We start from the raw sequence: 54,497 nt of genomic DNA on the forward strand, positions 1-54,497 counted from the left end.
AGAGGGTGGGCTGTTGGGGTGCCGGGGCACAGAGCGGGGAGGGCGGGCGGGGGTCCGGCGCGGGGGCGCCGGCGCCCCTGGCCCGTACTCCCGCCCGCACCCCCGCGGGCCTACTCAGGGGCTGCAGCGCCTCCACCCACCGGCGGCGGGGGCACCGGAGTGCTGGCACACTGATCGGTGGAGGGGTCCATGAGCATCGACGCGCACACCGAAGAACCCGCACGCCAGACGAAAGTCCGCAAGCCGTGGCACCGGACGAAGGTGACGCTCGGCATCGTCGTGGCCGTGATCGCCGTGGTCGCGATCGTCGGGACGATCACGCCCTGGCCTTCCGCGATGGTCATCCGTGCCGTGTTCACGAAGGGCGGGAACGAGACGGCCGCCGAGATGGACAAGCACGTCCCCGACACGAAGCTCTCCGTGCAGGAGGATGTCGCGTACGGCGACGACGGCGCCGACACCACGATGGACGTCTTCCGCCCGGCATCCGCCGACGGCCCCCTGCCGACCGTCGTCTGGATCCACGGCGGCGCCTGGATCTCGGGCTCGAAGGAGAACGTCGACCCGTACATGCGCATCCTCGCCGCCGAGGGCTACACGACCATCGCGGTCAACTACACGATCGGTCCGGAGGGCGTGTACCCGCTCGCCGTGCACCAGCTCGACGCCGCCCTCGCCTACATCGACGAGCATGCCGAGGAGTTGGGCGTCGACGCGAAGCAGATCGTCCTCGCGGGCGACTCCGCGGGAGGACAGCTGGCCAGCCAGATGGCGACCCTCGCCACCAGTCCGGAGTACGCCGAGATCATGGGCATCACCCCGTCGCTCGAGGCCGACCAGCTGGCCGCGACCATCCTCAACTGCGGCGTGTACGACCTCGCGGCGCTCGCCCAGCTCGACGGGCTCGCCGGCTGGGGGTTGAAGTCGGCCATGTGGGCGTACTCGGGCACGAAGACCTGGGCCGAGGACTCGACCGGTGCCACGATGTCGACCATCGACTGGGTCACCGAGGACTTCCCCACGACCTACATCTCCGGCGGCAACGGCGACGGGCTCACCTGGCTGCAGTCGATCCCGATGGCACAGCGCCTGGACGAGCTCGGCGTCGACGTGACGACCCAGTTCTGGCCCGCACCTCACGAGCCGCAGCTCCCGCACGAGTACCAGTTCCACCTCGACCTGCCGGATGCGCGAACCGCCCTGCAGAAGACGATCGACTTCCTGGACGCGAACACCACGCGCTGACGCGAGCTTTTCCCGACCCGCTCCGACCGGACGGATGTCGGGAGAACGGACGGATGTCGGGAGAATCGCCGCCGACACTTCCTGCATCCGTGATTTCTCCCGACATCCGACACCCACATGCGGCCCAGACATTTCACTTCTGTGACGCTCGCTGCAAAAGTGATATGTTCGGCGCATGCACACCGAGAACGAACGCGCCCTCGAGTCCGGGATCGTCACCGACCTGTCCGGGCGGATGACCTACGGCTCGTACCTGGCGCTCGACCAGCTGCTCACGGCGCAGCATCCGGTGAGCGAGCCGCAGCACCACGACGAGATGCTGTTCATCATCCAGCACCAGACCACCGAGCTGTGGCTCAAGCAGCTCCTGCACGAGCTGTCCTCGGCGCGCGAGCTGCTGGCCCGCGACGACCTGCGCGAGGCGCTCAAGCGCATCGCCCGGGTCAAGCGCATCCAGGACGTGATGACGCAGCAGTGGTCGGTGCTCGCCACCCTCACCCCCACCGAGTACGCGCAGTTCCGCGGCGCGCTCGGCAACTCGTCCGGGTTCCAGTCCGTGCAGTACCGCGCGGTGGAGTTCGCCCTCGGTAACAAGAACGAGAAGATGCTGAAGGTCTTCGCCGACCACCCCGCCAACCTCGCGCTTCTCACCGCCGAGTGGGAGAAGCCCACGCTGTACGACGAGTTCCTGCGCTTCGCCGCGCGTCGTGGGCTGCCGGTCCCAGCCGCGATCCTCGAACGCGACGTGCGCGAGCCCTACCGCGAGACCCCGGACCTCGTGCCCGCTATCCGCGAGATCTACCAGGACCCGAGCCGATACTGGGACCTCTACGAGGCCTGCGAAGACCTGGTCGACCTCGAGGACAACTTCCAGTTCTGGCGCTTCCGACACCTCAAGACCGTCGCGCGCACGATCGGCATGAAGGTCGGCACCGGCGGCTCCAGCGGCGTCGGCTTCCTGCAGCGCGCCCTGGACCTGACGTTCTTCCCCGAGCTTTACACCGTGCGCACCGAGATCGGCCGCTGATGAAGGCAGCCACGTTCTTCGACGGGATCGGCTGGCGCGAGGGCGTCGTCGAGCTCGTCGACGGGGGCGCGCGGCTGCGGGACGAGGTTCCGGCCACCGGGATCCCCCGCCTCGACGGCGTCGTCGTCGGCGGGTTCACCGACCACCACGTGCACCTGCAGCTCGTGGATCACTCGCAGCTGGCGTGTTCCCGACTCGGGCGCGTGGTCGACCTCGGCGGAGATCCCGATGTGGTTCAGCGGCTCGCCGTTCACCCGGTCCGCATCGAGTTCGCCGGGGCCTTCCTCGCCGCGCCGGGCGGCTACCCGTCCGACCGCGCCTGGGCACCGGACGGCTCGGTGCGCGAGATCGCCGATGCGGATGCCGCCGCCGCGGCGGTGACCGAGATGGCCGAGGCCGGAGCCTCGTGCATCAAGGTCACCAGCAACAGCGTCGCCGGGCCCGTCTTCACGGACGAGCTCCTGCGCACCGTCGTCGAGCTGGCCGCCGACCGAGGACTCCTCGTCGTCGCGCACGCCGAGGGTGCGGGCGAATCCGAGCGGGTCATCCGTCTCGGCGCCGCCCGCCTCGCCCACGCGCCCTTCACCGAACGACTCGACGATGACCAGATCGCCCGACAGTCGGCCAGCGCCTCGTGGATCTCGACCCTCGCGATCCACGACGACCCCGCGCGCGCGGTCGCGATCGACAACGTGCGCCGCTTCCACACGGCGGGTGGAACCGTGCTCTACGGCACCGATCTGGGCAACGGTCCGATGCCCGTCGACCTGAGTCCGCGTGAGATCGCCGCCCTCCGCGAGGCCGGGCTCGACGATGCCGCTCTCCTGCGGGCGCTCTCCCCGGTCGACCCGCTCGACCCCGACTCGAATCTCCTGCTGCTCCCCGGCAGCTCCCCCGCGGCCGCCGACCCGCTCGCCGCCCGCCCCCTCACCCCCGCAGACCTGAAGGTATGACCATGACCGACCCCCGCGACACCGACCTGCTCGACGCCGCCCGTGTCCTCGACGCCGCCGACCCGCTGCGCGCCCACCTCGAGGCGTTCGCCGAGGCACCGGGCGTCACGGCCTATCTCGACGGCAACTCGCTCGGCCGTCCGCTGCGCGACATCCCGGAGAAGCTCGCCGCGTTCGTGCGGGAGGACTGGGGCACCCGGCTCATCCGCTCCTGGGACGAGCAGTGGATGGCACTGCCGATGGAGCTCGGAGACCGCATCGGCCGGGTCGCGCTAGGTGCAGCCGCCGGCCAGACCGTGGTGGCCGACTCGACGAGCGTGCTGATCTACAAGCTCATGCGCGCCGCAGCAGCCGCGGACCCTGACCGCACCGAGCTCGTGATCGAGGCCGGCAACTTCCCCACCGACAGGTTCCTCGCCGAGGGTGTCGCCACTGAGACCGGTATGACGCTGCGGTGGCTCGAACCCGATCCGGTGCACGGCGTGACCGTCGCCGATATCGAGGCCGTCGTCTCGGAGCGCACTGCCCTGGTCTCGCTGAGCCACGTCGACTACCGCTCCGGCGCCCTGGCGGACATGCCCGGCATCACGGCGGCGGTGCACGAAGCCGGAGCGCTCATGATGTGGGACCTCTGCCACTCGGCCGGCGTCGTGCCGATGCAGCTCGACGAATGGGGCGTCGACATGGCGGTGGGCTGCACCTACAAGTACCTCAACGGCGGGCCGGGCTCCCCCGCGTTCGCCTACCTGCGCCACGGACTGCAGGGCGTGCTGCGGCAGCCGATCCAGGGCTGGTGGAGCGCGGCCGACATCTTCGCGATGGGACCTGCGTACGTGCCGTCGGGCGACATCCGTCAGCTGCTGAGCGGCACCCCGCCGGTGACGTCGATGCTCGCGATGCAGGGGATGCTCGACCTCATCGAGCAGTCCACGATCGCCGGAGTCCGGGCGAAGTCGCAGTCGCTGACCGACCTCGCGCTGCAGGCGTACGACCAGGTGCTCGCGCCCCTCGGTGTGCGGCTGCTGAGCCCGCGCGACGCCGATCTCCGCGGCGGCCATGTGACGATCGGCCACCCGGACTTCCGCGATGTGACGCGGCGACTGTGGGCCGACGGCATCGTCCCCGACTTCCGCTTCCCCGACGGCATCCGGCTCGGGCTCTCCCCGCTGAGCACCTCTCACGTCGAGACGATCACCGGCGTGCTGGCTGTGCGTGACGCCCTGGAGTCCGGTGACTTCTGACCTCGCCACAGCGCCCGTCCTCGACGACATCGATGCGCGCCCGGGCAGCACCGCCTCGCTGCTGCGGACGCTCATCGGAGTGTTCCTGCGGCCGCTCGGTGGCTGGATCTCGACGGCCGACCTGGTGTCGCTCGCCGGCGACCTCGGCATCGCGGCAGGCCCCGCCCGCACCGGCATCACGCGTCTGAAGCAGAAGGGACTCCTGCTCGCGGAGCGCGATGACGGTATCGGCTACCGCCTCAACCCGGCGGCGATCGGGATGCTCGAGCGCGGTGACCGCCGCATCTTCGAGATGCGCGAGATGTCGGATGCCGACCCCTGGTGCCTGGTCTCGTTCTCGATCCCCGAGAGCGCACGGAGCATCCGTCATCAGCTGCGTCGCCGCCTGCAGTGGATCGGCGCAGGCGTCGTATCACCGGCGCTGTGGATATGCCCCGGGCATCTCCAGGACGAGGTGGAGCAGATCCTCGACGAGCTCGACGCGCGCCGCTGGGCGACCCTGTTCCAGGCATCCGCCCCCACGCCCGCCGGCACACTCATCGACGCCGCCGCCCAGTGGTGGGACCTCGAGGCCCTGTGTACCGAGCACCTCACCTTCCAGGCCTCGCTCCGCACCCTGCCCGCCGAACCGTTCGCCGCGTACGTGCACCTCATCGACCGCTGGCGGGTGCTGCCGTACACCGATCCGGGGCTCCCCCCGTCGATGCTGCCGACCGACTGGCCGGGACGCCGCAGCTTCGACGAGTTCGCCCGGCTCTCTGCCGAGCTGGCACCTCCCGCCCACGAGCACGTGCGCGCCCGGCTGGCCTAGCTCGGTCATCCACCCCCGCCGTTCCGGTCGCAGTTTCTGTCGCCCACGCGCCTCGCGAGCGGCAGAAACTGCGACCGGAGCAACCGAAGGCGGGATCAGCCGGCGACCTCGGCGAGGAAGCCGGTGACGTGCTCCTGCAGACGCAGGATGCGCAGGTCGCGCGCGAACTCACGGTCGAAGCCCTGATAGGCGAGCGGCGGGAGGACGCGCACGTTCCGGTTGCAGCCGAACTCGGCGCACGTGAGAACGCCGACCGAATCGCCCTTGCGTCCGGCGGCGCCCGCCTTGCGCGCCACGAACAGCTGCACGTCGTTGCGGAGCGTGACGTCTTCGCACCAGGAGCACTGCGCCCGGGCGATCACGCGCTGCTCGGCGCGCTGCAGGAAGACGCCGACCGGAGCGTCGTCGATCCAGGTGATGACGTAGGCGCGGCGGGGCATCTTCGGATCGACCCAGCCGAGGAAGTCGAGGCGATCGAAGTCGATCTCGGCGAAGCCGGGCGGGAGGGTCAGGTCGGAGACCTCCTTGCGGGAGGCGTTGAGGAAGGAGGCGCGGATGTCGCGCTCGTCGATGGGACGCATGAGAAGTGCTTTCGGAGTGGTCGCCGCAGGGGGCGAGTCGATCGGATGAGGGTCCCGGACGGATGCCGGGGTATGACGCAGCACCGGGGACGGGGGTTCCGCCTCCGGCTGGTCCTCAGCCTCTGCCTGCGGCGCGGAAGGCGCCTGCAGCTCCGCTCTGCGCCCGAGGGGCGCTCATCGACGACAGCACCCCGAGAGCCTACACCCGTTTGTTTCACTGCGTGTCGGCCGGCATGGCTCCGGCATCGAAGCCGTCTTAGTCTTTCCGGAACGTCGATCCCGAAGGAGACCATCGTGTCCACGCCGCTCAACCGCCTTTCGCCCCTCCCGGTGCGTGAGCGTGCGGCGTGCATGTGCAGCCACGGCGACCGGTGCTCCTCGTTCGCACCCGGCCACGCGCTGCATCTGATCCAGGCGCGCATCGCTTCGGCGACGCCCGCCGGGTGGGTCGACGCCCTGGTGGTCGCGACGGATGCCGTCGCCGGCGACGTCGTCGTGCGCACTCTGGACGGCGACGTCCACGAGTTGTGGAATGCCTCCGGCGCGGCGCTCGAAGCGGCCCCGGGAACGCCGGTCGCGCTGCACGTCCGCTACGGAGTGCTCGCCGTCGGGCGCACGCAGTTCAACGTCGCCACCGTCTGACCCGGCCCGTCTTCGACGGGCCCTCGAGAGCGAGCGCCCGTCAGGCGCTCGCCATCATCATGTCCTTCATGGCCATGCAGGCATCCATGCACGCCTGGCACGCCTGAGCGCACATGCGGCAGACGTCGCTGTCGTCGGCGTGCCGCATGCACTGGTCCATGCAGACCTGGCACATCGCGATGCACGCGTTGAGCATGGCCATCATCGCGGCCGGGGTCATGCCCTGCATCCGCATCATCGAGCGCATCATGGTGTTTGCCATGTCGGCGCAGTTCATGCACGCCGGCGAACAGTCCATCATCTGCGTCGAGCACACCGTGCAGGCCTGCTCGCATGCGGCGCACGCATCCATGCACGCCTGCATGACGGACATGTCCATCATCCCCATGTCGGGCATCGACTCCATGTTCTTCGACATGGCGCCCATCATCATCGAGTCCATCGCTCACCGCTTCCTTCGACGTCGCGGGCAGGACCACCCGCCTGGCGCCAGGCTAGCCCCTCGCGGGGCCCGCGTCGATGGTGGCGGAACGTTGACATGACCCGCCCTGATTGTCAATCCCGTGGCCGCCTCGCGTGAGAGGTGAGAGTGTCGGAACCAATCGATCCGACGACGAGAGGAGCACCACATGAGTGCCGCAGATGACATCAAGAACGCCGCCGAGAAGGCCGCCGGAAAGGTCAAGGAAGGCGTCGGCAAGCTCACCGACAACGAGCGACTCGAGGCCGAGGGCCAGGCGGACCAGGTGAAGGCGTCGACCAAGCAGGCCGGCCAGAACGTGAAGGACGCCGCCGAGAAGACCGGCGACAGCGTGCGCGACGCGTTCGACAAGAAGTAGGACGAGAGTCCCCCCGGAAACTGCAAAGAGGTGGGGCCCGCCATCGGGCGGGCCCCACCTCTTCGGATCAGACCTTTGTGAGGGTCAGACCTTGCGGCTGCCGCTGATCGCTCGGATCAACCAGGCGATCACAGCGATCGCGAGGAGGACGAGTCCGACCCACAGGAGGAACTGGAGCGACTGCACCAGTCCTCCGGTGATCGCGAGGATCACTGCGACGACGATGACGATGATCAGGAGGATGTTCATCGGTCTTTCCCTTCTTTCGGGGCGCGAACGCCCGACTGCGGTGCCCCTACGCTAGCCGCGTCGAGCCATCTGCCCGAGGGGGTTGACTTCCACCCTCCGAGTGCGCGAAGGAGACGAGCACATGCCAGGACGACGCAACAATTCGCTGAAGGACCCCGAGCTGTACGAAGAGCTCAGGGACGACGGGGCTTCGAAGGAGAAGGCGGCCCGCATATCCAACGCCGCCGCCAAGGAGGGCCGCAGCACCGTCGGACGCCGGGGCGGAGAGCACGGAGACTACGACGACTGGACCGTCCCGGAGCTGCGCAAGCGGGCGAAGGAGCTGGGCCTGACCGGCTACAGCGGCAAGCGGAAGTCCGAGCTCATCTCCGCCCTCAGGAATCACTGAGGCCGGGGGATGGCCCGCTTCGGCATCGAGGAGGAGTTCCTCTTCCTCGACGAGCACTCGCTGGCACCCGTGGCTCTGGCCGCCGGCACGCGCGAGCGCATCACCCGGCTCCGCGCGGGCGGCGAGGTCACAACGGAGTATCTGACCTCGCAGATCGAATGCCTCACCGAGCCCGTGTCGACCGGAGCGGATGCCGAGGCGCAATTGCGTCACCTGCGGGAGCTGGTGGGGTGGCACGCCCAGGAACAGCAGGCGATCGCAGCCTCGTCGGGGACGCCCTTCGCGACGACGCGCTCTTCGACGATCTCCCCCTCCCCGCACTACGACGTGGTCGCCGAGCAGCTCGGCCACCTCAGCCGCGATCACGAGGTCAACGGGCTCCACGTGCACGTCGAGGTCCTGGATGAGGAGGAGCGCGTGCGCGCGCTCGACCGGGTACGCGGCTGGTTGCCGGTACTGCTCGCCCTCACCGGGAACAGCCCGTTCGTGGAGGGCCGCGACACGGGCTTCGCCAGCTGGCGCAGCATCCAGATCCGTCGGCTGCCGGCATCGTGGAGCCCGCCGCACTTCCGCGATCTCACCGACTACCGCGCGGGGGTGCAGCGGCTCATCGACCTCCATGCCATCGCCGATGCGGCGTCGCTCTCGTGGGCCGTGCGAATCTCGGAGCGCTACCCGACGGTCGAGGTACGGGTCTTCGATGCGCAGCTGACCCCGGAGGAATCGGTGCTCGCGGCCCTCCTCAGCCGCGCGATCGTTCTGACCGACGACCAGGCTCCGGCCTCGATCGGCGCCGACGTGCTCGACGCCTCGCTGTGGACCGCCGCTCGCCGCGGCATGGATGCCCGCGTGATCGACCCGACCACCGGCGACGTCGACGATGCGCGCACCGTCGCCGAGCGCATGCAGGCGGTGATCGCCCCCGCACTGCGTCGACTCGGCGACGAGGAGCGGGTCCGCGATGGCCTCGCTCGACTGCGCACCGCCGGCACGGGGGCCACCCGGCAGCGCGGCAGCGTCGAGGAGGACGGGACCGCCGGGCTCGCACGCCTTCTCCGCGCCGGGGCACCCGCACCCCTCCCCGCACCGCGAACCGACGCCCAGACCGAACGGCAGGAGCCCACACCGGCACCGGCATCCTGACCGCCGTCGCCCCGCTGTCCCGCGCCGGGAGTAATGTCGGCCTGTGGCCTCCTTCGCCCCTCTCCAGCGGCTCGTCATATCGATCGCCGTGCTCGCATCGTTCGTGACGTTCCTCGACGGCACCGTCGTGAACGTCGCGCTGCCCGCGATCAGCCGTGAACTCGGCGGCGGCATCACCACCCAGCAGTGGGTGGTCGACGCGTACCTGATCACGCTGAGCGCGCTGATCCTGCTCGCCGGCTCGGTCTCCGACGCCTACGGCCGGGTGCTCGTGATGCGCATCGGCCTGATCGCCTTCGGCGTGGCATCGATCGCGGTGGCCGCGGCCTTCGATCCGCTGATGCTGATCATCGCCCGCGCTGCACAGGGTGCGGCCGGCGCGCTGCTGGTGCCGAGCTCGCTCGCGCTCATCACCGCGACCATGCGCGCCGACGTGCAATCCAGGGCGATCGGCGTGTGGACCGCGTTCACCACCGCGGCGCAACTGGTGGGCCCGCTGCTCGGCGGCCTGTTCGTCGACTACCTCTCCTGGCGCTTCGTCTTCCTCATCAACGTGATCCCCATCGGCATCACCCTGCTGCTCCTCGCCCGTCTGAAGCTGCCGGAGCACCCGCGCGGCATCAAAGTCGACTGGTGGAGCGGCGCCCTGTGCGCGGTCGGCCTCGGCGCCGTCGTGTTCGCCCTGATCGAGCAGCCCAACATGGGGTGGCAGTCGCCGGCGATCTGGGTCCCCGCGATCGTCGGTGCTGCCCTGTTCGCTCTGTTCCTGTGGCGCCAGCAGCACTCGACCTCGCCGCTCATGCCGCTGTGGCTGTTCCGGGTGCGCGACTTCGGCTGGGGCAACCTCGCCACCCTCTTCGTCTACGCCGCCCTGTCGCTCAACGGGTTCGTGGTCGGCGTCTATCTGCAGCAGGGTGCCGGACTCAGCGCCACGGCGGCCGGGCTCGCGAGCCTGCCGATGACCATCCTGATGATCCTCGTCTCCTCGCGCGCCGGGCAATGGGCCGGCCGGTGGGGTCCGCGCATCTTCATGACGATCGGCCCACTGATCATGGCCGTCGGCGCACTGATGCTGCTGCTCGTCGCGGCCGACTTCGACTACTGGTGGCAGGTGCTGCCCGCGATGATCGTGATGGGCCTCGGCCTCTCCCTCACGGTGGCGCCGCTGACCGCGGCGATCCTCGGGGCGATCGACGAGAACCACTCCGGCATCGCCTCGGCGGTCAACAACGCCGTCTCTCGCGTCGCCGGTCTCCTCGTCGTCGCGATGCTCTCGACCATCGTCGGCGGCACGCTCGACCTCGACGGGTTCCACAGCGCGGCCTGGGTCACCGCCGCGCTGCTCGTCGTGGGCGGAGTGGTGTCGTGGGTCGGCATCCGCCGCAACCCGGCCGAACCGGCACCGGCCGACGTCGCCACCTCCGGCGCCCCGCAGTGAGCGTGACCGCGCGCACTCGCCGGGCCGGGGCGCTGCTCGCCGTCGCGATGCTGGCGTCGGGGCTCGGCGGATGCGCGGTGCCGTCCGATGTGTCCGGGCCCGGCGAATCGTCCGCATCCGCCGCGTCATACGAGCTTCCACCGGTCGGTGCGACCCCCGACTATCAGCTCGGCGGCGCCTACGAACCGGCACCCGAGGTCGGAATCGTCGGCCGGGATCGGAGCGCGGAGCCAGCCGAGGGCGTGTATTCCATCTGCTACGTCAACGGCTTCCAGACGCAGCCCGCCGAACTCGAGTCCTGGCCCCGCGACCTCCTCCTCCAGCGCGACGGCGAGGTGGTCTTCGACCCGGACTGGCCCGACGAGGCGCTGCTCGACACATCGAGCGCCGAACGCCGTGACCGGATCGCCGCCACGGTGATCCCCTGGATCGAGGGATGCGCGGATGACGGCTTCGATGCGGTCGAGTTCGACAACCTCGACTCCCACACCCGGTCGGATGGGGCGCTCTCGTTCGACGACAACCTGGCGCTGGCCACCGCGTTCGTCGACGCCGCCCATGCCGCCGGGCTCGCGGCCGGGCAGAAGAACACCGCCGAGGACGCGGCTGTGCTGCACGCGCAGGCCGGCTTCGACTTCGCCGTGACCGAGGAGTGCGCGGTCTACGTCGAGTGCGGTGCCTACGCGGCCGTCTACGGCGAGCACGTCATCGACATCGAGTACGCCGACGCGCTGCCCCGCCCGTTCGCCGAGATGTGCGCGGACGACGACTCCCCGGCGTCGATGGTGCTCCGCGACCGCGACCTGGTCACCCCGTCCGGCGACGACTACGTCTTCGAGACCTGCCACTGACTGGCGTCGGGCGACGGGGCCGCGCCACCCCGCGGCGCGTATGCCCCGCATGCACGTCCGCGTCAAGTCCCTGGAGCTGCCGGCTCGCACGCGGCAGGATGCGAAGCATCGCACCGATGGGAGCCCTGTTCATGACCGCATCCGCCCCGGCAACCGCCCCGGCCGCAACCCTCCCCTTCAACGACCGCGGGGCGCTGAGCCGCGCCGTGATGTCCCACCTCACGGGTGACGACGCTGCCGTCGACCACACGACCCTCGCGACCACCGCCGTCGCAGCGAGCACCGACATCATGCGCGACGACGACATCCAACTCGCGCTCTTCGTCCTCTACGCCTCGGCCTACGGGTCTCTCCCTCAGCTCGACCCCGAGTTGGAGTGGGATCCCGCCCTCCTCGCCACCCGCCGCGTGCTCGAGGAGGCGTTCGAGGGCACGCTGCGCGCGAGCGTGCCGATGCCGGAGTCCCCCGAGCCGACCGTCGACGCCGTCGGCCGCGCGCTGTTCGCACTGGCCGCCGCCGACACGGGTCCGAGCGTCGCGCGGCACCTGGCGAAGAAGGCCACCAGGGAGCAGGCGGAGGAGACGCTGATCCTGCGCTCGGCGTATACGCTGCGTGAGGCGGATCCGCATTCGTGGGCGATCCCCCGGCTGGCGGGCCGCGCCAAGGCAGCGCTCGTCGAGATCCAGTCGGACGAGTACGGCGGCGGGCGCCCGCAGCGCGTGCACGCCGAACTGTTCGCCCGCGCGATGCGGGCCGCCGGGCTCGATGACACGTACGGCGCCTACGTGGACGACCTCCCCGCCCTCACACTCGCATCGCTCAACATGATGTCGCTGTTCGGGCTCAATCGCCGTCTCGTCGGTGCGATCGTCGGGCACCTGGCGGCCTACGAGATGACCTCGTCGATCCCCTGCCGGCTGTATGCGGACGGTCTGCACCGCCTGGGCTTCGATCCGGATGTGGCGGCGTACTTCGAGGAGCACGTCGAGGCGGATGCGGTGCACGAGCAGATCGCGGCACGCGACCTCGCCGGGAGCCTGGCCGAAGACCACCCCGAGATGCTGCCGGACATCCTGTTCGGCGCGGCGGCCTGCCTGACCGTGGACGGCTGGAGCGGCGAGCACATCCTGGAGTCCTGGTCGGCCGGCACCTCCTCCCTCCGACCGCGGGTGGCGTCATGAGTGCCCGCACCGAGCCCGCGTCGATCACGCCGTATCCGGACGGACCGCTGCTCGTGCGCGGCGCCGTCGAGCTGCAGACGGCCGACGGGGAGACGATCGAACCGCATCGCCGCACCATGGCCCTGTGCCGTTGCGGGCTGTCAGCGGTGAAGCCGTTCTGCGACGGCACCCACAAGGCGGCGGGCTTCCGCACCGACGACTGAACGCGGCCGCACCGCCGCACGCTGTTTCAGGCCTCGGGCCAGTAGTAACTGTCGGGCAGGGCGCGCGCGCCGAAGATCGCCTGTCCGACGCGCACGCAGGTCGCCCCCTCCTCGACGGCGGTCTCGTAGTCGCCGGACATGCCCATCGACAGCTCGCCGGCGCCGATGAGGTCGGGGGCGTCTTCTCTGGCGTGGTCTCGCAGTGTGCGAAGGAGCGAGAAGCACTCCCGCACCCGCTGGTCGTCGGGCGTCAGGAGCGCGAGCGTCATGAGCCCGCGCACGCGAAGGCTCTGATACGAGGGCAGCGCCTCGAGGAAGGCGGGGAGTTCCTCCGGCGGCATACCGAACTTGGAGTCCTCGGCCGAGGTGTTCACCTGCACGAAGACGTCGAGACTGCGTCCGGCCGCCTGCAGACGTCGGTCGAGCGCTTCGGCGACCCGCAGCCGGTCGAGAGCCTGGAACTCCGCGGCGAAAGCGGCGACGTCTCTGGCCTTGTTGGTCTGCAGATGTCCGATGATCGACCACGACACGTCGAGGTCGGTCGTCTCGCCGTGCTTGCGCACCGCCTCCTGAACCTTGTTCTCTCCGAGCAGCCGCATCCCCGACTCGATGGCGACCCTGACGCGCTCGGTGGGGACGGTCTTGCTCACGGGAAGCAGCGTGATCTCTTCCGGGAGACGCCCCACTCGGCCCGCCGCCTCGTCGATACGTGCCCGAACAGCCGCGATGTTGTGGTGGAAATCGTCGACGGTGAACGCCGTGGGGTATCGATCGTCTGCCGCGGAGGGCGCTTCCAGCTTTGACATAGGCCAAACGCTAACATAGCCTGAGACAAGCGTGAAGCCCCGTCGCTCTGCTCGCCGCGCACGCCGCAGAAAGGCTCTGACACCATGACGAACACCCCCTCGCCGTCGCGCGTCGCCGTCGCATTCCGGCACGTACACTTCGAAGATCTGGGCGTTCTCGAACCGCTGCTGATCGAGCGCGGCTATCGCATGGAGTACGTCGACCTCGGCACGCAGGCGATCGACATCGATCGCGTCGACGATGCCGACCTTCTCATCGTGCTGGGTGGCCCGATCGGGGTGCACGACACCGCGACCTATCCGTTCCTGCACGCCTCGAAGGAGGCGATCGCCCACCGGCTGCGCCAGGGCCGGGCGCTGCTGGGGATCTGCCTGGGCGCGCAGCTGATCGCCGAGGAGATGAACGCCGAGGTGCGTCCGACGGGTGCGGTGGAGATCGGCTACGCCCCGCTCCAGCTCACCGCGGAGGGGCTCGACTCTCCCCTGCGTCCTCTCGACGGATTGCCCGTTCTGCACTGGCACGGTGATGCCTTCACCATTCCCGACGGCGCCCGCCGTCTGGCTCGCACTCCGGACTTCCCGAACCAGGCGTTCTCCACCGACACCGTGCTGGCGCTGCAGTTCCACCTCGAGGCCGACCATCGCACGATCGGGAAATGGCTCATCGGGCACGCGCACGAGCTGCATCACCACGGCATCGACCCGCGCACGATCCGCGAGCAGGCCAGGATCCACGGTCCGCGCCTCGAGGCCGCTGCTCGCAGCGCGATCGCTGCCTGGCTGGACGACGTCGAAGGCCGGGCACGCTCCGCCGATGCGCGCTGAGCCGGCACGACGAAGGGCCGGGACCTGACGGACCCGGCCCTTTCTCTGCGGCGGTTCAGCTCGCGCGGCGCAGTGCCACGCTCGGGAAGTCCACCGGGACATCGAGAGCGATGTTCACATAGTTGGTGAACAGGTTCAGCGCGACCTGGCCGATGGTCTCGACGATCTGCTCGTCGTTCCACCCCTCCGCGCGGACCGCGTCGACATCGGCCGAGGACACCTGGCCGCGGGCGTCGACGAGCTTCAGCGCGAACGCGAGCAGCGCGGCCGTGCGCGGATCGTCCGACTCGCCGACCTGAGCTGCCGCCAGCGTCTCGCGCGTCAGACCGGCCTTCTTGCCGAGCGCGGTGTGCGCGGCGAGGCAGTAGTCGCACGAGTTGCGGTCGGCGACCGCCACGGCGATCTGCTCGCCGAGTGCCGCCCCGAGCGTGCCGCCCCCGTATGCGCCGAATGCGCTCCACATGCTCGTCAGGGCAGCCGGGGAGTTGGCGACGGCGCGGAACATCGCCGGCACGGTGCCGAAAGCACCATGGATCTGGTCGAGCTGGTCCTTGACGGCTCCGGTGGCCGCTTCGCGTTCGATGAGTGAGACGTTGGGCATGTGATGCTCCTTCGTTATCCGAGGTGAGACCGATCGGCCTCACCTCGAGTCTTCCGAGAACGGCCGGACGATGCGCACCAGAACGTCTTGCATTCATGACGGATCGTCCAGATACTGGAGGTATGCCCTCCGTCGACCGCCTCACTGCGCTGCTCGAGCGGTTCCGCGTACGCACGCGCCTGTTCCACTCCGGCCCCCTGTGCGGCACGACGGTCTTCCCCGCGAGCAGCGGCCATGGCTACCTGCACGTGCTGCGTCGCGGCGAGATGGAGGTGACGCACCGCCGCCCCGACGGCAGCACCGAGCGCGAGCTCATCACGCAACCCAGCCTGCTGTTCTTCCCCCGCCCGCTCGATCACACCTTCCTGAACGCGCCGACCGACGAATCGGACTTCGCCTGCGCGACTCTGGACTTCGACGGCGGCGCCACTCATCCGCTCGTGCGCACGCTCCCCTCGACGATCGTCCTGCCCCTCGACGAGGTCGCCGCCCTCGCGCCGGCGCTCGATCTGCTGTTCTCCGAGGTCGACAACGTCCGCTGCGGACGCCCGCTCGTCGCCGACCGCATGTTCGAGGTGGTCCTGATCCAGTTGCTGCGGTGGATGCTCGACAACAGCGGTCGACTCGACCTCCCGCCGGGGCTGCTTCCCGGCCTTGCGGACGAACGCCTCGCCCCGGCACTGGTCGCCATGCACGAGGCACCCGGCGACCCCTGGAACCTGGAGTCACTGGCCCGCCGGTCGAACATGTCGCGCAGCGCATTCGCCGCACGCTTCAAGGACGTCCTCGGGCGATCACCGGGCGACCACCTCACCGACTGGCGGTTGACCGTCGCCCAGGAGCAGCTCCGCGCCGGGATGTCGGTCGGCACCGTCGCCGCGGAGCTCGGCTACGCCAGCGCCTCGGCGTTCTCGCGGGTCTTCGCCCAGCGCATCGGCCGTTCGCCGCGCGCGTGGCTCGCCTTGGCCGCCTGACCCCGCAGCGGAGGCCCGGCGATCATCCACCGGCCGACATAACGGCCTCGAGACCGTCGACGACCCGGTCGATGTCGTCGGGCGTGAGCGACGGGTGCACCGGGATCGAGAGCACCTCCTGCGCGGCCCGCTCGGTCTCGGGCAGATCGGCGTCGGGAGCGTACCGCTGCAGCGAGGGCAGCCGGTGGTTGGGGATCGGGTAGTAGACGCCCGCCCCGACCGCGTGCTCGTCGCGCAGGGCATCTCGCACGTGGTCGCGCTCACCGTCGGCGATGCGCACCGTGTACTGGTGATACACGTGCTCGGCGCCGTCGGCGACCCGCGGGATCGTGAGCCCGTCGATGCCGGCGAGCGCCGCATCCAGCACAGCCGCATTCCGCTGCCGCTGCCGGGTCCACTCCCCCACCTTCCGCAGCTGCACGCGCCCCACTGCCGCATGCACCTCGCTCATGCGGTTGTTGTACCCGACGATCTCGTTCGCGTACTGCGTCTCCATCCCCTGGTTGCGCAGCAGCCGCATGGTGCGGGCGATGTCCTCGTCCGCGCACGCGACGATGCCGCCTTCGATGGCCGTCATGTTCTTGGTCGGATACAGGCTGAACATCCCGAACGTGCCGATGGTGCCGGCCGGACGACCGCGCCAGGCTGCGCCGTGCGCCTGCGCCGCGTCCTCGTAGATCGCCAGACCGTGCTCGGCCGCCACGGCTTCGATCTCGTCGACGAGGAACGGATGCCCGTACAGGTGCACCGGCATGATGCCCTTCGTCCGCGGGGTGATCGCCGCGCGCACCCGCGCCGGATCGAGGGTGAAGTGCACCGGCTCGATGTCGACGAACACCGGGGTCGCTCCCGCGAGGACGACGGAGTTCGCCACCGCGGCGAAGGTGAACGAGGGCACGATCACCTCGTCTCCCGTGCCCACCCCCGAAGCGATCAAACCCAGCAGCTGCCCGCTCGTGCCCGAGTTGACCGCGACGGCGGTGCGCCCCTGCAGGAACTGCTCCGCGAATTCCGCCTCGAACGCGGCGACCTCCGGGCCCTGCGCGAGCATCCCGCTGCGCAGAACTCGCTCGACGGCCGCCACCTCCTCGTCGCCGATGAGCGGTTTGGCTGCGGGGATGAAAGCGTCGTCCATGAGGGATGCCCTTCGTCGGCGTCGGCTCTCTCGAGCCCGGTCTGAGGTGGAGGCAGGAATCGAACCTGCGTGCACGGTCTTGCGGACCGCGACCTGGCCACTCGGTCACTCCACCGGGTCGAAGGCGCTCAGCCTCCTGGCGGCGAGTACCCGCTCAGGAAGGAGCCGAAGCGCCGGAGCGCATCGGTGAGTACGTCGGTCTCGGGGAGGAAGGCGATCCGGAGGTGATCGGGGGTGCGCAGGTTGAACGCCCTCCCGCGCACGAGGAGGATGCGCTCCGCATCGAGGAGGTCGAGCACCAGTCGCTCGTCGTCGTCGATGCGGTGCAGCTCCGGGTCGAGGCGCGGGAAGAGATACAGCCCGCCACCCGCGGCCTGGGTGCGGACGCCGGGAATCGCGTTGAACGCATCGAGCGCCGCATCCCGTTGCCGCGTGAGCCGGCCATCGGGAGCGACCAGTGCGTCGAGCGACTCATCCTGCGTCAGTGCCGCCGTGATCGCATGCTGCGCGGGCACCGACGCGCACATCCGCATGGATGCCAGCAGTCCGACCCCCGAGAGGAACGGGTCGTCGGCGTCGAACCCCGTGGTCGTCATCCAGGCGGCACGGTAGCCGGCGACACGATGGGTCTTGGACAGCCCCGCGAACGTGACGCAGGGCACGTCCGGCGCGACCTGCGCAGTGGAGTGATGCACGAAGCCCGGATAGACGACACGGTCGTAGATCTCGTCGGAGAGCAGCAGCAGTCCGTGACGCCGGGCGAGCTCGCCGATCTGCTCGAGCACTTCGCGCCCGTACACCGCTCCGGTCGGGTTGTTCGGATTGATGATGACGATCGCCGCTGTGCGCGGGCCGATCAGCGACTCCATGGCCGCGACATCCGGAATCCACCCCTCGGACTCGACGCAGGGATAGTGCACCGCCCGTCCCCCGGACAGCACCGTCGACGCGGTCCAGAGCGGGTAATCCGGGCTCGGGATCAACACCTCGTCGCCCGGTTCGAGCAGCGCCTGCAGAGTGAGCCCGACGAGCTCGGAGACGCCGTTGCCGACCGTGATGTCGTCGATCGAGAGAGCGGGGAAGCCGCGGCGGTGGGCGTAGTGCGCGGCGATCGCCTCGCGCGTCTCGGGCAGACCAGCCGATTCCGAGTACCCGTGCGCACGCGGGAGCGCGGAGCGCAGTGCCTCGACGATCGCCGCCGGAGCCTCGAACCCGAAGGGGGCCGGGTTGCCGATGTCGAGCCGGAGGATGGACTCGCCGCTCCGCTCGAGTTCGGCGGCGCGCGCCGCCACGGGTCCGCGCAGGTCGTACAGCACTCCTTCCAGACGAGAGGAGCGTCCGATGCGGTGCGTCGCGCCCGCCGCACTGCCCGCGGTCATGCCTCGGCCCGCATGCCGGCGATGACGTTGGCGAGGTCGTCGGCGAGTCGCTGCGCGTCGGCCTCGTCGAGGTCGTGCACGGTCAGACGCAGGTGCGAGCCACCCGTCGAGCCGTTCGGATCGAGCACGAAATCCGCACCGGAGCGGACCAGCCAGCCCCGCACCGCGAGAAGACGGGCGGCCTCCGCGGTATCGCCCTGGACGTCGATCCAGACGTTGAGTCCGTCGTCGCTCTGCGCGCGCACTCCTCGTGCGGCCAGCAGCGCGACGAACGCGCGGTTGCGTGCCGCGTAGTGTGCGCCGGCTTCCGCGATCGAACCCTGCGTGGCGGCATCGCGCAGCATCCCGGCGGCGAGCCGCTGCATCACGTGGCTCACCCACATCGTGCCGGGGCTGAGTCGCAAGGCCAGCCGGTTCGCGGTGACCGGATCGGATGCCGTGACGGCGAGGCGCATGTCGGGTCCGAGGAACTTCGACACCGAGCGCACCAGCGCCCACCTCTCGTGCGTCGGCGCGATGATGCTCGAATACGGTGTCGTGGAGAGCAGCGAGAAGTGGTCGTCTTCGATGATCAGGACGTGCGGGTGATCGGCGAGCACCTCGCGAAGAGCCATCGCCCGCGTCGCGGTGATGCCGACCCCGGTCGGGTTGTGCGCGCGCGGCGTGCAGACGATCGCGCGGGCCCCGCTCTCCAGGGCGGCGCGCAGACCCTCGACGGTCATGCCCTCGCGGTCGACGGGGATCGCGACGGGCGCGTACCCGGCGAGGCGTGCGGTGTGGATGCTGGAGAGGAAGCACGGGTCTTCGAGGCCGACGCGGTCGCCCTGCACCAGGCTCTGGGCGAGCAGTCGCTCGACGGCATCCACAGCCCCGGCGGTGATCGACAGACGGAACGGGCGAGGGTGGTCTGCGGCGATCCACTCCGTAGCCCATTCGGCCAGGGCGGGGTCGATCACGGATTCGCCGTAGAGCATGTGCGCGGGCTCGACACGGGCGAAGGCGGCGGCGAGGTCGGGCAGGCGCGCGGCATCGGGATTGCCGCTGCCGATGTCGCGGAGCACCGTCCCCGCGGTGAAGCCCTCGTCGGGATTCTGCGCGGGACCCAGCACCGTCGTGCCGGTGCGCCCGCCCGTGACCGCGATGCGCGCCGTGACCAGCGCACGGTAGGCCGCGAGCACCGTGTTGCGGTTGACGCCGAGCCGTGTCGCGAGCGCTCGCACCGAGGGAAGATGATCGCCCGGGGCGATCTCGCCGCGCTCGACGAGATCGCGCACGCTCTCGGAGATCTCGGCGGCGGTGGAACCGGTGATGCGGTCGGAGACGACGTCACGATCGGGTGCCTGAGCCATGGTTCGACGCTATTCGAGATTTTGACCTATGTCAAAATCTCGGGTTCGATGGAGAAGCGAGACCGGCATGGGCGGCCCCGCTTCTCCATCCCTTGCCGCTACGACGCGACCAGGACCGCCTGCGCCGCTTCGAGCCCGCTGGAGTGCGCGCTCGCGACCGAGCTCTTGATCGCACCGGCCCAGAACAGCGTGTCCTTCGACGGGCGGTAGATCGTGTCCTCGTCGCGCTCCCCCGTGGCATACGCACCGAGGGCGAACTCGTCGTTTCGCCAGTCGTAGTTCGACGCGTTCACGTAGTTCAGCCCCTGGTCGCCGGCGAGCTTGCGGACTCCGGCGAGCGCCGCATCGAACCGCTCCTTCTCCGGCAGCGCGAGCAGCTCCCGCGCGCGATCGCCGGTGTCCCAGGCCACGATGAGCTGGCCGTCGTAGCCGGGCATCCCGGTGGACTCGTCCCAGAACTGGCACGGCCCCTCGTCGTGCTGGTTCACCATGTCGAAGCTCTCCGGGCGCACCGGGTGGTCGAACTCGAGGATGGTCTTGTACGCGACGGTCTGCTTCACGGCGTCGATGGCCGCCATCCGGTCGTCTTCCAGCGGCGGCGAGAAGGTGATCGACTTCTTCTGCAGCACCCCGATGGGCACCGTGACGACGCAGGCATCCGCCTCGAACGTCTCGGATCCCGCCTGCACGCTCACCCCGGATCCGGAGTAGTCGATCGTCTCGATCGGCGTCTCCAACCGCACCTCCACGCCTTCCCCCACGGCGTTCAGGATGTCGACGTACGGCGCGAGCAGCTTGTAGTCACCGGCGTAGCCGTCGGGCTCGATCACCCCGGTCTTCGACACCGTCAGGCAGGCGGTCAGCGTGTCGACCACCCCGTAGGCCGGGTAGACGGCGAACTGCTCGGTGTCGACCTGGATGCCCAGCAGCGCGAGCGGGTAGTTCGTCGGTGCGATGCCGAGGCGCTCCAGGTACTGCAGCGCCGACTCCTTCGCCGTCGGTTCCGGCAGCGGCACCGCGAGCGCGGGCGTGCCCTCGGGGAAGGCGTAGAAGTCGGGGGTGTCCCAGCCGACCCATGGCGTGCTCGGGCTGTAGCGGGAGAACTTGTTCTCGAACTTCCGCCCCTCGATCCCGAGCTTCTGCGCCCAGGCCCAGGTCTCGGTGTCCGGGCCACCGTGACACAGCGATGCGCCCCGCTCGTGCGGGATGCTCATCAGCGTGCGGTCGGTCCACATGCGCCCGCCCACGCGGTCGCGCGCCTCGAGCACGATCACCTTCTTGCCCGCGTCCATCAGCTCCCGCGCGGCCGCCATTCCGGCGGAACCAGCCCCGATGACGATGACGTCGTAGGACCCTCCTCCGCTCCCCGCGGACGGCGAGGGCGATGCCTCATCCGGCCCGCACCCGACGAGCATGATCGCACCCGCTCCGAGCATTCCGCCCAGCAATGCACGCCGTGAGAAGACGACGTCGCTCATGCGCTTTTCCATCAACGAACTCCTTTGATCGTGGAAGACCGAAAACTGCTGTGTGCCTGACTGCAGCCCCCTGCAGTCCCCCAGATCGGAGCGAGCACCGCATCCGGCGACGCCCGCGCCCGCGTCAGCCGCGCTCGTCGACCTCCTTCCCGAGCCGTTGTGAGATCCACACCGGGATGAAGGACGCGACGATGACGACCGTCGCGACGACGTTGACGACGTTGGCCTCATTGGGCCGGGCCATCTGGTTCATGATCCACAGCGGCAGGGTGTCGACGCCCGGCGGAGCCGTGAAGATCGTCACGTACACCTCGTCGAAGCTGAGGGCGAAGGCGAGGATGGCCCCGGCGATGAGCGCGCTGCGGAACTGCGGCAGCGTCACCAGCACGAAGGTCTGCCACGGGCTCGCCCCGAGATCCTTCGATGCCTCTTCGATGCCGGGATTCATCCGTCGCAGCCGCGCGAGCACGTTGTTGAACACCATCACGATGCAGAAGGTGCCGTGCGCGATGATCATGCCGTAGAAGCCGACCTGGATTCCGATGGGCTCGAGCAGCTGGTTGTACGTGTTGTTCAGGGCGACACCGGTGACGATGCCCGGCAGGGCGATCGGCAGCACCACGAGGAGGTTCACGGCGCGCTGGCCGAAGAACGAGTACCGCTGCAGCGCGAAGGCCACGAGTGTGCCGAGGATCACGGCGATCACGGTGGCGCCTGCGGCAACGAGCACCGAGTTCAGCAGAGCCGCGCGCACGGGTTCGCTCGTGAACGCCTTGCCCCACCATTCGAGCGAGAAACCGGCGACCGGCCAGCTCACGATGCGGGCGGAGTTGAACGAGTTGAGCACGACGAGGGCGAGCGGGATGTACATGAACGCGAGCACGATCGCGACGATGACCCCGAGCACGATCTTGGAGGTGCGGGACAGTCTCAGCATGCGCGACTCACATCCTTTCCAGGGCACCGGTGCGCTGCACGCTCACCAGGTAGACGACGACGAACGCGATGGGGACCAGCGAGTACGCGGCAGCCAGCGGCGGGTTCAGGTTGATGTTCGACGCGATCACGCTGCCGATCATCTGCGTGTCACCGCCGACGAAGCGGGCGACGAGGTAGTCGCCGAGACTCAACGAGAACGTGAAGACCGATCCGGCGATCAGGGCGGGCTTGATGAGCGGGAGCACGACCGAGACGATCGTGCGCCACGATCCCGCACCGAGATCGGCGGAGGCGTCGAAGAGGTTCGGCGGCACCTGGCGGATCGCGGTGTAGACGGGCACCGCCATGTACGGCAGCCACAGGTACGTGAGGGTGAGCACGACGGTCAGGATGCTGAAGCCGGGGCCGGAGAGCCCGAGGGGTGCGAGCAGCCAGTTCGCGAAGCCCTGCTCCGTGAACGTGATCCGCATCGCGAGCACCTTGACCAGGTATCCGGCCCACAGCGGCAGGGTGATCGACACGGCGAGCAGCGCCCGCAGCCAGGGCGAAGCGACCTTCGCCATGAAGATGCCCAGCGGGACGGAGATGAGGACGGCGAGCACCGTCACGGCGAGGGCGATCCCGAGGGTGCGCAGCGACGTCGACAGGTACGCGGGGTTGACGAAGAGCTGCTCGAAGTTGCGCAGCGTGAACCCGGGCTTCACCTTCGAGGTGAAGGGGTCGGTGATCCAGAAGGCGGTCACGAGGAGCATGACCAGGGAGAAGATGTAGATCCCGATGAGCCAGGTCATCGGAAGAGCGAGGAGCCCGGCGATGCGGAGGCGGCGCTTCATGTCGATCCCGTTCGTGGTGGCGGAAGATCTGCGGAGGCGAGGGGCGGGCCGCAAGACCCGCCCCTCGATGGGGGTCAGCCCTTGACCGAGAGCCAGGCGTCCGTCCACTGCTGGAAGTTGGTGCAGGTGACGTCGGTGCGGCCGTCGATGCACTGCTCGATCGGAGTCGTCCAGAACCACACGTCCTTGAAGTACTCCTCATCCGTGGCGTTGAAGTAGTCGCAGTGCGCCTTCGCCTCGTCGCTGGTGTCGCAGAAGGCGGCGTTCGCGGGCGCCATGCCGAAGTTCATCGCGATCGCGCCGTTCACCTCCGGCGAGGACGAGTAGTCCATCCACGCGTAGGCGCAGTTCGGGTTCTTCGACTCGGTCGCCATCATCCAGGCGTCCGACCACCCGGTCGAGCCCTCTTCCGGGAGCACGCTCTTGAATTTGTCATCCTCGGTCAGCTTGCGCAGCACCTCCCACGACGTGCCGAGCACCGTGGTGCCGCCCGCGAACGAGGTGATCTGCGCGGCCGGGTCGGACCAGTACTCGGAGACGATGTCGTTCTGCTGCTTGAGCAGCTCGATCGCCGCATCCAGCTGCTCCTGGTCGAGCGCGTAGGGGTTCGTGATGCCGAGGTCGGGCTCGTGCGCCATCAGGTACACCGCGGCGTCGGCGATGTAGATCGGCGCGTCGTAGGCGATGACCTTGCCCGCGTAGGGGCTGTCTTCCTCCCACGCGATGTCCCAGCTGGTGGGCTCCTCGGTCACGACCTCGCTGTTGTACTGGAGGATGTTCGCGCCGCGGCCGATCGGGATGCCGTAGGACTTGCCGTTGATGGTGTCGTAGATCTGGCCCTTCATGCCCTCGACGATGTCGTCACCGAAGTTCGGGATGAGCTCGAGGTTGAGCGGCTGCACGTCGCCACCCGCGATCAGACGCAGGCTCGCGTCGCCCGAGGCGGAGACCAGGTCGTAGTCGCCGGTGCGCATGAGCTGGACCATCTCGTCGCTGGTGCCGGCGACGCGGCGGTTGACGACGCAGCCGGTCTCGGTGGTGAAGGCGTCGCTCCAGGCGGGCTCGACGAAGCCGCTCCAGGCGACGATGTTGACCTCGCCCTCGTAGTCGCCGAGCTCCTCCTGCATGGCGATGTCGGGAACGTCGATCTGGAGCCCGCCGCCCCCTTCGGCCGTCGTCTCCTCTCCGCCCGTGGAACAGCCGGACAGGGCCAGGGCGGCGACCGCGGTCATCGCCGCGGTGGCCAGGATCTTCTTACGCATGGATCGCTCCTTCGTGATCGGTGCTGCAGGTGTGTGCATGGGTGTTCGGGTGTTGCGGTGTTTCGGGTTCGGTGTTTCAGGGAAGCCGCGCCGCGTGGTCGGGAGACCAGACGGCACGGACGTGGTGCCCTCGGCCGAGATCGTCGTCGGCGGAGTGGCGCGCGTTCGGGCGCTCGGCGATGAGGTCGAGCCCCGCGTCGGTCGCGACGAGGAAGCGGGTGGCCGGGCCGGTGTAGACGACCTCGCTGATCGTGCCCGTGAGAGACACCTCGCCCGCGGCGAGCGCGGCATCCGGTCCCGTCAGCCGCATGCGCTCGGGCCGCACGCTCATGGTGCGCCGGTCGCCGGTCAAGCTCTCGGCCAGCTCTCCGCCGATGAGGTTCGAGAGCCCGAGGAAGCGTGCGACGAACTCGGTCTGCGGGCGCTCGTACACATCGCGGGCGGTGCCGACCTGCTCGATCCGGCCGCCGTTGAAAACGGCGACGCGGTCACTGAGCGTGAGGGCCTCCTCCTGGTCGTGGGTGACGAAGATGAAGGTGATGCCGACCTCGCGCTGGATCTGCTTGAGCTCGATCTGCATCTGCTCACGGAGTTGCTTGTCGAGCGCGCCGAGCGGCTCGTCGAGCAGCAGCACCTGGGGGCGCAGGATGAGGGCACGGGCCAGGGCGATCCGCTGCCGCTGCCCGCCGGAGAGCTGATGCGGCAGGCGGTCGGCGACGTGGTCGAGCCGCACCTGCTCCAGCGAGGTTTGCACCCGGGCGGCCCTGGCGCTCTTGCCCTCGCCGCGGACGCGCAGTCCGTAGCCGACGTTGTCGGCGATGGTCAGGTGCGGGAACAGCGCGTAGTCCTGGAAGACGGTGTTGACCGGACGGGCGTGCGGAGGGGTCTTGGTCACGTCGACACCGGCGAGACGGATGCTGCCGGACGTGGTGTCTTCGAAGCCGGCGATCATGCGCAGCACCGTCGTCTTGCCCGAGCCGGACGGGCCGAGCATCGACAGGAACTCCCCCGAGGCGACCTCGAGGTCGAGATCGCGGACGGCGGTGAACTCGCCGAACGACTTCGTGACGCCGCTCAGGGTCACCGTCCCGTCGGGGCGGGCGGCCTCTGAGGCTGCGGGTGCTGCGGGTGCCGTGGCGATCATCTCGCGCTCCTCGGTCATCGTCGAACTCGGAAGATTCCCAAAACATATAAACCCAGAGGTAATATGTCAACAGCCAGTTTCTTGGGTATGGTGAGCGCGGAAGGGAGAATCGCAGAATGGCATCGAGCACGACGACGCATCCGACGCACGCCCCTGCCGCGCCCTCTCCCGACGCGGAGCACGAACAACCGCACCGACTGCAGGGGGCTCTGTTCCAGCCCATCGGTGACGAGGGCAGGGCCGAGCTCGTCGAGCGCCGACTGGTCGACGCGATCACCCGGGGCCACCTCCGTGCCGGCGAGCGCCTCCCCTCCGAGGCCGACCTCAGCAAGAGCCTCGGGGTCGCTCCGGTGACCGTGCGCGAGGCGCTGCTCGCGCTGCGTGGCCGCGGCCTCGTCGTGACGCGACGGGGGCGCAACGGCGGCAGCTTCGTCGCCGCGCACGCCGATCCCCTGACCTTCGCGCGGGAGGCGGTGCGGCGCACCTCGCGCCTCGCCCTGCGCGACCTCGGCGCGCACTACGCCGCCATCACCGGTGCGTGCGTCCGCCTGGCCGCGAGGCGCGCCGACCCCAGCGAGACGCAGCGGGTGCGCCGCCGGATGGACCGGATCGACGAGCTCGACACCGAGGCGCAGCGCCGGCTGCTCGACGACGTGCAGATCGAGATCGTCGCCCTCAGCCAGTCCGCGCGACTGACCCGCGAGCAGATGAAGCTGCAGGCCGAGCTCTCGCCCTACCTGCGTCTCGTCGCGCACGAGACCGAGAACCTTCGGCGGCAGGGCGCGCACCTCGCCGCCGTCATCGACGCCGTGGAGGCCGGAGACCCCGACGCCGCCGGGGCGAGGACCGAGCTCATGGCCGCCGAGACCATCGACGCGCTCATCCGGCTCCAGGCTGCGAACGGCTAGTTCCGAAAACCCGCATCGACGTGCACAGGAGGACGCGATGAACACAGCAACCGACACCGCCACCCAGGCCGCGGCCGCGATCGTGGAGGACTACTTCTCCGCGCCCGTGCGCGCCCTCGTCGACTGGGTGGGGCCGTTCGCCACCCAGGTCGCCGAGGCCAGGGCCTCCGGACCGCTCACCCGCTCGAAGATCGATGCCCTGGTGCGCCCGCATGCCCTGAAGACACTCGACCTGCGCGGCGTGCCCGTGTACGGCGCCGGGTTCATCGCCGCGATCGACCTGCTCGCCGACGCCCACAGCCACCTGGCGTGGTGGCAGGGCGACGATCGACGGCAGCTCGTGCTCGCCTCGCAGTCGCTCAACAAGGAGAACATCGACTACAGCGCGCTCGAGTGGTACCGCGTGCCGATGACCACCGGGGAGCCGCATGTGGCCGGCCCGTACGTCGACTACCTCTGCAGCGACGAGTACACGATCACGATCGCCGTGCCCGCCGATGTGGACGGACAGCGGATCGGCGTCGCCGGACTCGATCTGCTCGTCTCGGCGGTCGAGCGGGACCTGACCCACCGGTTCGCCGCGCTGGGCAGCGAGGTCACGCTGACGAACGGTGTCGGTCGCGTGGTGGTGTCGACCGACCCGCGATGGGCGACGGGCGACTCCGTTCGGGGCAGCGGTCTCGCCGATCTGCCGCGGGTCGCGTGCCCCACCGTCGCGCTCGACGTGATCGTCGGCTGAACTGACTGACCTGAGCTGTGCGCGCGTCGGTGGCACCGGGCACGATGGAGACATGACCGACGGCTACGATCCGGACTTCCTCGCAGCGCCCGTCCCCCTCCCGCGCCCGGCACAGGCGGTGCGCCCGCTCCCCTATCCGCGTTTCACGGTGCTCCTCGATCCCGCGCGGCAGCTCGCCGCCGTGACCGCGGTCAACCTCGACGGCGCCTCTCTGCAGGACCTCCCGCGCACCGGCGACTGGCGTCTCGACGAACGCGTGCCGGCCGCCGAGCAGACCGGACCCGAGGTGTACGCCCGAAACGATCTCGACCGCGGGCACCTCGTGCGCCGCCGCGATCCCGGATGGGGGTCGGCCGACGCGGCCCGAACCGCCACCGAGGCGACGTTCTTCTACCCGAACGCCGCACCGCAGGCTGCGGGTTTCAACCAGTCGAAGGAGCTCTGGCTCGGCCTCGAAGACCATGTGCTCGCCTACGCCGAAGCCACCGATCAGCGGGTGTCGGTGTTCACCGCGCCGATCCTCGCCGACGCCGATCCGCCCTATCGGGGCATCCGGATCCCGCTGCGGTTCTGGAAGATCGCCGCCTGGCAGGGTTCCGAGGGGCTCGCCGCCACCGGCTTCGTGCTCGATCAGTCAGAGCTCGTGGACACGCGGGCGGGGGTGCTCGCCGTGCCGCCTCTCGGGGCTTTCCGCACCTTCCAGGTGCCGATCGCCGACATCGCGGCCCTGACCGGCATCGACTTGGGACCGCTGCCGGAAGCGGATGTGCGAGAGCGACGAGGAGCCCGCGAGATGAGATGGCGGAGTCTGGACTCTGCAGACGACATCCTGTTGTGAGGCGGCCCGACGGGGCACACTGGACCGATGGAGTTCAGCGGAGTGGTCCCGATGGATGCGCCGGACCCGAGCATCGAGTCGGAGGCCCGGGTACGCGGCCTTCCCTTCCCCGTCTTCGAGCTCAGGCCGCAACCGGCGCTCACGCGCATACCGATCGCCGGCTTCACGGAGATCGGCGGCGCGACCGGGCGCGAAGAGATCTCCGCGGCGTTCAGCTACACGCTGTGGCGGTATCCCGACGACCACGCCGACCCGCGCAATGAAGTCGAGCTGGACGAGGCGACGAGGCGTTCCCTCGAAGACGAACCTCCGTGGGGACGACCCACCTGGCTGATCGAGCAGGTGAAGGTGTTCCGCTACCCGATGCTGTGGGAGGCGGTGCGCACCACCTGGAATGCCTCGCCTGCCCGCGAGGGGACCAGCCTCGCCGAGCAGCTCGCCGCCCACACCAACCACATCCTGCGCAACCAGTTCCGCGAAGAGCTCGGGCTCTCCTGGGATCCGCGCGCCGACGACGACGCGTGGGCTGCCACGACCACCGCGGCATCCGAGACTTCGGTCGAGGTCGACGGACGTGATCACCCCGCGTTTGAGATCGACACCGACCCGTTCGTCTACAGCGTCGGATTCCGGGTCGACGAGCATGTGGTGTGCACGGCCGTGGTTCCGCGCGACGCTCTGCCCCTCGTCGACCTCTCCGTCACGCGCCTCTCGACGGCCCCTCAGACCCCGGCGCGCACGCCCTCCAGCGACGGGTAGTCGGTGTACCCCTCGGCAGTGCGCCCGTAGAACAGCTGCGGGCGCGGGTCGTTGAGCTCTGCGCCCTCACGCCAGCGCTCGACCAGGTCGGGGTTGGCGATCACGGGGCGACCGGCGGCGACGGCATCCGCCCACCCGTCGGCGACCAGCGCTTCGGCATCCTCCCGCGTCGTGACCACTCCGAAGCCCGTGTTGATGATCAGGGGTGAGCCCGCCGTGCGCCGGATGTGCTGCACGAGCTCGCTCGTCGGCGCGGCGCTGAGCACGTCGATGAACGCGAGGTCGAGCGGCGCGAGCCCCGCGGCGACGGCGGCGTAGGTCACGCGGACATCCGCGTCGTCCTCTTCGAGCACACCCTGGATGTTGTGCTGGGGCGACAGCCGGATACCGGTGCGGTCGGCTCCCACCGCGGCGGCGACGGCGGCCGTGACCTCGATCGCGAAGCGGGCGCGGTTCTCGGGCGACCCGCCGTACCGGTCGTCGCGGATGTTCGACACCGGCGAGAGGAACTCGTGCACCAGGTAGCCGTTGGCGCCGTGCACTTCGACACCGTCGAAGCCGGCGGCGATCGCGTTGCGTGCGGCCTGCGCGAACTGCTCGACGACCTCGGGGATCTCGTCGAGGGTGAGCGCGTGAGCGACCGGGAGGTCGGCCTTGCCCACGGGCGTGTGCGTCTGACCGGGTGCAGCGAGCGCGCTCGGGGCGACCACACGAGGTTGCCCCGAGATCTCCGGGTGCCCCACTCCCCCACCGTGCATCAGCTGCATGACGATCGTGCCGCCCGCTTCGTGGACGGCCGCGGTGACGGGCCGCCACCCCTCGATCTGCGCCGACGTCACGATGCCCGGCTGGCCCGCATAGGACTTGCCTTCGGCAGCCGGCCACGTGCCCTCGGAGATGATGAGACCTTGACCCGCGCGCTGCCGGTAGTACTCCGCCATCGCATCGGTGGGCACCCCGTCGTCATCCGCACGCGTGCGGGTGAGCGGCGCCATGACGACGCGATTGGACAGCTGCAGGGCGCCGAAGACGGCCGGTTCGAAAAGAGTCACAGTGGGAGGTAAGGCTCGGGGCGAGCCTCGTATTCCCCTCAGTCGCCGCCCGAGCGCGATGCTCGGCCGCGCCCTTGCTGAGCACAACTTCGGATTCCGCGGCCGCCGCGCCGCTCAATCCGCCGGGCCGACGGCGTGTCCACCCCGATCTCCGAAGTTGTGCTCAGGGAAGGTGTGCGGCGGGAGGCTTGAGACTCCCCTGACCTCAGTTGCCGCCGAGCGCGGCCAGAAGTTCGGCGAAGTGGTCGAGGTCGGCGGCCGTCCACTTGCGCAACCGCTCGCCGATGCGCCCCTCGTAGCGGGAACGGGCGATGGCGATCCGCTCCTGCGCCAGGTCGGTCGCGACGAGGACACGCGCGCGGCGGTCCTCCGGATCGTGCACACTCTCGACGAGTCCGAGCTGCTCGAGCTGGCGCACCTGACGACTCACCGCCGACTTGTCGGTCTGCAGGTGCTCGATGATCGCGCCGGCCGATGTCGCCTTGCCAGTCGCGATGGACGTGAGCACCTGGTAGCCGAGCGGCTGGAGATCGGGATGCACGGTCGCCGCGGCCTCACGCCAGCTGATGCGGATGCGGGCGAAGAGTCGACCGAGCTCCTGCTCGACCCGGGTGACGGCCTGGTCGAGGTCCGCTCCGCCCAGAAGATCCTCCTCAGAGCGGGATGCGGGGGTGTCGGACGGGGCGTCGGGCGAGGCGCTCATGCTCGCCAGTGTACGGCGAAGCCCCGCAGTCGTACGCGACAGCGGGGCTCCACTCAGACCTCTGCGAGAAGACGGAAGACCTTGGATGCGGCCTGGATCTCGTCGGGGGTCAGCTCGTCGACCACGGCCTGCAGGCGGGTGCCGTACTCGCGGCGGACCTCGGCGAGCGCGGCACAGGCCGACGGCGTCGCGCTCAGCACCCGCAGCCGCCCGTCCCGCTCGTCCGGCCGGGACTCGAGAAGCTCCGCCTCTTCCAGCATCCGCACCTGGCGACTGATGACGGACTTGTCCATCTCGAAACGCTCAGCCAGCTCATGCGCGTTCGCGGTGCCCGCCCGGGCGATGAACGTCAGCAGCTTGTACCCGGCCACCTGCAGCTCGGGGTGCACCCGAGCCGCAGACTCCTTCCAGAGCGACCTGGTCCTCGCGAAGATGAGGTTCAGGTGCGCCTGGAGGTCGCCGAGCGCACTGTCGACATCCGTCGACGCGACCGCTTCGGGGGCGAGCATCTCAGCGCTCCTGGTCCCGATCTTCGCGTTCGAGAACGCGCACCGAACCGGTCGCGGGAGAGGCGGACTCCGCGCCCCCGAGCCGGATGGCACCGGTGGAGAGCGACGCGCCGACCTCGGCCTCGGAGACCTCGATCATCGACTCCTCCGCCTGCTCGAGCATCTGCTCGGCGGCATTCTTCGTCGACAGCGGCTTGTTCTTGATGAACGCGATCGCGATGATGGCGATCACCGCGAGCGGGATGGCGATGATGAACGAATCGGCGATGCCGTGCCCGTACGCGCCCTCGACGATCGTGCGGATCGTGTCGGGCAGCTGACCGACCTTCGGCACATCACCCGAGGCGAGGTGCTTGAGCGCCTCGACCTCGGCGGGCGTCGTCGGCGTGAAGCCGTCGAGCGAGTCGGTGATGTACGACGCGACGCTGGTCGACAGCATCGCACCCATGACCGTGACACCGATGGTGCCGGCGATCGTGCGGAAGAAGTTCACGTTCGACGACGCGGCGCCCAGCTGCTGCGGAGCGGTGTCGTTCTGCACGATGAGCGTGAGGTTCTGCATGACCATGCCGAGACCCGCACCGAGGATGAACATGTAGACGGCGACCAGCGGGAACGGGGTGTCGTAGCGCAGGGTGGCCATCAGGCTGACGCCGATGGTGGCGAGGATCGAGCCCGTCAGCATCCAGCCCTTCCACTTGCCGAAGCGGCTCACGAGCTGGCCGATGATGATCGACGCGCCCATCTGTCCGATGATCATCGGGATGGTCATGAGGCCGGACTCGGTGGGCGTGGCGCCACGAGCCAGCTGGAAGTACTGCGCGAGGAACACCGAGGTGGCGAACATCGAGACGCCGATGGCGATCGAGGCGATGACCGACAGGGTGAAGGTGCGGTTGCGGAACAGCGACATCGGGACGATCGGTTCCTTGACGAAGAACTCGACCGTGATGAACGCGGCGATCGCGACTGCGGCGATCACGGCGAGCATGATGCTCGTCGAGGAGTCCCACTCGAACTGGCTGCCGCCCATCGAGACCCAGATGAGAAGGGTCGAGACGCCGACGGCGAGGAGCACGATGCCGAAGTAGTCGATCGAGACCTTGGTGTCGCGCTGGGGCTTGGGCAGGTGCAGGGTGAACTGCAGCAGCACGAGGGCGAGGATCGCGAACGGCACGCCGACGAAGAAGTTGGAGCGCCAGCCCCACACATCGGTGAGGAGGCCACCGAGCAGCGGGCCGCCGATGGTGCCGAGGGCCATGATGCCGCCGACGACCCCCATGTACTTGCCGCGCTCACGCGGGGAGATGATGAGGGCCACGGCGATCATGACGAGCGACATCAGGCCGCCGACGCCGATGCCCTGGATGACGCGGACCGCGATGAGCATGTTCGTGTCGGTCGAGAAGCCGGCGATCACGGTGCCGACCGTGAAGAGGATGAGGGAGATCTGGACGAGCACCTTGCGGTCGACCAGGTCGGCGAGCTTGCCCCAGATCGGGGTCGAGACGGCGGTGGCCAGAAGGCTCGCGGTGATGACCCAGGTGTACTGGGACTGGGTGCCGCCGAGGTCGGCGATGATGACCGGCATCGAGGTCGACACGACGGTGCCCGAGAGCACGGCGACGAACATGCCGACGACGAGTCCGGAGATCGCGGTGAAGACCTCGCGAGCCGAGCGGGTGGCTTCGGGTGCTGAGGATGGGGTGTTTGTCACTTGGTTTGACGCTCCTGCGTAGAAAGTTGATCGAGGTCAACCATACTCCGATAGTTGCGAAAGCGCAACTATCGGGCGAGGAGGTGCCCGGCACCCCGTGCACAACTCCTCAAGAAAGTGCGCGATTTCGCGTCGCAGGCGACAGAGCACCGGTCGACAGGTCGATTCTGAGGAGTTGTGCACAGCGCCTCCCCGACTCAGGGCGTGAGTCGGTGCAGGTCGCGCGGGAAGAGCGTCACCTCCCGGATGTTCGACGCCTCGATGAGCCTCGACAGCCAGCGCTCTAGTCCGATCGCGAAGCCTCCGTGCGGCGGCATCCCGTGCTCGAAGGCCGACAGATACGCGGCGTAGGCATCCGGGGACTCCCCGCGCCCCTCGATGGCGGCGATGTAGTCGGAATACCGATGCAGACGCTGCCCGCCGGTCACGAGTTCGAGCCCTCGGAAGATCAGGTCGAAGCTGTTGCTCCACCGCGAGTCGTCGGGTTGAGGGTGCGTGTAGAAGGGCCGCTTGCGCATTGGGTAGCCCTCCACTGCGAGCACGTCGCTGCCGTGCTTCTCCCTGGCCCACTCCCCGAGCGCACGCTCGTGAGCCGGCGCCAGGTCGGGCTCGTCTTCGGGGGCGCCGACCAGCTTCAGCGCATCCAGGAAGTGGATCACCGGGATCTCATCGGGGATCGCCGGGAGCGCCACGTCGAGGCGGTCCAGCGCCTCTCCACTCTCGGCGCGGATGCCCTCGAGCATCCCGACGAGCACCTGGTGCAGCAGGGTCAGCACATCGCGATGGTCCCGGATGAAACCGAGCTCCGCGTCGAGGGAGACGTACTCGGCGAGGTGCCGAACGGTGTCGTGCGGTTCTGCGCGGAAGACGGGACCGACCTCGTACACGCGCTCGAAGACGCCGACGAGCTGCTGCTTGAAGAACTGCGGACTCTGCGCGAGATAGGCGGTCCGGCCGAAGTAGTCCACCGGGAACACGTTCGCGCCCGACTCGGTCACCGCGTCGACGAGCTTCGGGGTGTGGACCTCGGTGAAGCCTGCAGCGTCGAGGGTGCGGCGGAATCCGCGCAGGCTCGCGGCAGCCAGTTCCCACTTCGCGCGCTGCGCCGGGTGGCGCCAGGTCACGGCGGCGTTGTCGAGCACGGTGGGCAGGGACGCATCCAGCACGGGGCGCCAGAGCTCGACCACGGGAGTGCGGGCGGGCTCGGACAGCGGCTCGATCTCGGGCGAGGTCAACTCGACGCCGCCGGGCGCGTGCGCGTTGGCCGTGGCGGTTCCGGTGACGCGGATCACCGTCTCCTCCCCCGGGAGCCCCTCGGCCGACAGGTCTTCGGGACGCAGCACGATCTGCGCGAGCCCGGATCTGTCGCGAAGGATCAGGAACGACACCTTCGCCAGCTCTCGGCGGCGATGGACGTGCCCCATGAGCGTGACCCGGGAGCCAGGGGGCGTCTCGGAGAGCTGGGTGGCGAGCGTGCGGGCGGGGTCGGTTATCGACATGATTCCTCCAGGTGGCGAAAGCCCTGGAGGTGCGGGCGGGGGCTAGATCGCGGTGCCACCACACCTTCGCCGATCGCTCATCGGCCTCTCGTCGATACGCCGGACGCGCGGGCTCTGCGTGCCCGAAGGCCGAGGGGCGTCACTCCCTCACAGATTCCGTGACCATAGTAGCAACGCTGCCAGCCCAGCAGACAAGGGTCGGAGTTCGTGTTCACAACTCAGGAAGAATCCGAGCCGCCGCCCGTTTCGCCGCGGTTTCGGACCCATGCGGAGACCTTTTCCTGAATGGCGAGCGGCTCGCGTCCACAACTCCTCAAGAAAGTGCGCGAAACCGCACGTCAGGCTCCCCGATCGCGAACACCCCGACGATTCTGAGGAGTTGCGCACGCGGGCTCCGCGGCAGGCATGGCAGGTTGGAGGCATGATGGCCTTCGGAATCCCCGTCACGCTCGCCGCGCTCATCCTCTTCCACACCGCGCTGTGGATGACCCTGCGCGCCAACGCCGAGGTGCCGATCCCGTTCTGGCGGAACGCCCAGACCGTGCCGCCCCGGTCGAACGCGCTGAGAGCGGTGGGCGCGGGCCTGCTGGTCCCCGGCGCCGTGACGCTCGCGCCGAGCGGATGGTGGTGGCCACTCCTGGTGGTGCTGGCGGGTCCGGGTGTCGCCCTCGGCGCGATCACCGTTCACAATCGCGGCGCCGAGCACACGACCGGGACCTCCGAAGCCTGACCTGTCGGGCGGGGTGCGCCTCCGGCCCCGACGTCGGGCCCCACTCCAGCCTCGCCTTCAGCCCCGCTTTCGACTTCGACTCCGGCACGGCTCGCCGTCGAGCGCGAGGCGCGCGCCTCGCTCACGAGCACCGCAGCCACTCCGCCCGCGCACAACGCGAAGCCGAGCAGGGTCACGACCGTGAGCGGCTCCCCCAGCAGGAGCGCGCCGGCCAGCGCGGTCGTCGGGGCGATCAGGAAGAGCAGCGCATTCAGGGCAGTGATGCCCACCCGGCGCAGCAGCCACCAGTACAGCCCGTAGGCCGCGAGCGTCGGAAACACCGCCGCGAACCCGACAGCCACCCAGAACGACGCGGATGCCGGCGGCACGAGCGCCCCGAAGACCGCTGCCACCGGCACGAGCGCCAGGGCCGTCACGGTCACGTGGATGGTGAGCGTCACGAGCGTGCCGGTCCGCGGTTCCGAACGGCGCTGGAGGAACGTGCCGACGATCAGGCTGGCCATCGCCAGGGCGGGCCAGACGTAGGCGACGGGGTGCGCGGTCGAGTCGTCGAGCTGCGAGCGCACCACCAGGAGCACCCCCGCCGCGCCGATCAGGAGCCCGGCCCACTGCGCCCCGCGCACGCGCAGTCCGAGCAGCGGACCGACGAGGACGGCGATGACGAGCGGCTGCACGGCGTCGATCAGCGCGGTGGTGCCGGTGGCGACGCCCGAGGCGATGGCCGCGTACACCGCCGTGCAGTATCCGAACTGGGCGAAGAGACCGATGACCGCCTGATGCCCCACGTCGCCGCGCGTGACGCCACGCCCGGCCCCGGTGAATCCGACCACTGCGAGCAGGATCACGGCCAGCGGGACGAACCGCCACACCAGCAGAGCGAGGGGCGAGACATCGATCGGCACCATCGCCGGGACGAGGAAGCCGGAGCTCCAGGTGACGACGAAGGCCACGGATGCCGCGACCGTCACCCCGACACGAACTATACCGACCTGTATACCCATTCCTGAGACTATACAGGTTGGTATACTTGTTGTCATGGCCACCTCCGTTCCCGAGCTCGCTCCCCTCACGCCCGGCGCGTCCCGGGTGCTCGACGCCGCGTCACTGCTCTTCTACGAGCGCGGCATCCACGCGGTGGGGGTCGACACGATCGCCGAGGCGGCAGGCGTCACCAAGAAGACGCTGTATGACCGGTTCGGGTCGAAGGAGGCGCTGGTCGTCTCCTACCTGCAGCACCGCGACGCACGGTGGCGGGAACACGTAGCCGGACACCTCTCCCGCGTGCCGGAGCCCGGCATCGCGCGCGTGCTCGCCGTGTTCGACGCGGCCATCGCCTGGTCGGACGAGAACAGCCCCAAGGGCTGCAGCGCGATCAACGCGCGTGCCGAGATCGGTGACGGCCACGACGGCCATCCGGTCTTCCCCGAGGTGGCACGACAGAAGTCCTGGCTGCTCGACCTCTTCGCCGAGCTGTGCCGGGAGGCCGGCGCTTCGGACGCCGATCTGATGTCGAAAGCCCTGATGCTGCTCTACGAGGGTGCCATCGTCACGGTCGGCATGGAGACGTTCGCCGCGCCGTTCGGGGTTGCACGCCAGCTGGCCCGCACGACGCTGGAGCAGGATCCGGGGCTGAACGCACCGTCCCGCTGACCCCCTAAGCCGGACGGTGCCCGCGCGTGATGCTCCCGCGGATGCGGCTCGGGGAGTAGCTTTTCAGCGTGTCGACGGATTCGCGGAGTGAGCGGGCGCACATCGCCCCGGCCGAGCTCGACGCGGCGATCGGCGACGTCGACTGGACGGTGCCGCCGCCCGGGTCGAGGGCTTCGCGATTCTCCGCGCCGAGCGGCGAGCTGGCCGTGGTGTCGCTGGGCGATCCCACTCATCCGCGTGTGGTCCTGGCCCCCGGCGCGACGGGTTCGAAAGAGGACTTCGCGCTGATGCTGCCGCTCCTGGCGGATGCCGGGTTCTTCGTGCAGTCGTTCGACCTCGCCGGGCAGTATGAATCACACGCCGCCGGGGCGCACACGACGTACACGTACGAGCTGTTCATTGGCGATCTGATCGCCTTCCTCGAAGCCGGGGCCCCCGCGCATCTACTGGGCTACTCATTCGCCGGCACGATCGCGCAGCTGGTCGCCGTCCGACGCCCCGAGCTCGTGCTCTCCCTGACACTCCTGACCACTCCGCCCGGCGTCGGCAACGTCTTCGCGACCATGAAGTGGCTGGGCCCGATCGCCCCGATAGCAAGCCCTCGTCGCGGTGCCGGACTCATGATCTGGGGGATCGTGACGAACAAGAACCGGGTTCCGCCCCGGAGGCTCGAGTTCGTCCGTTCCCGGTTCGCGCTCACGAGCAGACGCAGCGTCGACGAGATCGTCGGGCTCATGATGACCGCCCCGGACGTGCGGGGCCGCGTGCGGGCGCTGCCGATCCCCAAGCTGGTCGTCGCCGGCTCGCACGACCTGTGGCCGCTGGCCGCCCACGAACGGTACGCCCACGACATCGATGCCGACTTCCGCGCCTACCCCACTGGCCACAGCCCCAGCGAGACCACTCCGCATCAGCTCACCGCGGACCTGCTCGAGCTCTACGCGCGCGCCGTCGGGTGACTCAGCCGCGGAGGGCTCCGGTCTCGGCCTCACGCCGCGCCCGTCGCCGCACGTGCAGCGGCTCGTGCGGCAGGTGCAGCCGGACCGTGGGGAGCACGTAGCTCAGCCGACGCCGGAGGGATGCCCAGTCCCGGAACGGGCGCGCCGACACCTCGACGACCAGACTCCGGTCCCGCAGCACGGTCATCTCGGGGCGCACATGGAACGACAGGTCGAAGTCGTCGTGGATGTTCTGCTCCTCGCGGTGCACCTCGCCGCTCAGCATCCGCCAGGTCTCGGCACGCATCGCCATGTTCGAGCCGAAGAGCGGCGCATGCCCGAGCAGAGGAGTGAGCACGGTGTACATGCCTCCGATGTAGAGGTGCTCCCCCATCCAGTGCACGAGCGGCGTCGAGCCGTAGAAGCTCGGGTCGCCCGTGAGGAAGTCGAGGCCGTCGTGGCTGCGGAACGTCCGCTCGATCCGCTCGATCCAGTCGGGCCTCGGTCGCGAGTCGGCGTCCAACCGCGCGACGATGTCGCCGGTCGCCGCGTCATAGCCGGCCGCCGAGGCGCGAGGGATGCCCTGGACCGACTCGGTCACCACTCGTGCGCCGTACCGCTCGGCGACGTCAACGGTGTCATCGGTGCTGCCGTTGTCGACGACGACGACCTCGTCGGCTCTGCGTGTCTGCCGATCGAGGGCGCGAAGGCACTGTTCGAGAAGGACGGCGTCGTTCCGCACCGGGATCACCACCGAGACGGAACGGGGGAAGACGGTCGTCATCGTTCTCCTGTCCTGTCCTGTCCTGTGCGAGGGCGTCGGTGACAGTCTCCACCCGGCGGTCGATTCAGGCGGCGATTGAGAGAGGATGGACGGATGATCCGAGTAGTGGTGTTCGACCTCGACGGAGTGATCCGTCACTTCGATCCTGCCTACGTGGCCGAGATCGAGCGCCGCCACGGCCTCGAGTCGGGAACGATCGCGGGCACCGCTTTCTCCGCTCCTCTGATCGACGAGGTCACCACAGGGAGGATCACCCGCGCGGAGTGGGTGCACCGGATCGGCGAGCGGATCGGCAACACGACGGCGGCCACGGAGTGGGGCGTTCACCCTGCCGTGGTCGACGGGGACGTGCTGGCCCTGTCCGATGAGGTCCGTGCCGCGGGGCTCCGCACGGCGGTGCTCACCAACGGCACCGACACCATCCCGAACGAGCTCGCCGCCCACGGCATCACCGACCGCTTCGACGCCGTCTTCAACTCCGCCGAGATCGGCTTCGCGAAACCCGATGCACGCGCGTTCCAGCATGTGCTCGATGCGCTCGAGGTGGAAGCGTCCGAGGTGCTCTTCACCGACGATTCCCCGTCGAAGCTCGCCGGAGCGGAGAGCCTGTCGATCCACACTCACCTCTTCGCGGGAGCGGACGACCTGCGCGCGCGGCTGATCGCGGTGGGGGTCGGGATCGAAAGCCCCGCGCGTGAGTCTTTCGAGGAAGCGAAGTGACCCGGGCGCGCGGACCTCGGGCGCGCGTCGCACGGAGTTTCGCCGCATCGCTCGCCGTGCTGGCGGGCGTGGGCGCGATCACATACCGCCACATCATGTTCCCCCCGGTCCCCCGCCGGCGGGACGCGCAGGTGACCATCGCCGCCGTGGGCGACAGCAACACCTACGGGGCAGGCGCGCTGCTGCGGGGCCGCCATCTCCACTCTTATCCTGCGCAGCTCGAGCGGATCCTCGGCGGCGGATACCAGGTGCTCAACTACGGCGTGAATCGGTGCACGCTGCAGCAGGAAGGCGACTGGCCCTACGACGCGACTCCACAGGCCACGGCGTCCCTGCAGGCGGGAGCGGACATCGTGCTCATCATGCTCGGCTCGAACGATGCCCGCGGCGACAACTGGAATGCGGAGCGCTACCGGTCCCAGCTCGTCGCGTTCGTCGAGCGCTATCGCACGCGCGGCGCGACCGTCTTCCTGCTGACTCCACCCGTCGCGTTCCCCAATCGCCGCAGGGTCCACGAGCGGATCATCGCCGACGAGGTGGCCCCGATCGTGCGCGCCGTCGCGAGCACTCTGGGGGTCGATCTGATCGACGTGTTCGACGTCACCAGCCAGTCCGTCACGCGGCATCCGGACGGCATCCACCTCGATGTCCGCGCCAGCGCCCTCGTCGCTGAAGCGGTCGCCGACGCGATACGGATGCCGCAGCGACCGGGCCACCCCCACACTCACCCGGACGGGTGATCCGCTGCCCCGAACCCGCGTGAGAGCATGAGGGCGATGCGGTCCGAGGCCTCTTTGACGAGTCTCCGTCGGCACGCCTGGCTGCGTGTCGACGTCATCGTGGCGCTCATCGCCCTCGTGATCCTGCTGCCGTCGAGCATCGCGATTCTCACAGAGCCGGCCACCCGCCCCGAGCCGTGGATCCTCGCGCTCATGATCGCCCTGTACGTGGTGCTGCACCTCGCGACGCTGCTCGCCGTCCGGCACCCGACCGCCGCCATCGTGATCGCGAACGCCGTCATGTGCGCTCTCGTGCTGGTCCCCGGCATCCGCGCGGCTTCCGGGGCGTTCCTCCCCTCGGCAGCGGCCTACCTGCTGGTCATCGGCCAGGTCGCCGCGCAGACCCGCACGACCGTGAGGGTGCTGGCGCTGGCGGGCGGCATCTTCGGCGCCGGCCTCATCGCCTTCACGGAACTGCGGCTCGACGATCCGGAGCTTCGCCTCGGCGCATTCCTCGGGCTCAGCGGCGCGATCGCGGCGGCCTGGGCGCTGGGGCTGGTCCTGAGGGTGCGGCGCGACCAGGCCGAGGAGCGGATGGCGGCGCGCGTCTCACAGGCGATCGCGGACGAACGCGGACGGATCAACCGCGACCTGCACGATCTCGTCGCCCACTCGATGACGGTGATGATCGCCCAGGCCGAGGTCGCCCGCACCTTGCGCGCCGATGACCCCGACCGGAGCGACGCCGCTCTCCGCATCGTCGTGGACACCGGCCGCGAGGCTCTGCGCGGAATGCGCTCGGTCGTCTCCGACGATGCGCCGCGCGAGCCGTTGCCCACGATCGACTCCCTCGAGGAGCTGGTCGAGAGCGTACGCACCCCCTCGACAGACGCGCGACTGACGGAATCGGGCACCAGGACTCCGCTTCGCGCCGATGCCGCGCTGGCACTGCATCACGCGGTGCGCGAGGCGCTCACCAACGCGATCCGACATAATGCGCCTCCGGTCGCGATCGGGGTGCGGATCGACTGGCGGGCGGATGCGGTGCAGGCGACGATCGAAGACGACGGAGGGTCCGGCCCGGTCGCGACCGACCTCGGCAGCGGTATGGGCCTGGTCGGGATCACCGAGCGGGTGCGGCTCGCCGGCGGCACGCTCACCTCACACGGACGGGATCCGCGGGGATGGATCGTCACGGTGGATCTCCCGACCGAGAGGAGCATCGGATGACCTTGCGAATCCTGATCGTCGACGACCAGGAGCTGTTCCGCACCGCCATCGCGCTGATGCTCGCGCGCGATCCGCGCCTGTCGGACGTTGCCACCGCATCCTCGGGCGAAGCGGCGATCGAGCACGTGCGGGCGCATGCCGTCGACGTGGTCCTGATGGACATCCGGATGCCGGGGATGGACGGCATCGCCGCCACCCGTGAGGTGCTGCGGCTCCGCCCCGCCACCCGGGTGCTGATCCTGACCACCTTCGACCTGGACGAATACGTGTATGCCGCGATCCGCGAGGGGGCGAGCGGCTTCCTCACCAAGGACGCGAGCCCTGCGGAACTCGCGGATGCCGCGATCGCGGTGGCCGCCGGCGAGTCGGTGATGTCGTCGCGGGTCACCGAGGCGCTGATCGGATTCGTTCGCGACGGCGCTCCCGGCGCGGACCCGGCATCGGCGCTCGCCGCCCTCAGCCCTCGGGAGCAGGAGGTGGCCCGCGCTCTCGCCACCGGCGCCTCCAACGACGACATCGCTCGGAAGCTGTTCCTCTCGGCGAACACGGTGAAGACGCATGTGAAGGCCGTCCTCGCGAAGCTCGGCGTTCCCGATCGGGTGCACGTCGTCATCTGGGCGTACGAGAACGGCCTGCTGCGACCGGGGCGCTGACCGCTCTGCACGGGCAGGTTCACTCCTGCGGGTGAGGGGGATGACCCCTGCGGTCGAAGTCGGTGGCGGAACACGTTCCTAGCGTGGAGACATGTCCACTCACACCCGTTTCCTCGTCCTCCTCGCCGCCGCTGTCGGTGCCTTGGCCGTGACCGTCACCAGCCTGGTGAGGATGCTCACCCCCGGTGTCGACGCACTGCCCTCGAGCCTGATCGGCAACCTCGGCCACGGTGTCGAACTCGCGCTCTCCCTCACGGGGGCGCTCGCCGCGCTCCTCGTATCCGTCTCCGCACTGTCGACCCGTGACCTCGCGAACCGCTCGGTGCCGCGGTGGCTCCTGCACACGCTCGGTCTCGTGGCCGGGGTGCTCCTCGCCATCACGATGCCCGGAGGGGTCATCGCCGCGGCGGGATACACCTTCGCGATGATGGTCATCGTCGGTGTTCTGGCCCTCATCGTGCTCACGGTGCTGCGCCGTCCGTTGCTCGGCCTGCTGCTCGGCGCGTTGGTCGTCGGCGCCCTCGCCTACGCCGCCATCGGGCTCGGCGCCGGGCCGCTCGTCCCCCAGATCCTGGGCAGCTACGGCATCATCCTCCCGCAGGCCGGTCTCGCACTCGCGCATGTCGCCGCGGCCGCCGGACTGCTGATCTGGATGATCGCCGACCCGTCGTCCCGTCGAAGCCGATTCGCGCGCGATGTGCTCCGTCACCGCCGCGCGATCACGATCGTGGCGGCCGTGTGCGCTCTTCCCTACGCGGTCGCCCGAGCGAGCTGGTTGACCCCGTGGCCGCTGTTCGGCGGAAGCGCCGAGATGTTCGCCGCAGACCCGTCGGTCCGCGTGCTCGGTCTGGCGCTCGGCGCGGCCATGCTCACCGGAGGCGTGCTCACCCTGGGCCTGATCCTGCCCTGGGGCGAGCGGTTCCCCCGCTTCCTCGCGGGACTCGGCGGGCGGTCGGTCCCGCCCGGGCTGGCCATCGTCCCGGCGAGCCTCGTCAGCGTCCTGTTCACGGCGGCCGGCATCCAGTTCGCGCTGGAAGGAGTGGGCAACGTGGAGAACACGCTGTATGTGCTTCTGATGTTCCCGTTCTGGCTCTGGGGTCCGCTCCTGAGTCTCGCCACCTGGGCCTATGCGATGCGCCGGGCGACGCCGACCGCGGCGAAGCGGTCGAACTCCTCCGCCGCGCACGTCACGGCCTAACCGGTCGGCGCCTCGGATCCGTCGCGACGGTCCGAGGCGCCGTAGCCGGCGAGGAAGAGGTCGACGGCGCCGTCCACGGGACCGGTCTTCGTTTCATCCCCGAGCATGCGGGCGTTGAGCGGCGCACCGATCACCAGCCAGGTGAACTGCTCAGCGGCGGTTCGCGGATCGGCGAGATGGAGCCGCCCCTCGGCCGCCAGCGCGCTCAGCGTATCGGCGAGGTTCTGGATGTTCGTGTTCCAACTCTCCTCCAGATAGGTGGCCGCTACCTCCGCCTGCTCGGGTGCCTCGGCCGAGACGAGCCGGCGCATCGCCACCACCGGGGGACTCAGGATGCCGGCCCGCATGGTCTCGGCCAGTTCGACGAGACCCGCGCGGGTGTCTTCGCTCGCGCGCAACCGATCGAGGGCGGGGCGCATCGCATCGCGACCGGCCATCGTCCAGTGGTGCACGACGGCGGCATACAGCGCGCTCTTCGAGGCGTGCTCACGGTACAGCGACGCCTTCGAGATGCGGGCGCGCTTGGCGACCTCGTCCATCGACGCACCGCGGTAGCCGTGTTGCAGGAAGACATCGCGCGCGACGGCGATGAGATCGGTGCCGGTGAGGCCGGATGGACGCCCGCGGGTCGGGAGGTCGGTGCTCATGGTCCGAGTTTAGTACTTGACAGTCCTAAAACAGCGATCTACGCTGAACACTAGAAGTACTAGCCAGTACTAAAGAAGGAGCCGCCATGATCGTCTGGGGCATCACCATCGCCACCGTCGTCTCGTTCATCGCCAGCGCGCTGCTCTACGCTCTGCCGCCGGTCTCGGCCCTGGTCACTCGCACGAGCACCCCGCGGCCCGGCCTGTCGGTCGCCGCGCAGATGGGTTCGGTCGTGCTGCGCAGCCTTCTCGCATCCGGCCTCGTCGCCGGGCTGATGGCCGCAGCCGGCTGGCACGGCGCCGCCTCCGGCGCACTGCTCGGGCTCGCCCTGTCGGTGCTTCCGCTGATCCTGCTCCTGGGCGGCGTCGTGCACGAGAACACCGCACCTTCCGTGGCAGCCGTGCACCTGCTCGACTGGGTGATCAAGCTCACCGTCATCGGGGCCGTCGTCGGCCTCTTCGTCTGAACTCGCGGAACCGGAGAAAGCCATGAGCACGCCACTCGACATCACCTTCACCGCGGTCCTCGGAAAGGTGCGCGAAGGCGACACCTGGACCTGCGTCCAACTCCCGGACTCGGCGACCATCTTCGGGACCCGCGGACTCGTCAAGGTCGCGGGGACCGTCGATGGCGAACCGTTCCGCGGGGCTTTCATGGCCCTCGGCGACGGCACGCACAAGCTGCCCGTCACTGCTGCGATCCGCAAGAGGATCGGTCGGACGGACGGCGACGAGGTCACCGTCCACCTGACCGAGCGCCTCAGCTGAGGCGTCGGCCAGGAACGCGGTTAGCCGTCTTCCGGGTCCTCCGCGAGGACGTCGCCCTCGTCGGTGTCGCCGCCGTCGCTGGGCACCACTGTCGGCGGGTTCCCCTTGGCGTCTTCGGTGCCGAGGTTGTCGTTTCCCTCGGTCCCGGGCCCGGGTTCGGTGCTGATGTCGTTCCGGTCGGTGCTGATGTCGTCGTTGCCGCCGCTCATGTGCGTTCCTTCCCGTCGGCGGACGCCGCAGGATCCGCGTGTGCGGGAGGGCGTCCGTGTCGCTCCGACGGTACGTCGGTGCGTGTGCGGTCGCACGCCCCTTGACACCGCCGCGAACGGCGAGCAGCTTCGCGGATCAGCCGCAGAACGCGGAGGCGGAGTCCTTGAGCTGCTCGATCGCCTCGACGGTCTCGGGCGCCTGCAGGTCGGTCATCCCGCCGATCTTCTCGGCGCCCGAGCGGATGAGGTCGCCCAGCTGACCGTCGGTGTTCTCCGCCAGTCCGTTGAGCGAGGCGACCAGGTCGTCGCGCGCGGCATCGGCCTGCTCGGCTGAGAGCTCACCCTGGTCGAGCAGCGTCTGGTACTGCCCGTACGCGTCATCGATCGTGGTGCAGGCCGCCTGCACGTCGACGCCGAGCGCATCTCCCGCCATCTGGGTCACCTGCGAGCAGCCCGCCAGGATGAGGCCGGCGGCGAGCACGAGCGGGAGGACGAGGATTCGGCGCATGCCCCGAGGGTATCCGGGCATGCTGAAGTGGGGCTGGTGATCGCCCCGGCCCCACTTCAGCGGATCATGCGGCGACGGCCTCCGACGACGAGACGAACACCTCGAACCGCCCACCCGACTCGATGCGCTGCTCGTCGAGGCCGGCGATGCGGATCGTGCCCTCGACGCCGGTCGGAACGGAGAGCTCGTACCGGATCCCCTCGGCCGATCGCCGCCAGGATCCTTCGATCAGACCGTACGGCGACTCGAACGCGACGCGTGCGTGGTCCAGTCCGCCGCCGGGCTCGGGCGCCCACTCGATCCTCCGATACCCGGGGGCCGCCGGCGAGAGTCCGCCGATGACCCGGTGCATCCAGTCCGCCACGCTCCCCAGAGCGAAGTGGTTGAAGCTGGTCATCTCGCCGGGGTTGATCGATCCGTCGGGCAGCATGGAGTCCCAGCGCTCCCAGATGGTCGTCCCACCCATGCGCACCGTGTAGAGCCACGACGGGCATTCGGTCTCGAGGATCAGGTCGTACGCCGTGTCGACGTGTCCGGTCTGGGACAGCGCGTCGCTGATGACGGGGGTCCCCGCGAACCCCGTGGCGATGCGGTTCCCCGCCTCGCGGACAAGTGCGGCGAGACGCCGGCCCGCAGTCGCCTCCTCGGTGGCGCTCAGGAGCCCGAAGCGGATGGCGAGTGCATACGCGGTCTGCGCGTCCGAGGCGAGAGTGCCGTCCGGTCGCACGTACTCGGCGCGGAAAGCGTCGCGTGCCTCCTCGGCGATCCGTGCGTAACGGTCGGCATCGGCCGCGAGTCCGAGGAGTCGTGCCGTGTCGGCCAGCCGGCGGGTCGAGAACGCGAAGTACGCGGAGGCGACCAGGTACCTGTCGGTGCGCGCTTCGGCCGGATCGTGCGGCGGCGCGGCCGGGTCGAGCCAGTCACCGAGCTGGTGACCGTCACGCCACAGACGCGCGGATCCGGACTGCGTGATCATGCGCTCGACCCACTTGCGGCCGCTGTCGTACTGGCGGCGCAGCACCTCTCGGTCACCGAACCGCTCGTGGAGCGTCCAGGGCGTCAGCACCGAGACGTCTCCCCACACGGCCCCGGTCCGGATCGGATTCCAGGTGGGACCGCCGGGGATGACCGGGACGAACCACGGGATCGTGCCGTCGGGAAGCTGCTCCAGCGCGACGTCGGTGAGCCAGTTCTCGAGGAAACCGGCTGAGTCGTAGAGGAAGGATGCCGTGGGCGCGAAGACCTGCACATCGCCGGTCCACCCGAGGCGCTCGTCGCGCTGCGGGCAGTCGGTGGGGATGCTGAGGAAGTTGCCGCGCATGCCCCAACGGACGTTCTCGTGCAGGCGGTTCAGGTCGGGGTTCGACGTCTCCAGCCATCCGGTGCGGCGCATGTCGCTGTGGATGACGCGCGCGACCACGTCCCCCTCCCCGATCTCGTCGAGGCCGGTGACCGTCGCATAGCGGAAGCCGTGGAAGGTGAACTTCGGCTCCCAGAACCGCGGCTCGCCGCCGTCGAGCGTGATCAGGTCGTGGGCGTCGGCCAGGCGCAGCGGTCGGATGCCGAGATCTCCGTGCTCCAACACCTCGGCATGACGCAGGGCGATCACATGCCCCGCCGGTCCGTGCACCCGCGCGCGCAGCCTCCCCACGAGGTTCTGGCCGAAGTCGAGCAGGTGGGTCGTCTCGTCGATCCGGGTGACGGTGACGGGGGCGAGCTCCTCGGTGCAGCGCACCGGCGGGAGCGCGGGGGCGATGAGCGTCGCCGGGTCGCGATGTCCGACGCGCACGGGGCTCCATCCGTCACCATCGGCTCCGGGGCGCGACCACCCGAGCTGCTCCTCGCGCGCATCGTGCTTCTCGCCGTCGTACAGGCCGGACACCAGGATCGGGCTCGGGGCGGTCGACCAGCTCTCATCCGTCGCGATGACCGTCGTGCTCCCGTCGTCGTGCGTGACCTCGAGCTGAGCGATGAGGGCCTGGTCGGTGCCGTACAGGTCGCGGTAGCCGCCGTTGAAGCCGAGCCGTCCGCGATACCAGCCGTCGCCCAGCCAGGCGCCGACGGTGTTCTCACCCTCGACGAGCTGGTCGGTGACGTCGAAGGTCCAGTACACGAGACGCTCGTCGTACTTCGTCCACCCCGGCGAGAACTCGTGGTCGCCGATGCGCGCACCGTTGATCTCCGCCTCGTAGAGCCCATGCGCCGTGACGTACAGGCGTGCGCTCGCGACCGGACGATCGAGACGGAAGGTCCGCCGCACGAGTGCGGGACGGCGTTCGGTGTCGGGAGTCTCGGGCCACGACGCGCCGACCGGTGCGGCGACCCAGTCCGCGGCATCCAGCAGTCCCGCCTCGGCGGTCGTCTGCTCGCTCCAGGACGACCAGCGCTGATCCTCGCCGCGGACGCGCACGCGCACGCGCACCTGCTCGCGGGAGGAGAGCGGTTCGAACGGCCAGTCGACGAGCACCTGGTCGGCGTTCGTGCCCGATGCGACGACCGTGCCGTCCGCGCGCTCGCACTCCAGCTGCCACCCGTGCTGGGTCCAGCCCTCCGGCGCCTCGGTCTTCCAGGAGAGCCGCGGCGTGCGGGCCCCCAGGCCGAGGGTGTCGTCGATGTGCTCGAACCGGGGAGCGGAGACCTTCACGAACGTCCTTTCAGAGGTGGGCGCGCTCATCCCTTGACCGCTCCGGCCGTGAGGCCCTTCTGGATGCGCTGGTTGAGCACCAGGTAGATGATCAGGAGGGCGAACACGTTGATGCTGATGGCGGCGAACAGCGGACCGTATTGGGTCGTGCCGAACTGGCCGTTGAAGTTGAGCAGTCCGACCTGCAGGGTGCGCAGGCTGCCGGAGTTGGCGAAGGTCAGCGCGATGAGCAGGTCGTTCCAGAAGAAGAAGAACTGCACGAGGCCGACCGTGAACAGTCCGTTCTTCATCATCGGCAGCGCGATGGAGAAGAACTGCCGGTAGATGCTGGCGCCGTCGAGCGTCGCCGCCTCGAACACCTCCCGTGGGATCGCACGGAAGTACGTCGCCATCAGGAAGACGGTCAGCGGCAGACCCGTGGCCGTGTAGGTGATGATCAGCGGCCAGAGCGAGCCGGTGAGCCCGAGCTGGAAGTAGGTGCTGAACAGCGGGAGCAGGATCATCTGCGTCGGCACCATGATGCCGGCGAGGAAGATGATCAGCACCCCGCTGCGTCCCTTCCACACGAGAACCTCGAGCGCGAACGCCGCCGCGGTGCCCAGGAGCAGCATGAGGAAGAGCGAGGGCAGCACCGTGATGGCGCTGTTGAAGAGGGACTGGCCGAGACCGGCGGTGTCCCAGGCGACGATGTAGTTGTCGAAGTTCCACTGCTCCGGGAGCGCCCAGGTGGGCGCCTCCAGGAACTCCCGCTGGCTCTTGAACGAGCCCAGCAGCAGCCAGATCAGCGGGTAGCCGACGATGACCAGGAGCACGGCGACGAGCAGCCAGATGGGTGCGCGGCGGAGCATCCGGGCGGCGCGGCGGGATACGGGCGTCGACGTGCTCATGCCACGCCTCCCTTCTTCGCCGTGCGGGCATTGGCACGGAAGATGAACACGGTCACGACGAGGCAGATGATGGTGAGCAGCATCGCGATGGTCGAGCCGTAGCCGTAGTTGCCGTAGGTGAACGCGTTGTCGAACATCGAGATCGTGAGCGGGCTGGTCGAGGTGCCCGGTCCTCCGTTGGTCAGGGCGAGCACACTGTCGAAGACCTTCAGGGTTCCGTTGATCGAGAAGATCAGCGACGAGATCAGCACCGGGGCGGAGAGCGGCAGCACCACGTGGCGGACGAGCTTCCATCCGCTGGCGCCGTCGAGGCGAGCCGACTCCAGCACATCCTCGGGGATGTCGATCAGTCCGGCGTAGAGCAGCACACCGTAGAAGCCCATGGAGCGCCAGATGTCCATGATCGCGATGACGATGAACGCGCTCGCGCCGTCACCGAACCAGTCGACGGGGACCCCGCCGAGGCCCGACAGCATCGAGTTGACGACACCCTCGGTCGGCGCGATCGAGAACAGCTGCTGGAAGAGCAGCGCGACGGCGACCGTCGGCATCACGACGGGGAAGAACACCAGGGTCCGGACGAGGCCGGATGCCCGCTTGAGGGCGAAGACGTAGAGGAGCGAGAGCAGGTACCCGAGCAGGACCTGCCCGATGGTCACCACCGCGGCGTACTTCAGGGTGAACAGCAGCGCGGCGTGCACCTCGGAGTCGCCGATCAGCCGGACGAAGTTGTCGAGGCCGACGAACTCGAAGCCGACGATGGCGTTGCCCTCGAACAGCGTGTAGCCCAGCGACCAGAACACGGGGATGAGCATCACCACCGAGTAGATGAGCAAGGCGGGGCCGAGAAGGATGACGATCGCCTTGCGGTCGCCCAACACGTTCTGCATACGTTCTCCTGAAGGATGAGGGGCGGCGTACGGGGACGCCGCCCCTCTCGTTTTCTCGCTAGTCGAGGTCCGCCTGGATCATCGACATGAACTCCTCGGCGGAGACACTGCCGGTGATCAGCGGTGCGGCGTTGCGCTGGCTCGTGGTCGTGGCCTCGGCAGAGAACAGCGCCTCGAACCAGAGGACGGTGGTCTCGGTGCCGGCGACCTGCTCCTGGATGAGCTGCGTGAGCGGCGGCACATCGGAGACCTCGGTGTTGAGCGCGAAGCCGGATACCCGGTTCTCCTGCTCGAGAGCCACGGAGCCGTAGTTCTCGGTGATGCAGGACAGCCAGGCCTCGGTGTCGTCGTTCACGGCCTTGGCGTTCATCGTGATCGGCAGACCCACGTTGGCGGCGAGCTGCGAACGGTCGCCCGCACCGCCTTCGACGCCGGGGAACGGCATGAAGCCGACGTTCTCCGCGCCGATCTGATTGACCTCGGGGTCGTTCGCCTGGCTCAGGAACCACGAGCCCATGTAGAACATCGCGGCCGAGCCGTTGAGGAACTGGTTCTCGCTGGTGGCCATGTCGATGGAGCCGACGCCCTTGCCGAAGTAGCCCTCGGCGCCGAGGTCGGCGATCGCCTGCGCGGCGGCCACGTACTCGGGATCGGTGAGCTTCGCCTCGCCGTCGGCGACCTTCTGCAGCGCGTCCGGTCCGAGGTCGCGGAAGAGGTAGCCGGAGATCAGGCGGGTGATCGGCCAGCCCTGCTCGCCGCTCGCGGAGAACGGCTGGATGCCGGCGGCCTGGAGCTTCGCAGCGGCGGCAGTGAGCTCGTCGAAGGTCTGGGGCTCGTCGATTCCCTGCTCGGCGAAGATCGCCTTGTTGTACCAGATGCCCTCGACGTTGTACTCGAAGGGAAGCACGCGGAAGCCGCCGTAGAGGTTCTCGATGGTCGAGATCGCCGCGGGTTCGATGTTGTCGATCACGTCGAGGTCGGTGAGGATCTCGTCGAAGTCGGCGACGTTGCCCGAATCCGCGAGGGTCTTGGTCAGTGCAGGCGCGTTGCCGGCGCTGAAGAGCACCGGAAGATCGCCCTGACCGGCCTTGAGCTGCAGCTGCTGGTCGAGGTTCGACTGCGGGACCGTCTCGACATCGAGCGGAAGGGTGTCGGCCTCGGCGGAGCAGGCATCACCGGCGAGCGTCTCCAGGATGGCGGGGACCTCTGTGTTCTCGACGTTCACGAACAGAGACAGCGAATCCGTGCCCGCCGTCGATCCCCCGCCGCCACCGCATGCGGTGAGTGCGAGGGCAGATGCTCCGGCGATGACGGTGATCGCACCGCGTCTCCAGAGCCGTGCTGTGGTCAGCTTCATGATTCCTCCTTGAAACGGGCGAGCCGCGTTGATCACACTTGAAGCGCTTCAGATAGTACGCTTGAAGCGCTCCAAGAAGCAAATGCCATTTCAATGAACGGACGACGACCACATGACCACCTCCTCCGATGCGGGCCGGCCCCGCCCGGTGATGGCCGACGTCGCCCGACATGCGGGCGTGGCGCTGGGCACCGTGTCGAACGTGCTGAACAATCCGCAGATCGTCGCGAAGGAGACGCGCGAGCGGGTGCTGAGCGCCATCGACGAACTCGGCTTCGTACGCAACAACGCCGCCCGCTCCCTCGTCACCGGGCGCGCGGACACCGTCGGATTCGTGGTCGTCGATGTCGGCAACTCGTTCTTCGTCGACATGGCTCGCGGCGTCGAGGAGGAACTCGATACGCACAACATCCGCCTCCTCCTCGCCAACAGCGACGTGAACCTCGCGAAGCAGGACTCCTACATCAGCGTGTTCGAGGAGGCGAAGGTGGCGGGCATCCTCCTCGCCCCGCTCGATGCTCCCCTCGATGCCGCTCGCGCCGCCCGCCACCGGGGCATGCCCGTCGTGCACGTGAACTGGCCGGGAGACGACGACGCCTGCGGCGTGGTCGTCGACGAGGAGCTCGGCGGCTATCTCGCCATCCGTCACCTGCTCGACCAGGGTCTGCGACGGCTGGCGTTCGCCGGTGGCCCGTTCTCACTTTCCGCGATCGCCCAGCGTCACATCGGGGCGCAGCGGGCGGTCGCCGAAGTCGCCGATGCCCGGCTCGAGACGATCGAGACCCGCAGCATCACCGTCCGCGGCGGCTACGCGCTCGGCGAGATGCTCAGCTCCCGACCCGTCGGCGAGCGCCCCGAGGGGCTCTTCGCCGCCGCCGACGCCCTGGCCGCGGGCGCGATCCAGACCATGCAGCTGGCCGGCATGCACGTGCCGTCCGACATCGCCGTGGTCGGCTACGACAACAACCACTTCGCGCAGGACAGCTCGATCCCGATCACCAGCGTGGGTCAGCCGGGACACGAGATGGGGCGCACCGCCGCCCAGGTGCTCTACGAGGAGATCGTGGACCCCGTGGGTCACACGCACCGCACGATCACGATGACGCCCACGCTCTTCGCCCGCGCGAGCTCGGCCGTCGTCTGACGCTGACGCGCAGAGCGGCCCCCGGAACGGAATCCGTCCCGGGGGCCGCTCTGACTTCGCCCGCTGCTACCCGCCGGCGCCGACCAGCGTGAACGGCACGGTCGTGGCGTTGCCCGCCACGTCGTACACGACCAGCGTGTTCGCGCCGGCCTTGGCACCGAAGGCCCCCGGCTTCACGAAGTTGAGGTCGGACCAGACGTTGTCGGTCAGATCCTTCGCCACTCCGTTGACCGTCAGCCGGTCCACCTTGCCGCCGTCGTTGAGCTTGTACGACACCAGGCTGTAGGAGCCGTTCGCACCCACGGTGTACTGGCCGCCCTCCTTGACCGTCACGGCGGGGGCCGTGACGTCGAGGGTGAACTTCACGGTGGTGGCATTGCCCGCCACGTCGTACACGACCAGCGTGTTCGCCCCGGCGACGGCACCGAACACTCCCGGCTTCACGTGATTCAGGTCGGACCAGACGTTGTCGGTCAGATCCTTCTCGACGCCGTTGAGGGTCAGCCGATCGATCTTCCCCTCGTCGTGGAGCTTGAACGACACCTTGCTGTAGACGCCGTCACGACCGACCGTGAACTCCGCGCCGCTCTTGACGGTCGCCACGGGGGCCGTGGTGTCCGTCGCAGCCGCCGTGACCGAGAGGTCACGGAGACGCCCGAAGTTGTCGAAGGAGCCGAAGCCCACCCGCCCCTCGGGGAACGTCTTGTCGTTCGCGGTCATCAGCGGGGTGTCGAGGCCGTCCACGTAGACGGCGATGTCGCCGCTGTCGACGCAGCGGACCACGCGCACGTCGTGCCACTCCTCGTCGGTGACCGCCGGCGGAGCACCGACCGCACCGTCCCATTGGTCGTCGATCCGCTCGCGGTCGGCCTTGTTCACCTTGAAGATGCCGTTGTGCGGGTAGATCGAGTTGTCCTGCGAGAGGTGTGCGTAGTAGTACTCCGTGTCCGACTTCCAGCCGAAGACGATGATGACGTCGCGGTTGTTCACGGATGCCTTCTCGTCGAGACGCACCTCGCCGGTGAGGTCGAACGATCCCAGCTCCGGTCCTTCGGTGAGGACGGCGTACTCGAACGGCCGGCGGATGCCGTCGTTCGGGTTGGCGCCCGCCTCGGTGAGCACGACCTCGTCACCGGGGAAGTCCCACTTGGCGGGGGTCCGCGGCGCCCAGTCGCCCTCCGCCATCACATCCGTGATGACCTCGCCGTCCGGCGTGCAGGTGGGCGGCGTCGGCGGTTCGACCGGCGGCACGGCGTACAGCGCGTACTGCGCGGCGACCTGCTCGGCGGTCGGAACCGTGTCGAGCAGCATGATGTCGTCCATCCGACCGTTGAACGGGTTGGCCTCACGCGTGTTCTGCGGGAAGCTGCCGCCGATCTTGATGCCGGCCGGTGCGGTGTCGGACGTGGATCCGCCACTCCACGGGTTGGACGCGGTGTACTTCCCCGCGAGCTCTTCACCGTTCATGAACAGCTTCATCTCGCCCGCCGCGAAGTCGAAGGTCGCGGCGAGGTGGACCCACTGCCCCTTCTTGAGGATCTCGTTCCACGGCAGGTCGGCCGCGAACGTCCAGGAGCCGGCACCGTCGACGCGGCGCCCGAGAGCCACGAGCTTGAGCTCGCCGTCGACCGTGATGACCTCGAGCAGCGCTCGCACCGCGTGACCGTCGGAGGTGCCGGTGAGCACGCCCGCGAGACCGATCGCGTTGTACACGTCGTCGGGATTCGCCGTGCCCGAGTTCAGGGCGGGGTGATCGCCGGTCGGCTTGAACCAGCCCATGACGGAGGCCTTGTCGGTGCCGGCGAACGCGTCGAGCGAATCGACGCCGTTCGCGTCGTAGATGCCCGCCTTCCAGTCGTCGTTCGACGTGGTCCGCGGACTCATCTGCTGCGTCTGCAGCGCCTCGCCCGCACCGGGGTAGGCCCGGTCGGCGACCCGCATCTCGACCCCGCCGTTGATCAGCGAGATGTCGGTGCCGGAGCGGCCCTGATCGACCTCGATCGTCGGCTTGGCCGCATCCGGGTGGTCGAAGTCGTGGTGCGTGACCAGGTTCGGGGCGAGTGCGGGAAGGACGAACGGGTTGGTCGGCTCATCGACCGAACGCGCCCCCGTGACCTTCCAGATCTTGCCGTTCGCCTTGGAGACGAGGTAGAGCTCGCCGTCGGCGTCGGAGCCGAACCGCAGGTCGACGCGCTTGTCGCCGACCAGCTCCTGGAACGTGGTCTCCTCGCCGTCGGCGAAGACCCGCAGCTCCTCGATCGTCGCGAGGTCGTCGATGTCGCCGTCGTTGCGTACCATCTCCTCGGCATCGGTGGACAGCACCCAACCGCGCACCAGGTCCGTGAAGAGGTAGCGTCCCTGGAGCTCGGGGATGTCGCCGCGGTAGACGAATCCACCGTTCACGGCCACTCCCGCATCACCGGTCTGGCCGGGGTCGCGGTTGTGATCGTAGGCGGCCACCGGGTAGGTGAATCCGTTCTCGGCATCGTCCTTCGGCAGCGGGAAGATCTGCCGGTTCTCGGCCAGGAACGAGCCCTCGCGCACCGACCAGCCGAAGTTGTCTCCGGGCTCGACGGCGTA

58 protein-coding genes and 1 tRNA gene (1 of these 59 running past the window's edge) are annotated in these 54,497 nt (G+C 69.2%); 30 read left to right on the forward strand and 29 right to left on the reverse strand.

The genetic code is table 11. The features are described from left to right. Positions 1-189 precede the first annotated feature (189 nt). The 5 genes from ACFC14_RS01925 (at position 190) to ACFC14_RS01945 (ending at position 5,277) form a co-directional block, all read left to right on the forward strand. Positions 190-1,245: an alpha/beta hydrolase gene (locus ACFC14_RS01925; protein WP_376100913.1), complete on the forward strand. Its 1,056-nt coding sequence runs from the start codon at positions 190-192 to the stop codon at positions 1,243-1,245. A gap of 175 nt (positions 1,246-1,420) precedes the next feature. After that, complete coding sequence (locus ACFC14_RS01930; protein ID WP_376100915.1) at positions 1,421-2,272, forward strand: tryptophan 2,3-dioxygenase; 852 nt, start codon at positions 1,421-1,423, stop codon at positions 2,270-2,272. Continuing rightward, positions 2,272-3,225 (forward strand): hydrolase, encoded by a 954-nt coding sequence (locus ACFC14_RS01935; protein ID WP_376100917.1) that lies wholly within the window; start codon positions 2,272-2,274, stop codon positions 3,223-3,225. Before ACFC14_RS01930 ends, ACFC14_RS01935 begins: the two co-directional genes overlap by 1 nt. A 2-nt stretch (positions 3,226-3,227) precedes the next feature. Next, positions 3,228-4,466 carry a kynureninase gene (locus tag ACFC14_RS01940; RefSeq protein ID WP_376100919.1) on the forward strand — a complete coding sequence of 413 codons (1,239 nt, stop codon included), beginning with the start codon at positions 3,228-3,230 and terminating at the stop codon, positions 4,464-4,466. After that, complete coding sequence (locus tag ACFC14_RS01945) at positions 4,456-5,277, forward strand: PaaX family transcriptional regulator C-terminal domain-containing protein (RefSeq protein ID WP_376100921.1); 822 nt, start codon at positions 4,456-4,458, stop codon at positions 5,275-5,277. The genes ACFC14_RS01940 and ACFC14_RS01945 overlap by 11 nt, the downstream gene beginning before the upstream one ends. A 95-nt stretch (positions 5,278-5,372) precedes the next feature. On the opposite strand, the gene ACFC14_RS01950 is transcribed toward ACFC14_RS01945, so the two are convergent. Then, complete coding sequence (locus tag ACFC14_RS01950) at positions 5,373-5,858, reverse strand: FBP domain-containing protein (RefSeq protein WP_376100923.1); 486 nt, start codon at positions 5,856-5,858, stop codon at positions 5,373-5,375. 294 nt (positions 5,859-6,152) lie between these two features. Here ACFC14_RS01950 and ACFC14_RS01955 point away from each other — a divergent pair, with 294 nt between their 5' ends. Then, the gene (locus tag ACFC14_RS01955; protein WP_376100925.1) at positions 6,153-6,500 is read left to right on the forward strand and encodes a hypothetical protein; all 348 of its coding nucleotides are present in this window, start codon (positions 6,153-6,155) and stop codon (positions 6,498-6,500) included. Between the two features lie 40 nt (positions 6,501-6,540). Here ACFC14_RS01955 and ACFC14_RS01960 read toward each other — a convergent pair whose 3' ends face one another. Then, the gene (locus ACFC14_RS01960) at positions 6,541-6,918 is read right to left on the reverse strand and encodes a hypothetical protein (RefSeq protein ID WP_376100927.1); all 378 of its coding nucleotides are present in this window, start codon (positions 6,916-6,918) and stop codon (positions 6,541-6,543) included. Between the two features lie 211 nt (positions 6,919-7,129). Between ACFC14_RS01960 and ACFC14_RS01965 the strand changes: the two genes are divergently transcribed. Then, positions 7,130-7,339, forward strand: coding sequence for a CsbD family protein (locus ACFC14_RS01965; RefSeq protein ID WP_376100929.1), 210 nt, complete (start codon positions 7,130-7,132; stop codon positions 7,337-7,339). An 84-nt stretch (positions 7,340-7,423) separates the two neighbouring features. Here the strand turns inward: ACFC14_RS01965 and ACFC14_RS01970 are convergent, their stop codons facing one another. Continuing rightward, positions 7,424-7,588: a hypothetical protein gene (locus ACFC14_RS01970; protein WP_017201713.1), complete on the reverse strand. Its 165-nt coding sequence runs from the start codon at positions 7,586-7,588 to the stop codon at positions 7,424-7,426. Between the two features lie 121 nt (positions 7,589-7,709). Here ACFC14_RS01970 and ACFC14_RS01975 point away from each other — a divergent pair, with 121 nt between their 5' ends. The 6 genes from ACFC14_RS01975 to ACFC14_RS02000 all read left to right on the forward strand — a co-directional run bounded on the left by ACFC14_RS01975 (position 7,710) and on the right by ACFC14_RS02000 (position 12,792). Next, positions 7,710-7,976 carry a Rho termination factor N-terminal domain-containing protein gene (locus tag ACFC14_RS01975; protein WP_029261060.1) on the forward strand — a complete coding sequence of 89 codons (267 nt, stop codon included), beginning with the start codon at positions 7,710-7,712 and terminating at the stop codon, positions 7,974-7,976. A gap of 9 nt (positions 7,977-7,985) precedes the next feature. Next, positions 7,986-9,119: a YbdK family carboxylate-amine ligase gene (locus ACFC14_RS01980; protein ID WP_376100932.1), complete on the forward strand. Its 1,134-nt coding sequence runs from the start codon at positions 7,986-7,988 to the stop codon at positions 9,117-9,119. Between the two features lie 43 nt (positions 9,120-9,162). Further along, a complete protein-coding gene (locus ACFC14_RS01985) occupies positions 9,163-10,557 on the forward strand; it encodes an MFS transporter (protein WP_376100934.1) in 1,395 nt (464 codons plus the stop codon). Positions 10,558-10,604: 47 nt separating this feature from the next. Beyond that, positions 10,605-11,408 (forward strand): endo alpha-1,4 polygalactosaminidase, encoded by an 804-nt coding sequence (locus tag ACFC14_RS01990; RefSeq protein WP_376107059.1) that lies wholly within the window; start codon positions 10,605-10,607, stop codon positions 11,406-11,408. A 131-nt stretch (positions 11,409-11,539) separates the two neighbouring features. After that, complete coding sequence (locus tag ACFC14_RS01995; protein WP_376100936.1) at positions 11,540-12,589, forward strand: iron-containing redox enzyme family protein; 1,050 nt, start codon at positions 11,540-11,542, stop codon at positions 12,587-12,589. Next, on the forward strand, positions 12,586-12,792 hold the full coding sequence (locus tag ACFC14_RS02000) for a CDGSH iron-sulfur domain-containing protein (RefSeq protein ID WP_376100938.1): 207 nt from the start codon (positions 12,586-12,588) through the stop codon (positions 12,790-12,792). Before ACFC14_RS01995 ends, ACFC14_RS02000 begins: the two co-directional genes overlap by 4 nt. A gap of 26 nt (positions 12,793-12,818) precedes the next feature. Here the strand turns inward: ACFC14_RS02000 and ACFC14_RS02005 are convergent, their stop codons facing one another. Then, positions 12,819-13,598, reverse strand: a complete 780-nt coding sequence (locus ACFC14_RS02005; protein ID WP_376100940.1) for a YggS family pyridoxal phosphate-dependent enzyme — start codon at positions 13,596-13,598, stop codon at positions 12,819-12,821. A gap of 84 nt (positions 13,599-13,682) precedes the next feature. Between ACFC14_RS02005 and ACFC14_RS02010 the strand changes: the two genes are divergently transcribed. After that, positions 13,683-14,423, forward strand: coding sequence for a glutamine amidotransferase (locus tag ACFC14_RS02010; protein ID WP_376100942.1), 741 nt, complete (start codon positions 13,683-13,685; stop codon positions 14,421-14,423). 55 nt (positions 14,424-14,478) lie between these two features. Here ACFC14_RS02010 and ACFC14_RS02015 read toward each other — a convergent pair whose 3' ends face one another. After that, entirely contained in the window at positions 14,479-15,024 is a 546-nt protein-coding gene (locus ACFC14_RS02015; RefSeq protein WP_376100944.1) for a carboxymuconolactone decarboxylase family protein, read from the reverse strand. Positions 15,025-15,146: 122 nt separating this feature from the next. On the opposite strand from ACFC14_RS02015, the gene ACFC14_RS02020 reads away from it, so the two are divergent. Then, complete coding sequence (locus ACFC14_RS02020) at positions 15,147-15,998, forward strand: AraC family transcriptional regulator (protein WP_376100946.1); 852 nt, start codon at positions 15,147-15,149, stop codon at positions 15,996-15,998. 22 nt (positions 15,999-16,020) lie between these two features. Here the strand turns inward: ACFC14_RS02020 and ACFC14_RS02025 are convergent, their stop codons facing one another. The 9 genes from ACFC14_RS02025 to ACFC14_RS02065 form a co-directional block, all read right to left on the reverse strand. Continuing rightward, on the reverse strand, positions 16,021-17,133 hold the full coding sequence (locus tag ACFC14_RS02025) for a DegT/DnrJ/EryC1/StrS family aminotransferase (protein WP_376100948.1): 1,113 nt from the start codon (positions 17,131-17,133) through the stop codon (positions 16,021-16,023). A gap of 44 nt (positions 17,134-17,177) precedes the next feature. Next, positions 17,178-17,248 (reverse strand) — tRNA-Cys (locus ACFC14_RS02030). Positions 17,249-17,261: 13 nt separating this feature from the next. Then, complete coding sequence (locus ACFC14_RS02035) at positions 17,262-18,512, reverse strand: pyridoxal phosphate-dependent aminotransferase (RefSeq protein WP_376100950.1); 1,251 nt, start codon at positions 18,510-18,512, stop codon at positions 17,262-17,264. Then, on the reverse strand, positions 18,509-19,861 hold the full coding sequence (locus ACFC14_RS02040) for an aminotransferase class I/II-fold pyridoxal phosphate-dependent enzyme (RefSeq protein ID WP_376100952.1): 1,353 nt from the start codon (positions 19,859-19,861) through the stop codon (positions 18,509-18,511). Before ACFC14_RS02040 ends, ACFC14_RS02035 begins: the two co-directional genes overlap by 4 nt. A gap of 98 nt (positions 19,862-19,959) precedes the next feature. Continuing rightward, positions 19,960-21,339, reverse strand: coding sequence for a flavin monoamine oxidase family protein (locus tag ACFC14_RS02045; RefSeq protein WP_376100954.1), 1,380 nt, complete (start codon positions 21,337-21,339; stop codon positions 19,960-19,962). Positions 21,340-21,463: 124 nt separating this feature from the next. Beyond that, a complete protein-coding gene (locus ACFC14_RS02050; protein ID WP_376100956.1) occupies positions 21,464-22,276 on the reverse strand; it encodes an ABC transporter permease in 813 nt (270 codons plus the stop codon). Positions 22,277-22,283: 7 nt separating this feature from the next. Beyond that, positions 22,284-23,111: an ABC transporter permease gene (locus tag ACFC14_RS02055; RefSeq protein WP_376100958.1), complete on the reverse strand. Its 828-nt coding sequence runs from the start codon at positions 23,109-23,111 to the stop codon at positions 22,284-22,286. Positions 23,112-23,185: 74 nt separating this feature from the next. Continuing rightward, entirely contained in the window at positions 23,186-24,373 is a 1,188-nt protein-coding gene (locus ACFC14_RS02060) for an extracellular solute-binding protein (RefSeq protein WP_376100960.1), read from the reverse strand. A gap of 76 nt (positions 24,374-24,449) precedes the next feature. Then, positions 24,450-25,517 (reverse strand): ABC transporter ATP-binding protein, encoded by a 1,068-nt coding sequence (locus tag ACFC14_RS02065; protein ID WP_376107062.1) that lies wholly within the window; start codon positions 25,515-25,517, stop codon positions 24,450-24,452. A 116-nt stretch (positions 25,518-25,633) separates the two neighbouring features. Here ACFC14_RS02065 and ACFC14_RS02070 point away from each other — a divergent pair, with 116 nt between their 5' ends. Genes ACFC14_RS02070 through ACFC14_RS02085 form a run of 4 tightly spaced genes read left to right on the forward strand, consistent with a single transcriptional unit; the run spans position 25,634 to position 28,761 of the window. After that, entirely contained in the window at positions 25,634-26,425 is a 792-nt protein-coding gene (locus ACFC14_RS02070; protein ID WP_376100962.1) for a FadR/GntR family transcriptional regulator, read from the forward strand. A gap of 37 nt (positions 26,426-26,462) precedes the next feature. Beyond that, the gene (locus tag ACFC14_RS02075) at positions 26,463-27,164 is read left to right on the forward strand and encodes a cache domain-containing protein (protein WP_376100964.1); all 702 of its coding nucleotides are present in this window, start codon (positions 26,463-26,465) and stop codon (positions 27,162-27,164) included. Positions 27,165-27,216: 52 nt separating this feature from the next. Continuing rightward, positions 27,217-28,002, forward strand: coding sequence for a DNA/RNA non-specific endonuclease (locus ACFC14_RS02080; protein ID WP_376100966.1), 786 nt, complete (start codon positions 27,217-27,219; stop codon positions 28,000-28,002). 27 nt (positions 28,003-28,029) lie between these two features. Next, positions 28,030-28,761 (forward strand): hypothetical protein, encoded by a 732-nt coding sequence (locus ACFC14_RS02085; RefSeq protein WP_376100968.1) that lies wholly within the window; start codon positions 28,030-28,032, stop codon positions 28,759-28,761. On the opposite strand, the gene ACFC14_RS02090 is transcribed toward ACFC14_RS02085, so the two are convergent. The 5 genes from ACFC14_RS02090 to aspS form a co-directional block, all read right to left on the reverse strand. Further along, complete coding sequence (locus ACFC14_RS02090; RefSeq protein ID WP_376100970.1) at positions 28,725-29,813, reverse strand: alkene reductase; 1,089 nt, start codon at positions 29,811-29,813, stop codon at positions 28,725-28,727. The two genes, ACFC14_RS02085 and ACFC14_RS02090, sit on opposite strands and share 37 nt — an antisense overlap. Before the next feature lie 205 nt (positions 29,814-30,018). Continuing rightward, positions 30,019-30,516, reverse strand: coding sequence for a MarR family winged helix-turn-helix transcriptional regulator (locus ACFC14_RS02095; protein WP_376100972.1), 498 nt, complete (start codon positions 30,514-30,516; stop codon positions 30,019-30,021). 53 nt (positions 30,517-30,569) lie between these two features. Beyond that, on the reverse strand, positions 30,570-31,025 hold the full coding sequence (locus tag ACFC14_RS02100) for a MarR family winged helix-turn-helix transcriptional regulator (protein WP_376100974.1): 456 nt from the start codon (positions 31,023-31,025) through the stop codon (positions 30,570-30,572). Between the two features lies 1 nt (position 31,026). After that, a complete protein-coding gene (locus ACFC14_RS02105) occupies positions 31,027-32,742 on the reverse strand; it encodes an MDR family MFS transporter (RefSeq protein WP_376100976.1) in 1,716 nt (571 codons plus the stop codon). A 197-nt stretch (positions 32,743-32,939) separates the two neighbouring features. Then, positions 32,940-34,241, reverse strand: coding sequence for an aspartate--tRNA(Asn) ligase (gene aspS, locus ACFC14_RS02110; protein WP_376100978.1), 1,302 nt, complete (start codon positions 34,239-34,241; stop codon positions 32,940-32,942). Positions 34,242-34,662: 421 nt separating this feature from the next. Here aspS and ACFC14_RS02115 point away from each other — a divergent pair, with 421 nt between their 5' ends. After that, on the forward strand, positions 34,663-34,971 hold the full coding sequence (locus ACFC14_RS02115; RefSeq protein ID WP_376100980.1) for a hypothetical protein: 309 nt from the start codon (positions 34,663-34,665) through the stop codon (positions 34,969-34,971). On the opposite strand, the gene ACFC14_RS02120 is transcribed toward ACFC14_RS02115, so the two are convergent. After that, the gene (locus ACFC14_RS02120) at positions 34,926-35,972 is read right to left on the reverse strand and encodes a DMT family transporter (protein WP_376100982.1); all 1,047 of its coding nucleotides are present in this window, start codon (positions 35,970-35,972) and stop codon (positions 34,926-34,928) included. The two genes, ACFC14_RS02115 and ACFC14_RS02120, sit on opposite strands and share 46 nt — an antisense overlap. Positions 35,973-36,006: 34 nt before the next feature. Here ACFC14_RS02120 and ACFC14_RS02125 point away from each other — a divergent pair, with 34 nt between their 5' ends. Both ACFC14_RS02125 and ACFC14_RS02130 read left to right on the forward strand, forming a co-directional pair. Further along, a complete protein-coding gene (locus ACFC14_RS02125; RefSeq protein WP_376100984.1) occupies positions 36,007-36,621 on the forward strand; it encodes a TetR/AcrR family transcriptional regulator in 615 nt (204 codons plus the stop codon). 68 nt (positions 36,622-36,689) lie between these two features. Then, positions 36,690-37,580: an alpha/beta fold hydrolase gene (locus ACFC14_RS02130; RefSeq protein WP_376100986.1), complete on the forward strand. Its 891-nt coding sequence runs from the start codon at positions 36,690-36,692 to the stop codon at positions 37,578-37,580. A gap of 1 nt (position 37,581) precedes the next feature. Here ACFC14_RS02130 and ACFC14_RS02135 read toward each other — a convergent pair whose 3' ends face one another. Next, a complete protein-coding gene (locus tag ACFC14_RS02135) occupies positions 37,582-38,343 on the reverse strand; it encodes a glycosyltransferase family 2 protein (protein ID WP_376100988.1) in 762 nt (253 codons plus the stop codon). Between the two features lie 93 nt (positions 38,344-38,436). Here ACFC14_RS02135 and ACFC14_RS02140 point away from each other — a divergent pair, with 93 nt between their 5' ends. The 5 genes from ACFC14_RS02140 (at position 38,437) to ACFC14_RS02160 (ending at position 42,863) form a co-directional block, all read left to right on the forward strand. Continuing rightward, positions 38,437-39,063: an HAD family hydrolase gene (locus ACFC14_RS02140; protein ID WP_376100990.1), complete on the forward strand. Its 627-nt coding sequence runs from the start codon at positions 38,437-38,439 to the stop codon at positions 39,061-39,063. Continuing rightward, on the forward strand, positions 39,060-39,803 hold the full coding sequence (locus ACFC14_RS02145; RefSeq protein ID WP_376100991.1) for a GDSL-type esterase/lipase family protein: 744 nt from the start codon (positions 39,060-39,062) through the stop codon (positions 39,801-39,803). Before ACFC14_RS02140 ends, ACFC14_RS02145 begins: the two co-directional genes overlap by 4 nt. Positions 39,804-39,839: 36 nt before the next feature. After that, positions 39,840-41,012 carry a histidine kinase gene (locus ACFC14_RS02150; protein WP_376100993.1) on the forward strand — a complete coding sequence of 391 codons (1,173 nt, stop codon included), beginning with the start codon at positions 39,840-39,842 and terminating at the stop codon, positions 41,010-41,012. Further along, positions 41,009-41,665 (forward strand): response regulator, encoded by a 657-nt coding sequence (locus ACFC14_RS02155; protein ID WP_376100995.1) that lies wholly within the window; start codon positions 41,009-41,011, stop codon positions 41,663-41,665. Before ACFC14_RS02150 ends, ACFC14_RS02155 begins: the two co-directional genes overlap by 4 nt. A gap of 91 nt (positions 41,666-41,756) precedes the next feature. Then, entirely contained in the window at positions 41,757-42,863 is a 1,107-nt protein-coding gene (locus ACFC14_RS02160) for a hypothetical protein (RefSeq protein ID WP_376100997.1), read from the forward strand. Here ACFC14_RS02160 and ACFC14_RS02165 read toward each other — a convergent pair. Then, complete coding sequence (locus ACFC14_RS02165) at positions 42,860-43,510, reverse strand: TetR/AcrR family transcriptional regulator (protein WP_376100999.1); 651 nt, start codon at positions 43,508-43,510, stop codon at positions 42,860-42,862. The genes ACFC14_RS02160 and ACFC14_RS02165 overlap by 4 nt on opposite strands. A gap of 86 nt (positions 43,511-43,596) precedes the next feature. Between ACFC14_RS02165 and ACFC14_RS02170 the strand changes: the two genes are divergently transcribed. Beyond that, on the forward strand, positions 43,597-43,977 hold the full coding sequence (locus ACFC14_RS02170; RefSeq protein WP_376101001.1) for a DUF1761 family protein: 381 nt from the start codon (positions 43,597-43,599) through the stop codon (positions 43,975-43,977). Positions 43,978-43,999: 22 nt separating this feature from the next. Then, the gene (locus ACFC14_RS02175) at positions 44,000-44,278 is read left to right on the forward strand and encodes a DUF1905 domain-containing protein (RefSeq protein ID WP_376101003.1); all 279 of its coding nucleotides are present in this window, start codon (positions 44,000-44,002) and stop codon (positions 44,276-44,278) included. A 20-nt stretch (positions 44,279-44,298) separates the two neighbouring features. Here ACFC14_RS02175 and ACFC14_RS02180 read toward each other — a convergent pair whose 3' ends face one another. The 6 genes from ACFC14_RS02180 to ACFC14_RS02205 all read right to left on the reverse strand — a co-directional run bounded on the left by ACFC14_RS02180 (position 44,299) and on the right by ACFC14_RS02205 (position 50,773). Next, complete coding sequence (locus tag ACFC14_RS02180; RefSeq protein ID WP_376101005.1) at positions 44,299-44,487, reverse strand: hypothetical protein; 189 nt, start codon at positions 44,485-44,487, stop codon at positions 44,299-44,301. Between the two features lie 136 nt (positions 44,488-44,623). Further along, positions 44,624-44,995, reverse strand: a complete 372-nt coding sequence (locus ACFC14_RS02185; protein WP_136043105.1) for a hypothetical protein — start codon at positions 44,993-44,995, stop codon at positions 44,624-44,626. Positions 44,996-45,059: 64 nt separating this feature from the next. Next, on the reverse strand, positions 45,060-47,669 hold the full coding sequence (locus tag ACFC14_RS02190) for a family 78 glycoside hydrolase catalytic domain (RefSeq protein ID WP_376101007.1): 2,610 nt from the start codon (positions 47,667-47,669) through the stop codon (positions 45,060-45,062). Beyond that, positions 47,666-48,526: a carbohydrate ABC transporter permease gene (locus tag ACFC14_RS02195; RefSeq protein WP_376101009.1), complete on the reverse strand. Its 861-nt coding sequence runs from the start codon at positions 48,524-48,526 to the stop codon at positions 47,666-47,668. The genes ACFC14_RS02190 and ACFC14_RS02195 overlap by 4 nt, the downstream gene beginning before the upstream one ends. After that, entirely contained in the window at positions 48,523-49,416 is an 894-nt protein-coding gene (locus ACFC14_RS02200) for a carbohydrate ABC transporter permease (protein ID WP_376101011.1), read from the reverse strand. The genes ACFC14_RS02195 and ACFC14_RS02200 overlap by 4 nt, the downstream gene beginning before the upstream one ends. Before the next feature lie 58 nt (positions 49,417-49,474). After that, positions 49,475-50,773, reverse strand: a complete 1,299-nt coding sequence (locus ACFC14_RS02205; protein WP_376101012.1) for an ABC transporter substrate-binding protein — start codon at positions 50,771-50,773, stop codon at positions 49,475-49,477. A 112-nt stretch (positions 50,774-50,885) separates the two neighbouring features. On the opposite strand from ACFC14_RS02205, the gene ACFC14_RS02210 reads away from it, so the two are divergent. Further along, positions 50,886-51,917, forward strand: coding sequence for a LacI family DNA-binding transcriptional regulator (locus tag ACFC14_RS02210; RefSeq protein ID WP_376101013.1), 1,032 nt, complete (start codon positions 50,886-50,888; stop codon positions 51,915-51,917). Positions 51,918-51,983: 66 nt separating this feature from the next. Here ACFC14_RS02210 and ACFC14_RS02215 read toward each other — a convergent pair whose 3' ends face one another. Further along, on the reverse strand, positions 51,984-54,497 hold the 3' portion of the coding sequence (locus tag ACFC14_RS02215; RefSeq protein WP_376101014.1) for a PQQ-dependent sugar dehydrogenase. Its footprint extends 1,587 nt past the window's final position; 2,514 of the gene's 4,101 nt are visible here — the last part of the coding sequence; its start codon lies beyond the right edge, outside the window; it ends in the stop codon at positions 51,984-51,986.

The organism is Microbacterium sp. NPDC055988, assembly GCF_042269505.1.
In the GTDB taxonomy this organism is placed as follows: Bacteria; Actinomycetota; Actinomycetes; order Actinomycetales; family Microbacteriaceae; genus Microbacterium.

What these genes read in the sequence shown, in the direction of transcription:
- ACFC14_RS01925 (WP_376100913.1), top strand. Translation starts at nt 190, where the DNA reads ATGAGCATCGACGCGCACACCGAAGAACCCGCACGCCAGACGAAAGTC.
- ACFC14_RS01930 (WP_376100915.1), top strand. Translation starts at nt 1,421, where the DNA reads ATGCACACCGAGAACGAACGCGCCCTCGAGTCCGGGATCGTCACCGAC.
- ACFC14_RS01935 (WP_376100917.1), top strand. Translation starts at nt 2,272, where the DNA reads ATGAAGGCAGCCACGTTCTTCGACGGGATCGGCTGGCGCGAGGGCGTC.
- ACFC14_RS01940 (WP_376100919.1), top strand. Translation starts at nt 3,228, where the DNA reads ATGACCGACCCCCGCGACACCGACCTGCTCGACGCCGCCCGTGTCCTC.
- ACFC14_RS01950 (WP_376100923.1), bottom strand. Translation starts at nt 5,858, where the DNA reads ATGCGTCCCATCGACGAGCGCGACATCCGCGCCTCCTTCCTCAACGCC.
- ACFC14_RS01960 (WP_376100927.1), bottom strand. Translation starts at nt 6,918, where the DNA reads ATGTCGAAGAACATGGAGTCGATGCCCGACATGGGGATGATGGACATG.
- ACFC14_RS01965 (WP_376100929.1), top strand. Translation starts at nt 7,130, where the DNA reads ATGAGTGCCGCAGATGACATCAAGAACGCCGCCGAGAAGGCCGCCGGA.
- ACFC14_RS01970 (WP_017201713.1), bottom strand. Translation starts at nt 7,588, where the DNA reads ATGAACATCCTCCTGATCATCGTCATCGTCGTCGCAGTGATCCTCGCG.
- ACFC14_RS01975 (WP_029261060.1), top strand. Translation starts at nt 7,710, where the DNA reads ATGCCAGGACGACGCAACAATTCGCTGAAGGACCCCGAGCTGTACGAA.
- ACFC14_RS01980 (WP_376100932.1), top strand. Translation starts at nt 7,986, where the DNA reads ATGGCCCGCTTCGGCATCGAGGAGGAGTTCCTCTTCCTCGACGAGCAC.
- ACFC14_RS01990 (WP_376107059.1), top strand. Translation starts at nt 10,605, where the DNA reads ATGCTGGCGTCGGGGCTCGGCGGATGCGCGGTGCCGTCCGATGTGTCC.
- ACFC14_RS01995 (WP_376100936.1), top strand. Translation starts at nt 11,540, where the DNA reads ATGACCGCATCCGCCCCGGCAACCGCCCCGGCCGCAACCCTCCCCTTC.
- ACFC14_RS02000 (WP_376100938.1), top strand. Translation starts at nt 12,586, where the DNA reads ATGAGTGCCCGCACCGAGCCCGCGTCGATCACGCCGTATCCGGACGGA.
- ACFC14_RS02005 (WP_376100940.1), bottom strand. Translation starts at nt 13,598, where the DNA reads ATGTCAAAGCTGGAAGCGCCCTCCGCGGCAGACGATCGATACCCCACG.
- ACFC14_RS02010 (WP_376100942.1), top strand. Translation starts at nt 13,683, where the DNA reads ATGACGAACACCCCCTCGCCGTCGCGCGTCGCCGTCGCATTCCGGCAC.
- ACFC14_RS02015 (WP_376100944.1), bottom strand. Translation starts at nt 15,024, where the DNA reads ATGCCCAACGTCTCACTCATCGAACGCGAAGCGGCCACCGGAGCCGTC.
- ACFC14_RS02020 (WP_376100946.1), top strand. Translation starts at nt 15,147, where the DNA reads ATGCCCTCCGTCGACCGCCTCACTGCGCTGCTCGAGCGGTTCCGCGTA.
- ACFC14_RS02025 (WP_376100948.1), bottom strand. Translation starts at nt 17,133, where the DNA reads ATGGACGACGCTTTCATCCCCGCAGCCAAACCGCTCATCGGCGACGAG.
- ACFC14_RS02035 (WP_376100950.1), bottom strand. Translation starts at nt 18,512, where the DNA reads ATGACCGCGGGCAGTGCGGCGGGCGCGACGCACCGCATCGGACGCTCC.
- ACFC14_RS02040 (WP_376100952.1), bottom strand. Translation starts at nt 19,861, where the DNA reads ATGGCTCAGGCACCCGATCGTGACGTCGTCTCCGACCGCATCACCGGT.
- ACFC14_RS02045 (WP_376100954.1), bottom strand. Translation starts at nt 21,339, where the DNA reads ATGAGCGACGTCGTCTTCTCACGGCGTGCATTGCTGGGCGGAATGCTC.
- ACFC14_RS02050 (WP_376100956.1), bottom strand. Translation starts at nt 22,276, where the DNA reads ATGCTGAGACTGTCCCGCACCTCCAAGATCGTGCTCGGGGTCATCGTC.
- ACFC14_RS02055 (WP_376100958.1), bottom strand. Translation starts at nt 23,111, where the DNA reads ATGAAGCGCCGCCTCCGCATCGCCGGGCTCCTCGCTCTTCCGATGACC.
- ACFC14_RS02060 (WP_376100960.1), bottom strand. Translation starts at nt 24,373, where the DNA reads ATGCGTAAGAAGATCCTGGCCACCGCGGCGATGACCGCGGTCGCCGCC.
- ACFC14_RS02065 (WP_376107062.1), bottom strand. Translation starts at nt 25,517, where the DNA reads ATGATCGCCACGGCACCCGCAGCACCCGCAGCCTCAGAGGCCGCCCGC.
- ACFC14_RS02070 (WP_376100962.1), top strand. Translation starts at nt 25,634, where the DNA reads ATGGCATCGAGCACGACGACGCATCCGACGCACGCCCCTGCCGCGCCC.
- ACFC14_RS02075 (WP_376100964.1), top strand. Translation starts at nt 26,463, where the DNA reads ATGAACACAGCAACCGACACCGCCACCCAGGCCGCGGCCGCGATCGTG.
- ACFC14_RS02080 (WP_376100966.1), top strand. Translation starts at nt 27,217, where the DNA reads ATGACCGACGGCTACGATCCGGACTTCCTCGCAGCGCCCGTCCCCCTC.
- ACFC14_RS02085 (WP_376100968.1), top strand. Translation starts at nt 28,030, where the DNA reads ATGGAGTTCAGCGGAGTGGTCCCGATGGATGCGCCGGACCCGAGCATC.
- ACFC14_RS02095 (WP_376100972.1), bottom strand. Translation starts at nt 30,516, where the DNA reads ATGAGCGCCTCGCCCGACGCCCCGTCCGACACCCCCGCATCCCGCTCT.
- ACFC14_RS02100 (WP_376100974.1), bottom strand. Translation starts at nt 31,025, where the DNA reads ATGCTCGCCCCCGAAGCGGTCGCGTCGACGGATGTCGACAGTGCGCTC.
- aspS (WP_376100978.1), bottom strand. Translation starts at nt 34,241, where the DNA reads ATGTCGATAACCGACCCCGCCCGCACGCTCGCCACCCAGCTCTCCGAG.
- ACFC14_RS02115 (WP_376100980.1), top strand. Translation starts at nt 34,663, where the DNA reads ATGATGGCCTTCGGAATCCCCGTCACGCTCGCCGCGCTCATCCTCTTC.
- ACFC14_RS02120 (WP_376100982.1), bottom strand. Translation starts at nt 35,972, where the DNA reads ATGGGTATACAGGTCGGTATAGTTCGTGTCGGGGTGACGGTCGCGGCA.
- ACFC14_RS02125 (WP_376100984.1), top strand. Translation starts at nt 36,007, where the DNA reads ATGGCCACCTCCGTTCCCGAGCTCGCTCCCCTCACGCCCGGCGCGTCC.
- ACFC14_RS02135 (WP_376100988.1), bottom strand. Translation starts at nt 38,343, where the DNA reads ATGACGACCGTCTTCCCCCGTTCCGTCTCGGTGGTGATCCCGGTGCGG.
- ACFC14_RS02140 (WP_376100990.1), top strand. Translation starts at nt 38,437, where the DNA reads ATGATCCGAGTAGTGGTGTTCGACCTCGACGGAGTGATCCGTCACTTC.
- ACFC14_RS02150 (WP_376100993.1), top strand. Translation starts at nt 39,840, where the DNA reads ATGCGGTCCGAGGCCTCTTTGACGAGTCTCCGTCGGCACGCCTGGCTG.
- ACFC14_RS02155 (WP_376100995.1), top strand. Translation starts at nt 41,009, where the DNA reads ATGACCTTGCGAATCCTGATCGTCGACGACCAGGAGCTGTTCCGCACC.
- ACFC14_RS02160 (WP_376100997.1), top strand. Translation starts at nt 41,757, where the DNA reads ATGTCCACTCACACCCGTTTCCTCGTCCTCCTCGCCGCCGCTGTCGGT.
- ACFC14_RS02165 (WP_376100999.1), bottom strand. Translation starts at nt 43,510, where the DNA reads ATGAGCACCGACCTCCCGACCCGCGGGCGTCCATCCGGCCTCACCGGC.
- ACFC14_RS02170 (WP_376101001.1), top strand. Translation starts at nt 43,597, where the DNA reads ATGATCGTCTGGGGCATCACCATCGCCACCGTCGTCTCGTTCATCGCC.
- ACFC14_RS02175 (WP_376101003.1), top strand. Translation starts at nt 44,000, where the DNA reads ATGAGCACGCCACTCGACATCACCTTCACCGCGGTCCTCGGAAAGGTG.
- ACFC14_RS02180 (WP_376101005.1), bottom strand. Translation starts at nt 44,487, where the DNA reads ATGAGCGGCGGCAACGACGACATCAGCACCGACCGGAACGACATCAGC.
- ACFC14_RS02185 (WP_136043105.1), bottom strand. Translation starts at nt 44,995, where the DNA reads ATGCGCCGAATCCTCGTCCTCCCGCTCGTGCTCGCCGCCGGCCTCATC.
- ACFC14_RS02190 (WP_376101007.1), bottom strand. Translation starts at nt 47,669, where the DNA reads ATGAGCGCGCCCACCTCTGAAAGGACGTTCGTGAAGGTCTCCGCTCCC.
- ACFC14_RS02195 (WP_376101009.1), bottom strand. Translation starts at nt 48,526, where the DNA reads ATGAGCACGTCGACGCCCGTATCCCGCCGCGCCGCCCGGATGCTCCGC.
- ACFC14_RS02200 (WP_376101011.1), bottom strand. Translation starts at nt 49,416, where the DNA reads ATGCAGAACGTGTTGGGCGACCGCAAGGCGATCGTCATCCTTCTCGGC.
- ACFC14_RS02205 (WP_376101012.1), bottom strand. Translation starts at nt 50,773, where the DNA reads ATGAAGCTGACCACAGCACGGCTCTGGAGACGCGGTGCGATCACCGTC.
- ACFC14_RS02210 (WP_376101013.1), top strand. Translation starts at nt 50,886, where the DNA reads ATGACCACCTCCTCCGATGCGGGCCGGCCCCGCCCGGTGATGGCCGAC.